The sequence below is a fragment of the Pseudomonas sp. UBA1879 genome (assembly GCF_002338065.1).
Classification (GTDB): domain Bacteria; phylum Pseudomonadota; class Gammaproteobacteria; order Pseudomonadales; family Pseudomonadaceae; genus Aquipseudomonas.
In genome coordinates, this window is sequence record NZ_DDHJ01000012.1 from 1 (window position 1) to 55263 (window position 55263).

Consider the following 55263-nt stretch of genomic DNA (forward strand, 5'->3'; position numbering starts at 1 on the left):
CGCAGATGGGGTTTTGTTTTTTGTGCGTGGAAAATTGTGAAGCAGCACCGTGTCCCAGGCGTCTATGCATAAGCCGTTGGCATGGATATCATGCGTCGCTCATTCAAGGGCGTACGACAGATGCAGACTTTGCTGAAGCTTCTGAGCAATGGTGAATTTCATTCCGGTGAAGCTCTCGGCCGGGCGCTCGGGGTCAGTCGTAGCGCGGTTTGGAAAAAGCTTCAGCAATTGCAACTCGAGACGGGTATCGAGATTCATAAAGTCCGAGGGCGAGGGTATAAGCTGCCTAATCCGATTGTATTGTTAAATGAGCCATGGCTTACCGAAAGGCATGATGCTGCTGGCTGGGATATCCGAGTCTACAACGCCATTGATTCAACGAATGCGGAAGCTATGCGACTGATTGCTCAGGCCCTGAAGCTGCCATTGCTCGTGGTTTCGGAGCAGCAGACTGCGGGTCGCGGTCGCCGCGGGCGTAAATGGGTTAGTCCGTTCGCAGAGAACCTCTACTACAGCCTCGCATTGCGTATTGAAGGGGGGATGAAACAGCTGGAGGGGCTGAGCCTCCTTGTGGGTCTGGCAGTCGTCAAAATGCTGCAGGAGATGGGTATAAGCGGTGCCGGACTGAAGTGGCCAAACGACATCCTGGTTGGCCGGAAAAAACTGGCTGGCATCCTCCTGGAACTCACCGGCGACCCTGCTGATGTATGCCACGTTGTGATCGGAATCGGGATCAACGTGAACATGAGGTCATCTGAAGAAGTGGATCAGTCGTGGACATCTATGGCGCTCGAGTCGGGTGTGGACCAAGACCGCAATCAGGTTGTGGCGCGCTTGAGTGCGGTACTTAACAGATACCTGACCTCGTATTACGCAAAAGGCTTTAAAGCGTTCAAGGATGAGTGGGAGCAACATCACCTGTGGCAGAACGAGCCTGTGACGCTTCTAGCGGGGCAGAGTGCGATCAACGGCGTTGTAGTCGGAGTGGACGATGCAGGTGGCCTTCGCTTGATGGTAGGGCAAGACGTACAGGTGTTTAGCGGGGGCGAGTTGAGCTTAAGGCTGCGTGGGCAGCCGGGCAGTTGAGCTGAGCATTTAGGCGATTACAAGGGTGGCGTCCTGGGGTTTAGTAGTGAGGTCTCCATGCGGTGGTTTTTTTTACTATTGGTCTTGTTGAATGCATTTTATTACGTGTGGCGCCAGCAGGAAGCTCCGATAAGGCCAAAGGAGATCACTGCCATCTCCCAGTATAAGGGGGCTCGGCAGGACATCCGTTTACTAAGCGAATCTGTGGGAGGTCAGTCCGAGGCTGCCCCCAAGGTACCGAGCGGCCAATGCATCTACTTAGGGGGAGAAATCTCCGAAAGTAGAGCGAGGACGGTCGAGCAGCGTCTGACAAGCCTGGACATCCAGACCCAATTTGGAAGGTGGCCAAACGACTCCGGCGGGATTTTCTGGTTGAAAGTAAAGCCTGAAAGTCGACGCCTTATGGATGATGGTCTGGTGGGGGGATTAAAGAATGACTTCCCGGAGTTAAAAAGCAAAATAATGTCATGCGAAGGCATTGCAACCTCTGGATAGTTTGCATAGAATGGCGCCCGCTTCGCAGTGCAAGACAAGTTGGAAATGCACGTAAAGCATGAGTCAGCGTTTGTAACCTCAAGTTTTTATTGAGAAAAAGGTTGACAGAAGGCCGGTATCAGATAAAATGCCGGCTCGCTTAGGAGGGGTTCCCGAGCGGCCAAAGGGATCAGACTGTAAATCTGACGTCTACGACTTCGAAGGTTCGAATCCTTCCCCCTCCACCAAATTTCGAGCGTAAGCAACAAGCTCGGCGGGTATAGTTTAGTGGTAGAACCTCAGCCTTCCAAGCTGATGATGCGGGTTCGATTCCCGCTACCCGCTCCAGGTTCTGTTGGTTGTGCAATGTGTTTTGCTCTTGTAGCTCAGTTGGTAGAGCACACCCTTGGTAAGGGTGAGGTCAGCGGTTCAAATCCGCTCAAGAGCTCCAATGCTAAGGCAGATATGAAAGTATCTGCCTTTGTTTTAGGTGTCACGAGATCCCGTGTGTTTGGCTTCGCGCCAGTGGGGTGGTGAATGCCTGCAGCGGTTCAGTGAGGTCTCGGCGGCCTTATTGAAAGCTGTTGAAATCTTCTTGTCAGGTCCGCATAATGGCCGGCCTGATTTTGCTTTTAGGTCAGTAGCTCAATTGGCAGAGCGACGGTCTCCAAAACCGTAGGTTGGGGGTTCGATTCCCTCCTGACCTGCCAGATTCGCGTTAACGATTCTGGCTTTCTTTTCACAGGATTTTAGTAGATGAATCCAAAGGCTGAAGCCCAAGACTCCCGTTTTGATCTCGTAAAGTGGCTCGTAGTGGTCCTTTTGGTCGTTGTGGGCGTCGTCGGAAATCAATACTACTCGGCGCAGCCAATCCTGTATCGCGTGCTCGCTTTGCTGGTGATTGCCGCTATAGCAGCCTATGTTGGGTTGCAGACTGGTAAGGGCAAAGCTTTCTTCGTGTTGGCCAAGGAAGCTCGCGCTGAGATTCGTAAAGTCGTATGGCCTACCCGTCAAGAAACCACCCAGACTACCCTGATAGTGGTAGCTGTGGTTCTGGTTATGGCGCTGCTGTTGTGGGGGCTAGATTCCCTGCTCGGCTGGCTTGTTTCCTTGATCGTCGGCTAAGGGTGTCCCGTGGCTAAGCGTTGGTACGTAGTGCATGCCTACTCGGGTTACGAGAAGCATGTTATGCGCTCACTGATTGAGCGTGTAAAGCTGGCAGGCATGGAAGATGGTTTCGGCGAGATTCTGGTTCCTACCGAAGAAGTGGTAGAAATGCGTAACGGCCAGAAGCGCAAAAGCGAGCGTAAATTCTTTCCTGGTTATGTGCTTGTTCAGATGGACATGAATGAGGGTACTTGGCACTTGGTCAAGGATACCCCGCGTGTCATGGGCTTCATCGGTGGCACGGCTGATAAGCCGGCGCCAATCACTGACAAGGAAGCAGAGGCTATCCTGCGTCGTGTTGCTGATGGTAGCGACAAGCCGAAACCTAAGACGCTTTTTGAGCCGGGTGAAGTGGTTCGTGTTACCGATGGTCCGTTTGCAGATTTCAACGGTACGGTCGAAGAAGTTAACTACGAAAAAAGTCGGATCCAAGTGGCCGTGCTTATTTTCGGTCGCTCCACTCCGGTGGAGCTCGAGTTCAGCCAGGTCGAAAAGGCATAGCTGAGCTGGAAATCCCATACCCCGCAGCCTTGGGCTGTGGGGTTTTGTCGTCACTGGGATAAACGCGCAAGTAACCGGGGAGCCTTCCAAGGCGTTCGAACCCGTAATTGGAGTGCCTCATGGCCAAGAAGATTACCGCTTACATCAAGCTTCAAGTGAAAGCCGCTCAGGCTAACCCAAGCCCACCCGTTGGTCCTGCTCTGGGTCAGCACGGCGTGAACATCATGGAATTCTGCAAAGCCTTCAACGCCCGTACTCAGGGTCTTGAGCCAGGTCTGCCGACTCCAGTGATCATCACTGTATACAGCGACCGTAGCTTCACTTTTGAAACCAAAAGTACACCTGCTTCGGTTCTCCTGAAAAAAGCAGCTGGCCTGACCAGCGGTTCGGCTCGCCCGAACACCGTCAAAGTTGGCACTGTTACCCGTGCTCAGCTGGAAGATATCGCGAAGGCTAAAAACGCGGATCTCACTGCTGCTGACATGGAAGCAGCCGTGCGCACTATCGCCGGTTCTGCTCGTAGCATGGGCCTTAACGTGGAGGGTGTGTAATGGCTAAGCTGACTAAACGCCAAAAGGCAATCGCTTCGAAAGTTGAAGCTGGCAAATCCTATAGCTTCAACGACGCGGCAGCTCTGCTGACCGAGCTGTCCACTGTAAAGTTCAGCGAGTCCGTTGACGTTGCTGTAAACCTTGGTGTTGACCCGCGTAAATCTGACCAGGTTGTTCGTAGCGCTACTGTGCTGCCGCACGGCACTGGCAAGACCGTTCGCGTAGCAGTTTTCACCCAGGGTCCGGCGGCTGAAGCTGCACTGGCTGCTGGCGCTGATCGCGTTGGTATGGACGATTTGGCTGCTGAAATGAAAGGCGGCGACCTGAACTATGACGTCGTAATCGCCTCCCCGGATGCAATGCGTGTTGTCGGTCAGTTGGGTCAGATCCTCGGTCCACGTGGTCTGATGCCTAACCCGAAAGTCGGTACTGTAACCCCAGACGTCGCTGGCGCGGTCAAAAACGCCAAGGCGGGTCAGGTCCGTTATCGCACCGACAAAAACGGCATCATTCACACTTCTGTCGGCAAGGTTGGCTTCGATGCTGACAAGCTGCGTGAGAACGTTGAAGCACTGATCGCTGACCTGAAGCGCATCAAGCCAGCTTCCTCGAAAGGTATCTACGTTAAGCGCGTTACCCTGAGCACCACTATGGGTCCAGGTCTGGTCATCGACCAGGGCTCCTTGAACGCGTAAGACAGCTAGGCGCGGGTAGCCGCGCCTCCGCAAAAAATTGGGGTCCCTGCCTGGCGGGGGCTATCCAAGACCGTAGGCGGCGAAAGCCTTAAACCACAAGCCTACGCAGATGGTGCTCCCGGTTCTTTACCGAATCAGACACCAAAACGACATCTGGCTTCGGCTAGATGAAACGGTAACAAGCAGGAGTTGAACCCGTGGCAATTAAACTCGAAGACAAGAAGGCCATCGTCGCTGAAGTCAACGAGGCTGCCAAAGTCGCTCTGTCTGCTGTCGTGGCTGATGCCCGTGGCGTGACAGTGGGCGCGATGACCGGACTCCGTAAAGAGGCTCGTGAAGCTGGCGTATACGTGCGTGTTGTACGTAACACCCTGCTTAAGCGCGCGGTTGCTGACACTGAATACAGTGTTCTCAACGACGCGTTCACTGGCCCGACCTTGATCGCTTTCTCCAACGAACATCCAGGCGCTGCTGCCCGTTTGTTCAAAGAGTTCGCCAAAGGTCAGGACAAGTTCGAGATCAAGGCAGCTGCGTTCGAGGGCAAGTTCCTCGCAGCTAATCAGATCGACGTACTGGCAACCTTGCCGACCCGTGATGAGGCAATTTCTCAGCTGATGAGCGTGATTCAAGGCGCGACCAGCAAATTGGCTCGTACTCTGGCGGCAGTTCGCGAACAGAAAGAAGCTGCAGCAGCCTAAGGGCCCGCGCTTCCTCTCGCGTATTTTTGTTTATTTCGAAGGCCGCATAGGCCCTCACACAATTCAGGAATTAGAGTCATGTCTATCTCTCAAGACGATATCCTCAACGCCGTAGCTGAAATGTCTGTTCTGCAGGTTGTTGAGCTGATCAAAGCTTTCGAAGAAAAATTCGGCGTTAGCGCTGCTGCTGCATCGGCTGGTCCAGCTGCTGCTGCCGCTGTTGTTGAAGAGCAAACCGAATTCAACGTCATGCTGACCGAAGCTGGCGAGAAGAAAGTCAACGTCATTAAAGCTGTTCGTGAGCTGACCGGTCTGGGCCTGAAAGAAGCCAAGGCAGTCGTTGACGGCGCTCCAGCTCTGGTTCTGGAAGCAGTGGCCAAAGACGCTGCTGACAAAGCCAAAGCTGCTCTGGAAGAAGCAGGCGCCAAAGTCGAGCTGAAGTAAGCATCGACCTTGCGTCTCCAGCCCAAGCGTTGAGCGAACGGCTGATGGCTGGTGGCTTCTGCCACCGGCCTTTTTCCGTTATTGGCAATCGATCAGATCGGTGCCTCTAACGTGCTTCAACCACCTCGAACGGTGGCGCAAACCATGGGGTTTGCAAGATTTTCTGGCCGCTCCCGTCGGGAGAGGCCAAACAAGCAGGTGACCAAGCTGGGGAACGCTGATGGCTTACTCATATACTGAGAAAAAACGTATCCGCAAGGACTTTAGCAAGTTGCCGGACGTCATGGATGTGCCTTACCTCCTGGCCATCCAGCTGGATTCGTATCGTGAATTCTTGCAAGCGGGAGCGACTAAAGATCAGTTCCGCGACGTGGGCCTGCATGCGGCCTTCAAATCCGTTTTCCCGATCATCAGCTACTCCGGCAATGCTGCTCTGGAGTACGTCGGTTATCGTCTGGGCGAACCGGCTTTTGATGTCAAGGAATGCGTGCTGCGCGGTGTGACGTACGCCGTACCTTTGCGGGTAAAAGTGCGCCTGATCATTTTCGACAAAGAATCGTCGAACAAAGCGATCAAGGACATCAAAGAGCAAGAAGTCTACATGGGTGAAATCCCCCTGATGACTGAGAACGGTACCTTCGTTATCAACGGTACCGAGCGCGTTATTGTTTCCCAGCTGCACCGTTCCCCGGGTGTGTTCTTCGATCACGACCGCGGTAAAACGCACAGTTCTGGCAAGCTGCTGTATTCCGCTCGCATTATTCCTTACCGTGGTTCGTGGCTGGACTTCGAGTTCGATCCAAAGGACTGTGTATTCGTCCGTATCGACCGTCGCCGCAAGCTCCCAGCATCGGTACTACTCCGTGCTCTGGGCTACACCACTGAAGAAGTGCTGGACGCTTTCTACACTACCAACGTGTTCCATGTGCAGGGTGAATCCCTGAGCCTGGAACTGGTGCCTCAGCGTCTGCGTGGCGAAATTGCCGTTCTGGACATCCAGGATGACAAAGGCAAGGTCATCGTCGAGCAAGGTCGTCGTATCACGGCGCGTCACATCAATCAGTTGGAAAAAGCGGGCATTAAAGCGCTGGAAGTTCCGCTGGACTACGTCATTGGCCGTACCACTGCCAAGGCGATCGTGCACCCGGCCACTGGCGAAATTATCGCAGAGTGCAACACCGAGCTGAACACCGAGATCCTGGCAAAAATTGCCAAGGCCCAGGTTGTCCGGATCGAAACGTTGTACACCAACGACATCGACTGCGGCCCGTTTATCTCTGACACCCTGAAGATCGATTCGACCGGCAACCAGCTGGAAGCTCTGGTCGAAATCTATCGCATGATGCGTCCTGGCGAGCCGCCAACCAAGGATGCAGCCGAGACGCTGTTTAACAACCTGTTCTTCAGTCCAGAGCGTTACGACCTGTCTGCTGTAGGTCGTATGAAGTTCAACCGTCGTATCGGGCGTACCGAGATCGAAGGTTCGGGCGTGCTGTGCAAAGAAGATATCGTTGCAGTCCTTAAGACGCTGGTCGATATCCGTAACGGCAAAGGCATCGTGGATGACATCGACCACTTGGGTAACCGTCGTGTCCGTTGCGTCGGCGAGATGGCCGAGAACCAGTTCCGCGTAGGTCTGGTGCGTGTCGAGCGTGCAGTCAAAGAGCGTCTGTCGATGGCAGAGAGCGAAGGCCTGATGCCTCAGGACCTGATCAACGCCAAGCCGGTCGCCGCTGCGGTCAAAGAGTTCTTCGGTTCCAGTCAGCTGTCGCAGTTCATGGACCAGAACAACCCGCTGTCCGAAATCACTCACAAGCGCCGTGTTTCTGCACTAGGCCCTGGTGGTCTGACGCGTGAGCGCGCAGGCTTCGAAGTTCGTGACGTGCACCCGACGCACTACGGTCGTGTTTGCCCGATTGAAACGCCGGAAGGTCCGAACATCGGTCTGATTAACTCGTTGGCAGCCTATGCCCGCACTAATCAGTACGGCTTCCTGGAAAGCCCGTACCGCGTGGTGAAAGAAGGTCTGGTGACCGACGAGATCGTCTTCCTGTCCGCTATTGAAGAAGCCGATCACGTGATCGCGCAGGCTTCAGCGACCATGAACGACAAAGGCCACCTGATCGACGAGCTGGTAGCTGTTCGTCACCTGAACGAATTCACCGTCAAGGCGCCGGAAGACGTCACCCTGATGGACGTTTCGCCGAAGCAGGTCGTTTCGGTTGCAGCGTCGCTGATTCCGTTCCTCGAGCACGACGACGCCAACCGTGCGTTGATGGGTTCGAACATGCAGCGTCAGGCTGTACCGACCCTGCGTGCCGACAAGCCGCTGGTAGGTACCGGCATGGAGCGCAACGTTGCCCGTGACTCCGGCGTTTGCGTCGTGGCTCGTCGTGGTGGCGTGATCGACTCCGTCGATGCCAGCCGTATCGTGGTGCGTGTTGCTGATGACGAAGTTGAGCCAGGCGAAGCCGGTGTCGACATCTACAACCTGACCAAATACACCCGCTCGAACCAGAACACCTGCATCAACCAGCGTCCGCTGGTGAGTAAGGGTGATCGCGTTCAGCGTAGCGACATCATGGCCGACGGCCCGTCCACTGACATGGGTGAACTGGCTCTGGGTCAGAACATGCGCATCGCGTTCATGGCGTGGAACGGCTTCAACTTCGAAGACTCCATCTGCCTGTCCGAGCGTGTTGTACAGGAAGATCGCTTCACCACGATCCACATCCAGGAACTGACCTGTGTGGCCCGTGACACCAAGCTGGGTCCAGAAGAAATCACCGCTGACATCCCGAACGTGGGTGAAGCAGCGCTGAACAAGCTGGACGAAGCCGGTATTGTTTACGTAGGTGCCGAAGTTGGCGCTGGCGACATCCTGGTCGGTAAGGTCACTCCTAAAGGTGAAACCCAACTGACGCCAGAAGAAAAATTGCTGCGTGCAATCTTCGGTGAAAAAGCAAGCGACGTTAAAGACACCTCCCTGCGCGTACCGACCGGTACCAAAGGTACTGTCATCGACGTCCAGGTCTTCACCCGTGACGGCGTTGAGCGTGACGCTCGTGCACTGTCCATCGAGAAGAGCCAGCTGGACGAGATCCGTAAGGATCTGAACGAAGAGTTCCGTATCGTTGAAGGCGCAACGTTCGAGCGTCTGCGTCAGGCGCTGGTCGGCCGTTCTGTCGAAGGCGGCGCTGGTCTGAAGAAAGGTCAGGAGATCACCAACGAAGTCCTCGATGGGCTCGAGCATGGCCAGTGGTTCAAACTGCGCATGGTTGAAGATGCTCTGAACGAACAACTCGAGAAAGCCCAGGCTTACATCGTTGATCGTCGCCGTCTGCTGGACGACAAGTTCGAAGACAAAAAACGCAAGCTGCAGCAGGGCGATGACCTGGCGCCAGGCGTTCTGAAAATCGTCAAGGTCTACCTTGCCATCCGTCGCCGCATCCAGCCGGGCGACAAAATGGCCGGTCGCCACGGTAACAAGGGTGTGGTCTCCGTGATCATGCCGGTTGAAGACATGCCACACGATGCCAACGGCACGCCTGTGGATATCGTACTCAACCCGTTGGGTGTACCTTCGCGTATGAACGTTGGTCAGATTCTCGAAACTCACCTGGGCCTCGCGGCCAAGGGGCTGGGCGAGAAGATCAACCGCATGCTTGAAGAACAGCGTAAAGTCGTTGAACTGCGCAAGTTCATGAGCGAGATCTACAACGAGATCGGCGGCCGTCAGGAAAATCTGGACGACCTGACTGATCAGGAAATCCTGGATCTGGCGAAGAACCTGCGTGGCGGCGTTCCAATGGCAACCCCGGTTTTCGACGGTGCCAAGGAAAGCGAAATCAAGGCGATGCTGCGCTTGGCGGACATGCCAGACAGTGGCCAGATGCAACTGTTTGACGGCCGTACTGGTAACAAATTCGAGCGTCCGGTAACTGTTGGCTACATGTACATGCTGAAGCTGAACCACTTGGTGGACGACAAGATGCACGCGCGTTCCACTGGTTCTTACAGCCTGGTTACCCAGCAGCCGCTGGGTGGTAAGGCGCAGTTCGGTGGTCAGCGTTTCGGGGAGATGGAAGTCTGGGCGCTGGAAGCATACGGCGCGGCATACACTCTGCAAGAAATGCTCACAGTGAAGTCGGACGACGTGAACGGTCGGACCAAGATGTACAAAAACATCGTGGACGGCGATCACCGTATGGAGCCGGGCATGCCCGAGTCCTTCAACGTGTTGATCAAAGAAATCCGTTCGCTCGGTATCGATATCGATCTGGAAACCGAATAACACGTGACGCGAATCGAGGGTGGGTCGGCATGACCACCCTCTGCTCCGCCAGGAGGAAAGGCCTTGAAAGACCTACTGAATTTGCTGAAAAACCAGGGTCAAGTCGAAGAGTTCGACGCCATCCGTATCGGATTGGCATCGCCTGAGATGATCCGTTCGTGGTCGTTCGGTGAAGTTAAAAAGCCGGAAACCATCAACTACCGTACGTTCAAGCCTGAGCGTGACGGCCTGTTCTGCGCCAAGATCTTTGGCCCGGTCAAGGATTACGAGTGCCTGTGCGGTAAGTACAAGCGCTTGAAGCATCGTGGCGTGATCTGCGAGAAGTGCGGCGTTGAAGTTGCACTGGCCAAGGTCCGTCGTGAGCGCATGGCTCACATCGAACTGGCATCGCCGGTTGCCCACATCTGGTTCCTGAAATCGCTGCCGTCCCGTATCGGCCTGCTGATGGACATGACTCTGCGTGATATCGAGCGCGTTCTCTACTTCGAGAGCTATGTCGTTATCGACCCGGGCATGACCACGCTTGAAAAAGGTCAGCTGCTGAACGACGAGCAGTACTTCGAAGCTCTCGAAGAGTTCGGTGACGACTTCGACGCCCGCATGGGTGCTGAAGCGGTCCGCGAACTGCTGCACGCTATCGATCTGGAGCACGAGATTGGCCGCCTGCGCGAAGAAATTCCGCAAACCAACTCCGAAACCAAGATCAAGAAGCTGTCCAAGCGCCTGAAGTTGATGGAAGCCTTCCAGGGTTCCGGCAACCTGCCTGAGTGGATGGTGTTGACCGTTCTGCCGGTTCTGCCGCCAGATCTGCGTCCACTGGTCCCATTGGACGGCGGTCGCTTTGCGACTTCTGACCTCAACGATCTATATCGTCGAGTGATCAACCGTAACAACCGTTTGAAGCGCCTGCTGGATCTGTCCGCTCCGGACATCATCGTGCGCAACGAAAAACGCATGCTGCAGGAAGCTGTGGATGCGCTGCTCGACAACGGTCGTCGCGGTCGCGCCATCACTGGTTCGAACAAGCGTCCTCTGAAATCCCTGGCTGACATGATCAAGGGTAAGCAAGGTCGCTTCCGCCAGAACTTGCTCGGTAAGCGTGTTGACTACTCGGGCCGTTCGGTGATTACCGTAGGTCCGACCCTGCGTCTGCACCAGTGCGGTCTGCCGAAGAAGATGGCTCTGGAGCTGTTCAAGCCGTTCATTTTTGGCAAGCTGGAAATGCGTGGTCTGGCGACCACCATCAAGGCTGCCAAGAAGATGGTCGAGCGCGAGCTGCCAGAAGTCTGGGACGTTCTCGCTGAAGTGATTCGCGAACACCCAGTGCTTCTTAACCGTGCACCGACCCTTCACCGTCTGGGTATTCAGGCGTTTGAACCGGTTCTGATCGAAGGTAAGGCAATTCAGCTGCACCCTCTGGTGTGTGCGGCATACAACGCCGACTTCGACGGTGACCAGATGGCTGTTCACGTGCCGCTGACGCTGGAAGCTCAGCTCGAGGCGCGCGCGCTGATGATGTCCACCAACAACATCCTGTCGCCAGCCAACGGTGAGCCAATCATCGTTCCGTCGCAGGACGTTGTACTGGGTCTGTACTACATGACCCGTGAAGCGATCAATGCCAAGGGCGAAGGCCGCGTATTCGCGGACCTGCAGGAAGTCGACCGCGTTTTCCGCGCCGGCGAAGCTGCTCTACACGCGAAAATCAAGGTTCGTATCAATGAGACCGTGAACGACCGTGATGGCAACAGTGTAAAGAACACCCGTATCGTCGACACCACTGTCGGCCGTGCGCTGCTGTTCCAAGTGGTTCCGGCCGGCCTGTCTTACGACGTGGTCAACCAGCCGATGAAGAAAAAGGCGATCTCCAAGCTGATCAACCAGTGCTACCGCGTGGTTGGTCTGAAAGAGACTGTGATCTTCGCTGACCAGTTGATGTATACCGGTTTTGCCTACTCGACGATCTCCGGTGTTTCCATCGGCGTTAACGACTTCGTTATCCCGGACGAGAAAGCTCGCATCATCGACACCGCGACGGAAGAAGTTAAAGAGATTGAAAGCCAGTATGCGTCTGGCCTGGTAACCCAGGGCGAGAAGTACAACAAGGTAATCGACCTCTGGTCCAAGGCGAACGACGAAGTCTCCAAGGCGATGATGGCCAACCTCTCGAAAGAGAAGGTTGTCGATCGTCATGGCGAGACGGTGGATCAAGAGTCGTTCAACTCGATGTACATGATGGCCGACTCGGGTGCTCGGGGTTCTGCGGCTCAGATTCGTCAGCTGGCCGGTATGCGTGGTCTGATGGCCAAGCCTGACGGCTCAATCATCGAGACGCCGATCACTGCGAACTTCCGTGAGGGTTTGAGCGTACTCCAGTACTTCATCTCGACTCACGGTGCTCGTAAGGGTCTTGCGGACACCGCGTTGAAAACCGCTAACTCCGGTTACCTGACTCGTCGTCTGGTAGACGTGGCGCAAGACCTGGTCGTGACCGAGGTCGATTGCGGTACCGAGCAAGGCCTGTTGATGACGCCGCACATTGAAGGCGGCGACGTTGTAGAGCCACTGGGTGAGCGTGTGCTGGGTCGTGTTATCGCCCGTGACGTGTTCAAGCCAGGCACCGAAGACGTGATCGTTCCTGCCGGCACCTTGGTAGACGAGAAGTGGGTTGAGTTCATCGAGCTGAACAGCATCGACGAAGTGATCGTGCGTTCGCCTATCAGCTGCGAAACCCGCTACGGCATCTGCGCCAAGTGCTACGGTCGCGATCTGGCTCGTGGTCACCAGGTCAACATCGGTGAAGCGGTCGGCGTTATCGCTGCCCAGTCCATCGGTGAGCCGGGTACTCAGTTGACAATGCGTACGTTCCACATCGGTGGTGCGGCAAGCCGTACTTCCGCTGCTGACAGCGTTCAGGTCAAGAATGGCGGCGTGGTCCGTCTGCACAACCTGAAACACGTTGAGCGTCTTGATGGCAACCTGATCGCGGTATCGCGTTCCGGCGAGCTGGCGATTGCCGACGAGTTCGGTCGTGAGCGCGAACGCTACAAGCTGCCGTACGGTGCCGTTATCTCGGTGAAGGAAGGCGACAAGGTCGACGCTGGCTCTATCGTAGCCAAGTGGGATCCGCACACTCACCCGATCGTTACCGAAATGAAAGGTACCGTGACCTACGTGGGCATGGAAGAAGGCATTACGATCAAGCGCCAGACCGATGAACTCACCGGTTTGACCAACATCGAAGTGCTCGACGCCAAAGACCGTCCTGCTGCTGGCAAGGACATCCGTCCTGCCGTGAAGATGGTTGGTGTTGATGGCAAAGATCTGCTGCTGCCAGGTACAGATGTTCCTGCTCAGTACTTCCTGCCGGCAAACGCCCTCGTTGGTGTTGCGGACGGTGCTCAGGTGGGCGTGGGTGATGTTATCGCTCGTATCCCGCAAGAGACTTCCAAGACCCGTGACATCACCGGTGGTCTGCCGCGCGTTGCTGATTTGTTCGAAGCGCGCCGTCCGAAAGAGGCGTCGATCCTGGCAGAAGTCAGCGGTACGATCGCGTTCGGTAAAGAGACGAAAGGCAAGCGTCGTCTGGTGATTACACCGAACGATGGTAGCGATCCGTATGAAGAGCTGATTCCTAAGTGGCGTCACCTGAACGTATTTGAAGGTGAGCAAGTGAACCGCGGTGAAGTTATCTCCGACGGTCCTAGCGATCCTCACGACATCCTGCGTTTGCTGGGAGTCAGTGCGCTGGCGAAATATATCGTCAACGAGATTCAAGACGTTTACCGCCTACAAGGTGTGAAGATCAACGACAAGCACATCGAAACGATCCTTCGTCAGATGCTGCGTAAGGTTGAAATCAGCGAATCTGGCGATTCAAGCTTCATCAAGGGTGATCAGATGGAGCTGACGCATGTATTGGTCGAAAATGAGCGTCTGGCGCAGGACGAGAAGTTCATTGCTAAATTCACGCGAGTGCTACTCGGTATTACCAAGGCGTCGCTGTCCACTGAATCGTTCATCTCGGCCGCCTCTTTCCAAGAGACTACCCGCGTTCTTACCGAAGCGGCAGTAACCGGCAAGCGCGACTACCTGCGCGGCCTGAAGGAAAACGTGGTCGTGGGTCGTCTGATTCCGGCAGGTACCGGTTTGGCATACCATAGCGAGCGCAAGCGTCGTCGTGATGCGGACAAACCTTTGCGTGTAAGTGCAAGCGAAGTTGAAGCCGCGCTGACTGAGGCGTTGAACTCAAGCAGTAATTGAGAGCAGGGCCCTGATCTTCTGACCCACCCTCTTTGACAGGTCATGCCTGTGAAGGAGGGCGGTCGTAAGCTCAGGGCTCTGTCTTGACTAGGGGCGGGATCCTCTTTAGACTCTTGTACCCCTAAATCTGGCGGGACGCTCGTCCTGCCATTTTGCTTTTCTTGTAAGACAATAGCGTCGCAAGACAACAGTGGAGCTAGTAGATGGCAACTATCAACCAGCTGGTACGTCAGCCGCGTAAGCGTATCGTCGAGAAATCCGACGTACCTGCGCTGCAGAACTGCCCGCAGCGTCGTGGTGTGTGCACCCGTGTGTACACCACCACGCCGAAAAAACCTAACTCGGCACTGCGTAAAGTATGCCGTGTGCGTCTGACCAACGGTTTCGAGGTTTCCTCGTACATCGGTGGTGAAGGCCACAACCTGCAAGAGCACAGCGTCGTCCTGATTCGTGGCGGCCGTGTAAAAGACTTGCCAGGTGTTCGTTATCACACCGTTCGCGGCTCTCTGGATACCTCCGGCGTTAAAGGCCGTAACCAGGGTCGTTCGAAGTACGGTACCAAGCGTCCGAAGTAATTCGGTCGTTTTGCAGTCGTTTTTTAAATTTATTGAGTCGATAAGAGTAAGGTCGGGCAGCGCATTTCGGTGTGTGTCCCGAGCGAACCTGAAGACCGTTTGAGGGCTTATCAATGCCAAGACGTCGCGTAGCAGCCAAGCGTGAGATTCTTGACGATCCGAAGTACGGATCCCAGATTCTCGCCAAGTTCATGAACCACGTAATGGAAAGCGGCAAGAAAGCCGTTGCCGAGCGTATTGTTTACGGTGCTCTGGATACCGTTAAAGCACGCAAGGCGGGTACCGACCCCCTGGAACTCTTCGAAAAAGCACTCGACGCCATCGCTCCGCTGGTCGAAGTGAAGTCGCGCCGCGTTGGTGGTGCTACTTACCAGGTTCCGGTTGAAGTACGTCCTTCCCGTCGTAATGCTCTGGCAATGCGCTGGCTGGTAGACTTCGCGCGCAAGCGCGGTGAGAAATCCATGGCTCTGCGCTTGGCTGGCGAACTGCTGGACGCCGCTGAAGGCAAAGGTGCTGCGGTCAAGAAGCGTGAAGACGTGCACCGTATGGCTGAAGCCAACAAGGCTTTCTCGCACTACCGCTTCTAATCTCAGCGTCACTATTTTTGCGAGGGCTTTATGGCTCGTACTACTCCGATTAACCGCTACCGTAACATTGGTATCGTTGCTCACGTGGATGCTGGTAAAACCACCACCACCGAGCGCGTCCTTTTTTACACTGGCGTAAACCACAAAATGGGCGAGGTGCATGATGGCGCCGCGACCATGGACTGGATGGTGCAGGAGCAGGAGCGTGGTATTACCATTACTTCTGCTGCGACCACTGCTTTCTGGCAGGGCTCTGTCAAGCAGCATAAAGACCGCTATCGTTTCAACATCATCGATACCCCTGGCCACGTTGACTTCACCATTGAAGTAGAGCGTTCGCTGCGTGTACTCGACGGTGCTGTCGTTGTGTTCTGTGGTACCTCGGGTGTTGAGCCTCAGTCGGAAACCGTATGGCGTCAAGCCAACAAATACGGCGTTCCGCGTCTTGTTTACGTAAACAAGATGGACCGTGCTGGCGCCAACTTCCTCCGCGTTGTAGGTCAGATCAAGCAACGTCTGGGTCACACTCCCGTGCCTATCCAGCTCGCTATCGGTTCGGAAGATAACTTCCAGGGTCAGATCGACCTGATGACCATGGAAGCTGTTTACTGGGATGACGCTGACAAGGGCATGACTCCTCGTCGCGAAGCTATCCCGGCTGAACTGCAAGAGCTGGCTGAAGAATGGCGCAGCAACATGGTTGAAGCGGCTGCTGAAGCCAACGAAGAGCTGATGAACAAGTACCTGGAAGGCGAAGAGCTGACGATCGAAGAGATCAAAGCTGCCCTGCGCCAGCGTACTATCGCCGGTGAAATCGTTCTGGCTGTCTGCGGTTCGTCGTTCAAGAACAAGGGTGTGCCGCTGGTTCTCGACGCCGTTGTCGACTACCTGCCAGCTCCGGTCGAGATTCCTGCGATCAAGGGTATCAACCCGGATGACAAGGAACTGGACAAAGACGATCCTGCCATTCGTCACGACGAGCGTCACGCTGACGACAATGAGCCGTTCTCGGCTCTGGCGTTCAAGATCGCGACCGACCCGTTCGTAGGTTCGATCACCTTCGTTCGTGTTTACTCGGGTGCTTTGAACTCCGGTGACTCGGTTCTGAACTCGGTGAAAGGCAAGAAAGAGCGTGTGGGCCGTATGGTCCAGATGCATGCCAACACCCGTGAAGAAATCAAGGAAGTACTGGCTGGTGACATCGCCGCTTTGATCGGCATGAAAGATGTGACCACTGGTGAAACCCTGTGCGCACTGGATAAGCCTATTATCCTTGAGCGTATGGACTTCCCTGAGCCGGTTATTTCGGTTGCTGTTGAGCCGAAAACCAAAGACGACCAGGAAAAAATGGGTATCGCTCTGAGCAAGCTGGCTCAGGAAGACCCTTCTTTCCGCGTCAAGACCGATGAAGAGACTGGTCAAACGATCATCTCTGGTATGGGCGAATTGCACCTGGACATTCTGGTTGACCGGATGCGCCGTGAGTTCAACGTCGAAGCCAACATCGGTAAGCCGCAGGTTTCTTATCGTGAGAAGATCACGAAGAACTGCGAGATCGAAGGCAAGTTCGTTCGTCAATCCGGTGGTCGTGGTCAGTTTGGTCACTGCTGGATCCGTTTTGCACCTGCTGATGAAGGTCAGGAAGGTCTGCAATTCGTGAACGAAGTAGTTGGTGGTGTAGTTCCTAAGGAATACATCCCTGCTATCCAGAAGGGCATCGAAGAGCAGATGAAGAACGGTGTTGTTGCCGGTTATCCGCTCATTGGCCTGAAGGCGACCGTCTTTGACGGTTCTTACCACGACGTCGACTCCAACGAGATGGCGTTCAAGGTGGCTGCTTCCATGGCGACCAAGCAACTCGCGTCGAAAGGCGGCGGTGTTGTACTTGAGCCGATCATGAAAGTAGAAGTTGTAACACCTGAGGACTACATGGGTGACGTGATGGGCGACCTGAACCGTCGTCGCGGCATGATCCAGGGTATGGAAGATACGGTTTCTGGCAAGGTTATCCGCGCCGAGGTTCCGTTGGGTGAAATGTTCGGTTATGCGACCGACGTTCGTTCCATGTCTCAGGGTCGCGCGAGCTACTCTATGGAATTCTCCAAATACTCCGAAGCTCCGTCGAACATCGTCGAAGCTCTCGTTAAAAAACAAGGCTGATTCAGCCCCTTTAGGCTAGGAGTTCACTGTCGTGGCTAAAGAAAAATTTGAACGTAACAAACCGCACGTCAACGTTGGCACCATCGGTCACGTTGACCACGGTAAAACCACTCTGACCGCTGCTCTGACTCGTGTCTGCTCCGAAGTTTTCGGTTCGGCTAAAGTCGACTTCGACAAAATCGACAGCGCGCCAGAAGAAAAGGCTCGTGGTATCACCATCAACACCGCTCACGTTGAGTACGATTCGTCCGTACGTCACTACGCGCACGTTGACTGCCCAGGCCACGCCGACTACGTCAAAAACATGATCACTGGTGCTGCCCAGATGGATGGCGCGATTCTGGTTTGCTCGGCCGCTGATGGTCCGATGCCGCAAACCCGTGAGCACATCCTGCTGTCCCGTCAGGTTGGCGTTCCGTACATCGTTGTCTTCCTGAACAAGGCCGACATGGTTGACGACGCAGAGCTGCTGGAACTGGTTGAGATGGAAGTTCGCGATCTGCTGAGCACTTATGAGTTCCCAGGCGACGATACTCCGATCATCATCGGCTCCGCTCTGATGGCTCTGAACGGCCAAGACGACAACGAAATGGGTACCTCGGCCGTTAAGAAGCTGGTAGAGACTCTGGACAGCTACATCCCAGAACCAGTTCGTGCTATCGACAAGCCGTTCCTGATGCCAATCGAAGACGTGTTCTCGATCTCCGGTCGCGGCACCGTTGTGACCGGTCGTGTTGAGCGTGGCATCATCAAGATTCAGGAAGAAGTTGAGATCGTGGGTCTGCGTGACACCACTAAAACTACTTGCACTGGCGTTGAGATGTTCCGCAAGCTGCTGGACGAAGGTCGTGCTGGCGAGAACTGCGGCGTTCTGCTGCGTGGTACCAAGCGTGACGACGTTGAGCGTGGTCAGGTTCTGGTTAAGCCAGGTACCGTCAAGCCTCACACTCAGTTCGAAGCTGAAATCTACGTTCTGAGCAAGGAAGAAGGCGGTCGTCACACTCCGTTCTTCAAAGGCTACCGTCCTCAGTTCTACTTCCGTACTACCGACGTAACTGGTAGCTGCGAACTGCCGGAAGGCACCGAAATGGTTATGCCAGGTGACAACGTTAAAGTTTCTGTCACTCTGATCAAGCCAATCGCAATGGAAGACGGCCTGCGTTTCGCTATCCGTGAAGGCGGTCGTACCGTCGGCGCTGGCGTCGTAGCCAAAATCATCGCCTAAGCGTTGATTTGAGAAAAAGCCCCCGCTTGCGGGGGCTTTTTTATTGGGTTGACACTGTGTTAGCTCGTCTATAGAATTGCGCCTCCTTTTAACGGGCGTATTGCGCTCGGTGGGAAGTAGCCTGGAGTCTGAAATCCAATGCAAAATCAGCAAATCCGTATCAGGTTGAAGGCTTTTGACCATCGCCTGATCGACCAATCCACCCAGGAAATCGTGGAAACCGCGAAACGTACTGGTGCTCAAGTGCGTGGTCCAATTCCACTGCCTACCCGTAAAGAGCGGTTCACCGTTCTGGTTTCTCCGCACGTCAACAAAGACGCGCGCGACCAGTACGAGATCCGCACTCATAAGCGCGTTCTGGACATCGTCCAGCCAACGGATAAAACCGTTGATGCACTTATGAAGCTTGATCTTGCGGCAGGTGTGGAAGTGCAGATCAGCCTCGGCTAAGACTTGGGTCTTGGTCGTGTAACGCTCTGAAATGGGCGGCCATAGCGGGTGAAAGCCCCGTACACTCATGAGGTTTACAACATGACTATTGGTGTAGTCGGTCGAAAAGCGGGCATGACCCGTATTTTCACCGAAGAAGGTGTCTCCATTCCGGTCACGGTCATTGAGATCGAGCCGAATCGCGTCACCCAGTTCAAAACCGAAGAAAGCGATGGCTATCGTGCAGTGCAGGTTACTGTCGGTGAGCGTCGTGCTTCGCGCGTGACTGCAGCTCAAGCAGGTCACTTCGCTAAGGCGAATGTTGCCGCTGGTCGTACTGTTCTGGAGTTCCGCCTTGAAGAAGGTGAGTACCAGGCCGGCGATCTGATCAATGCAGAAATCTTTGCTGCTGGTCAACTGGTCGACGTGACCGGTCAGTCCAAGGGTAAGGGTTTCGCAGGTACTATCAAGCGTCACAACTTCCGTGGCCAAGATAATACTCACGGTAACTCCGTTTCCCACCGCGTCCCAGGCTCTATCGGCCAGTGCCAGACTCCTGGTCGTGTATTCAAGGGCAAAAAAATGTCCGGTCATATGGGCGCTGAGCGCGTGACCGTGCAGTCCCTGGAAGTAGTGCGCGTGGACGCTGAACGCAATCTGTTGTTGGTCAAGGGTGCTGTTCCTGGCGCTACTGGCGGCAACGTGGTTGTACGTCCAGCAGCCAAGGCTCGCGGTTAAGGGGAAGCTGACATGCAATTAAATGTAAATGACGCTCAAGCGATCGAAGTTTCCGAACTGACATTTGGCGGCGAGTTCAACGAGACGCTGGTTCACCAAGCAGTCGTGGCCTACATGGCTGGCGGCCGTCAAGGTAGCAAGCAGCAAAAGACCCGTTCCGACGTTTCCGGTGGTGGTAAGCGCCCATGGCGTCAGAAGGGTACTGGCCGTGCTCGTGCCGGTACTATCCGTAGCCCAATCTGGCGTGGCGGCGGTACCACTTTTGCAGCGCGTCCGCAGGATCACTCTCAGAAGCTCAACAAGAAGATGTACCGCGCAGCATTGCGCTCCATTCTTGCTGAGCTGGTCCGTACGGATCGTCTGGTCGTGGTTCAGGATTTCGCCGTTGAATCGCCGAAAACCAAAGACCTGCTGGGCAAGCTGAACAACATGAGCCTGACCGACGTTTTGATCGTGTCGGACGCTGTTGATCAGAACCTGTATCTGGCTGCTCGTAACCTGCCGCATGTTGATGTGCGTGACGTACAAGGTTCCGATCCAGTTAGTCTGATCGCATACGACAAAGTGTTGATCACTGTGTCGGCCGTGAAGAAATTCGAGGAGCTGCTGGGATGAACCAGGAACGCGTATTTAAAGTTCTGCTTGGCCCGCACGTTTCCGAGAAGGCTACGGTTCTGGCAGACAAAAAAGGTCAGTTCGTTTTCAAGGTTGCTACTGATGCAACCAAGCTGGAAATCAAGAAGGCCGTCGAAAGCCTGTTCAGCGTGAAAGTAGAGCGCGTGACTACCCTGAATGTTCTGGGTAAAACCAAGCGCACTGCTCGCGGTCTGGGCAAGCGTAATGACTGGAAGAAGGCAGTTATCTCCCTTCAGCCAGGCCAAGATCTCGATTTCAGCAGCAGTGCTGAGTAAGGAAGGGGTGCATCATGGCAATCGTTAAATGCAAACCGACTTCCCCTGGCCGCCGTTTTGTGGTCAAGGTGGTCAACCAGGAGCTGCATAAAGGCGCTCCTCACGCACCGCTGCTCGAGAAAAAATCGAAGTCTGGTGGTCGTAACAACAATGGCCGTATCACTACTCGTCACGTTGGTGGTGGTCATAAGCAGCATTATCGTTTGGTCGACTTCCGTCGCAACGACAAGGATGGCATCGCTGCCACTGTCGAGCGCATTGAATACGATCCAAACCGTACTGCTCACATCGCACTGCTGCTGTACGCGGACGGCGAACGTCGTTACATCATCGCGCCGAAGGGCGTGAGTGCTGGCGACCAACTGATCGCAGGCGCACTGGCTCCAATCAAGCCAGGTAATGCTCTGCAGCTGCGCAACATCCCAGTGGGTTCTACCGTTCATGGTATCGAGCTGAAGCCTGGTAAAGGTGCTCAGATCGCTCGTTCTGCTGGTGCTTCGGCTCAGTTGATCGCTCGTGAAGGTGTCTACGTGACCCTGCGTCTTCGCTCCGGTGAAATGCGTAAAGTCCTGTCCGAATGCCGTGCAACTCTGGGCGAAGTGTCCAACTCCGAGCACAGCCTGCGTTCGCTGGGTAAAGCTGGTGCGAAGCGCTGGCGTGGCGTTCGCCCAACCGTTCGTGGTGTTGCCATGAACCCGGTTGACCACCCACATGGTGGTGGTGAAGGTCGTACCTCTGGTGGTCGTCATCCGGTATCGCCGTGGGGCTTCCCGACTAAGGGCGCGAAGACTCGTGGTAATAAGCGTACCGACAAAATGATCGTCCGTCGTCGCAAGTAAATAGAGGGATACGACAGTGCCACGTTCTCTGAAAAAAGGTCCTTTTATTGATCTTCACCTACTGAAGAAGATCGAAGTGGCGGCGGAAAAGAACGATCGCAAACCAGTGAAAACCTGGTCGCGTCGCTCGATGATCCTGCCACAAATGGTCGGTTTGACTATTGCAGTACATAACGGTCGTCAGCATGTTCCGGTCCTCGTAAGCGAAGACATGGTCGGCCACAAACTAGGCGAGTTTGCCGGTACCCGCACTTATCGTGGGCACGTGGCAGACAAGAAAGCCAAGCGTTAAGGGGTAAGGAACGATGGAAGTAGCCGCTAAGTTGTCGGGCGCTCGAATCTCCGCCCAGAAAGCCCGCTTGGTCGCCGACCAGATCCGCGGGAAGAAGGTGGGCGAAGCGCTCAACCTGTTGGCTTTCAGCAGTAAGAAAGCCGCCGAGATCATGAAAAAAGTGCTGGAGTCGGCCGTAGCCAACGCCGAGCATAACGAAGGCGCAGACGTTGATGACCTGAAGGTCTCCACCGTTTTCGTCAACGAAGGGCGTTCGCTGAAGCGCATCATGCCACGTGCCAAAGGCCGTGCTGATCGCATCGTCAAGCGGTCTTGCCATATCACTGTCAAGGTTGCTGACAAGTAACGGAGTCGAAGAGATGGGTCAGAAAGTACATCCCATTGGCATTCGCCTGGGAATCGTCAAGGAGCACACCTCCGTCTGGTACGCAGACGGTCGGACTTATGCGGACTATTTGCTCGCAGATCTGAAGGTGCGTGAGTATCTCCAAGACAAACTAAAAAGCGCGTCCGTTAGCCGTATCGATATCCATCGTCCGGCTCAAACTGCACGCATCACCATCCATACTGCTCGTCCAGGTATCGTTATCGGGAAGAAAGGTGAGGATGTTGAGAAACTGCGTCAGGACCTGACCAAGCAAATGGGTGTGCCTGTGCACATCAATATCGAAGAGATCCGCAAGCCGGAGCTTGACGGTATGCTGGTTGCTCAGAGCGTAGCTCAGCAGCTGGAGCGTCGTGTGATGTTCCGTCGCGCCATGAAACGCGCCGTACAGAACGCCATGCGCATTGGTGCCAAAGGCATCAAAATCCAAGTGAGCGGTCGTCTCGGCGGTGCTGAAATCGCACGTACTGAATGGTATCGCGAAGGTCGTGTGCCACTGCACACCCTGCGTGCCGATATCGACTATGCCACCTACGAAGCACACACCACCTACGGTGTGATCGGTGTCAAGGTTTGGATCTTCAAAGGCGAAGTAATTGGTGGTCGCCAAGAAGAGCTGAAGCCTCAAGCACCAGCGCCTCGTAAAAAAGCTGCCAAGTAAGGGGTACGCCAAATGTTGCAACCAAAGCGTACGAAGTTCCGCAAGCAGATGACCGGCCACAACCGTGGTCTGGCATTGCGCGGTAGCAAAGTCAGCTTCGGCGAGTTCGCGCTGAAGTCTGTTGCTCGTGGTCGTCTCACCGCTCGTCAGATCGAGTCAGCACGTCGTGCTCTGACCCGTCACGTGAAACGTGGCGGCAAGATCTGGATCCGTGTATTCCCGGACAAGCCTATTTCCAAAAAGCCTCTCGAAGTTCGGATGGGTAAAGGTAAGGGTAACGTCGAATACTGGGTTGCCCAGATTCAGCCAGGCAAAGTCCTGTATGAAATCGAGGGTGTTTCCGAAGAGTTGGCGCGTGAGGCTTTCGCCCTGGCTGCTGCGAAGCTGCCGCTCGCCACCTCCTTTGTTAAGCGGACGGTGATGTGATGAAAGCGAATGAACTTCGTGAAAAATCAGCACAGCAACTGAACGAGCAGCTGCTCGGCTTGCTGCGCGACCAGTTCAATCTGCGTATGCAGAAAGCAACTGGCCAGTTGGGGCAGTCTCACCTGCTCTCGCAAGTTAAGCGTGACATCGCTCGCGTGAAGACTGTGCTCAACCAGCAGGCAGGTAAGTAATCATGGCTGAAGCCGAAAAAACCGTCCGTACGCTGACTGGCCGTGTCGTCAGCGACAAGATGGACAAGACCATCACCGTACTGATCGAGCGTCGCGTCAAGCACCCTATCTACGGTAAATACGTTAAGCGTTCGACTAAGCTGCACGCGCACGACGAAACCAACCAATGCCACATCGGCGACAAGGTCACTATTCGTGAAACTCGTCCGATGGCCAAGACCAAATCTTGGGCGCTGGTTGATGTTCTCGAACGCGCTGTGGAAGTCTAAGGGCTAGGGGTCGGAGAAATTATATGATTCAGACTCAATCCATGCTCGATGTGGCCGATAACAGCGGCGCTCGCCGCGTTATGTGCATCAAGGTGCTTGGTGGCTCTCATCGTCGTTACGCTGGTATCGGTGACATCATCAAAGTAACCGTCAAGGAAGCAATTCCTCGCGGCAAGGTGAAAAAAGGCCAAGTGATGACTGCTGTTGTAGTCCGCACTCGCCACGGTGTTCGTCGTGCAGACGGCTCCATCATCCGCTTCGATGGCAACGCTGCTGTTCTGTTGAACAACAAGCAAGAGCCGATCGGCACCCGTATCTTTGGGCCAGTGACCCGTGAGCTTCGTTCAGAGAAGTTCATGAAGATCGTCTCGCTCGCCCCAGAAGTGCTGTAAGGAGATCCGACATGCAAAAGATTCGTCGTGACGACGAGATCATCGTGATCGCCGGCAAAGACAAAGGTAAGCGCGGTAAGGTGCTCAAGGTTCTCGCTGACGACCGTTTGGTCGTTGGTGGGATCAACCTGGTGAAGCGTCATACCAAGCCTAACCCGATGTCGGGCGTACAGGGCGGTATCGTCGAGAAAGAAGCGCCACTGCACGCTTCCAACGTCGCCATTTTCAACGGCGCAACCAACAAGGCTGATCGCGTTGGGTTCAAAGTTGAAGACGGCAAAAAAATTCGTGTCTTCAAGTCGACCCAAAAAGCGGTTGATGCTTGAACACTGCTAGGTAGAAGACCATGGCACGACTGAAAGAGATTTACTGGAAGGAAATCGCACCGAAGCTTAAGGAAGAACTTAAGCTGGCGAACGTGATGGAAGTTCCGCGTGTAACAAAGATCACCCTGAACATGGGTCTGGGCGAAGCAATCGGTGACAAAAAAGTCATTGAGCATGCTGTGGCTGACCTGGAAAAGATCACCGGCCAAAAAGTCGTTGTGACCTACGCTCGCAAATCTATCGCAGGCTTCAAAGTCCGTGAGGGTTGGCCGATCGGCGTCAAAGTGACTCTGCGCCGTGAGCGTATGTACGAATTCCTGGATCGTCTGCTGTCGATCTCCCTGCCTCGGGTTCGCGACTTCCGCGGCCTGAATGCCAAGTCCTTTGATGGTCGTGGCAACTACAGCATGGGTGTAAAAGAGCAGATTATTTTCCCGGAAATCGACTACGACAAGATCGATGCCCTGCGCGGTCTGGACATTACCCTGACCACCACTGCTCGTACGGACGAAGAAGGTCGCGCACTGTTGCGTGCTTTCAAGTTCCCGTTCCGCAACTGATTGGAGTAGGACTATGGCCAAGAAGAGCATGAAGAACCGTGAGCTGAAGCGTCAGCTCACCGTCGCTAAGTACGCCACCAAGCGTGCAGCACTGAAAGCAATCATCGTCGATCTGAACGCAAGTCCAGAAGCGCGCTGGGAAGCTACCGTTGCGCTGCAGAAGCAACCACGTGACGCAAGCGCATCGCGCATGCGTAACCGTTGCCGCTTGACCGGCCGTCCGCACGGCGTGTACCGCAAGTTCGGCCTCGGTCGTAACATGCTGCGCCAAGCTGCAATGCGTGGTGACGTACCAGGTCTGGTAAAAGCCAGCTGGTAAGCGGTATTTCTCGTATCGCGTCTGAAGGCTCCTTCGGGAATCGTCCGGCGCGGCATTAGAATTCGAATCAAGCCCCTATTGGGGCTTGATTCGTTTCTGGCGTAGGTCTAGAATTGCCGGCTCGCCAGAGCCCGTGTTCGTAAGCGAACGGGGTTTTATGGCGACAAGCAGTAGCCGTAAGGCTAATTATTTTGTATTAGGAGCGTCCAGCCCATGAGTATGCAGGACCCGTTAGCGGACATGCTAACTCGTATCCGTAATGCCCAGATGGCCGAAAAGCCCGTCGTAAGCATGCCATCCTCCACTTTGAAGGTGGCTGTAGCCAAAGTCTTGAAAGACGAAGGTTATATTGCGGGTTATCAGATCAGTAGCGAAACCAAGCCCTCGCTGTCTATCGAGCTGAAATACTTTGAAGGCCGTCCGGTCATCGAAGAAGTCAAGCGCGTTAGTCGTCCAGGCCTGCGTCAGTACAAGTCCGTCGATGATCTGCCAAAAGTTCGTGGCGGTCTCGGTGTGTCTATCGTCTCCACCAACAAAGGTGTGATGACGGATCGTGCTGCGCGCGCTGCCGGTGTCGGCGGCGAAGTGCTTTGCACTGTGTTCTAAGGGGGGATAAGCATGTCACGCGTAGCTAAGAACCCCGTTAAGTTGCCAGCAGGCGTCGAAGTTAAACTCGTCGGCCAGCAGCTTTCGGTGAAGGGTGCTAAAGGCACTCTGGACCTGAACATTCATTCGTCCGTTGAAATTGTTGAAGAGGCTGGTGAGCTGCGTTTTTCTGCTCGCAATGGCGATCAACAGACTCGCGCAATGGCCGGTACCACTCGTGCATTGGTAAACAACATGGTCCAGGGCGTAAGCCAAGGCTTCGAGCGTAAGCTCCAGCTGGTCGGTGTTGGTTACAAAGCGCAAGCAAAAGGCACGGTGCTGAACCTGGCCCTTGGCTTCTCGCACCCAGTGGACTACGAATTGCCAGCAGGCATCACCGCTGAGACCCCCAACCAAACCGATATCCTTATCCGTGGTATCGACAAGCAGTTGGTTGGTCAAGTGGCCGCTGAGATCCGCGACTTCCGCCGTCCAGAGCCATACAAAGGCAAAGGCGTGCGTTACGCGGACGAAGTCGTCCGTCGTAAAGAAGCCAAGAAGAAGTAGGGCATAGCAAATGACCGTCAAAAAAGTTACCCGACTGCGTCGCGCTCGCAAAGCACGCCTGAAAATGCACGAACTCGAAGTCGTGCGTCTCTGCGTGTACCGCTCTTCGCAGCACATTTATGCCCAGGTCATTTCGGCCGACGGCAGCAAAGTCTTGGCAAACGCCTCGACTTTGGACAAAGAACTGCGTGATGGCGCCACTGGCAACATCGACGCGGCCACTAAAGTTGGCCAGCTGATCGCTGAGCGTGCGAAAGCCGCCGGTGTATCTCAAGTGGCTTTTGATCGTTCTGGCTTCAAGTACCACGGTCGCGTCAAGGCGCTGGCTGATGCTGCTCGTGAAGGCGGGCTGGAGTTCTAAGTTATGGCAAATAACGACCAAAAACGCGACGAAGGCTACATCGAGAAGCTGGTTCAGGTTAATCGCGTAGCAAAAACCGTAAAAGGCGGCCGTATCTTCACTTTCACCGCGCTGACCGTGGTGGGTGATGGTAAAGGGCGCGTTGGCTTCGGCCGTGGCAAGTCGCGTGAAGTGCCTGCTGCGATTCAGAAGGCAATGGAAGCTGCTCGCCGCAATATGATTCAAGTTGATCTGAACGGCACTACCTTGCAGTACGCCATGAAGTCCGCTCACGGCGCTTCGAAGGTTTACATGCAGCCTGCGTCTGAAGGTACTGGCATCATCGCAGGCGGCGCAATGCGTGCCGTTCTGGAAGTCGCTGGTGTTCAAAACGTCTTGGCCAAATGCTACGGCTCGACCAACCCGGTTAACGTTGTTCATGCAACGTTCAAGGGTTTGAAAGCCATGCAGTCTCCTGAGTCCATCGCTGCCAAGCGCGGCCTGAACGTTGAGGAGATCATCTGATCATGGCTACCGTTAAAGTCACTTTGATCAAAAGCATGACCGGCCGTATCCCTAACCACAAATTGTGCGTTAAGGGTCTGGGTCTGCGTCGCATCGGTCACACTGTAGAAGTCGCTGATACCCCGGAAAACCGTGGGATGATCAACAAGGCTTACTACATGCTGCGAGTCGAGGGTTAATCGATGAAACTCAATGATCTGAGTCCTGCGCCGGGTTCCCGTCGCGAGAAGCATCGTCCGGGCCGTGGTATCGGTAGCGGTTTGGGCAAGACCGGTGGCCGCGGCCACAAAGGTCAGACCTCCCGCTCTGGTGGCACTATTGCTCCGGGCTTCGAAGGCGGCCAACAGCCGTTGCATCGTCGTCTGCCTAAGTTCGGCTTCGTCTCTTTGAAGGCTATGGATCGTGCTGAAGTTCGCACCTCCGAGCTGGCTAAAGTGGAAGGCGTTGTAACTGTGCAGTCCCTGAAGGATGCCAACGTGATTAACCAAAACGTACAGCGCGTGAAAATCATGCTGTCCGGTGAGGTCACTCGCGCGGTCACCCTTAAAGGTATCGCAGCCACCAAAGGTGCGCGTGCGGCTATCGAAGCAGCTGGCGGCAAGTTCGAGGAATAAATGGCTAAGCAAGGTGCTCTCTCAGCGCTCAGCAAAAGCGGCGGGTTGTCCGAGCTCTGGGCTCGTCTGCGTTTTCTGTTCCTGGCGATTATCGTCTATCGGATCGGTGCGCATATCCCAGTTCCAGGTATCAACCCTGACCGGCTGGCGGACCTGTTTCGACAGAATGAGGGGACCATTCTTAGCTTGTTCAACATGTTTTCCGGTGGTGCGCTGGAGCGGATGAGCATTTTTGCATTGGGGATCATGCCGTACATTTCGGCGTCGATCATCATGCAGCTCATGACCGCTGTCAGCCCACAACTGGAGCAGTTGAAGAAGGAAGGTGAGGCTGGTCGTCGTAAGATCAGCCAATACACCCGCTATGGCACCGTGGTCCTGGCTCTCGTTCAAGCTATTGGCATGTCCATTGGTTTGGCGGGTCAGGGCGTTGCGTTCTCTGCAGATATTGGCTTCCACTTCGTGGCGGTTACCACCTTCGTGGCGGGTGCCTTGTTCATGATGTGGTTGGGCGAGCAGATCACAGAGCGCGGTGTTGGTAACGGTATCTCGATGTTGATTTTTTCGGGTATCGTCGCCGGTCTTCCGAGAGCGATCGGGCAGTCTTTCGAATCTGCACGTCAGGGTGATATCAACATTTTCGCTCTGGTCGCCATCGGTTTGCTGGCAGTAGCGATCATCGGTTTCGTGGTGTTTATTGAGCGTGGCCAGCGTCGTATTGCTGTCCACTACGCCAAGCGTCAACAAGGCCGCAAGGTTTTTGCTGCGCAGACAAGCCACTTGCCGCTGAAAGTGAACATGGCTGGTGTCATTCCGGCCATTTTCGCAAGCAGCATTCTGCTGTTTCCGGCGTCGCTGGGTGCCTGGTTCGGTCAGTCTGAAGGTATGGGCTGGTTGCAGGACATCTCGCAGTCGATCGCTCCTGGTCAGCCGTTGAATATTCTGCTGTTTAGTGCAGGGATTATTTTCTTCTGCTTCTTCTATACGGCGTTGATGTTCAATCCGAAAGACGTAGCGGAAAACCTGAAGAAGTCCGGTGCCTTTATTCCGGGCATTCGTCCTGGCGAACAGTCTGCACGCTATATCGATGGCGTTCTGACTCGTCTGACCATGTTCGGTGCTCTTTACATGATGGCCGTGTGCTTGTTGCCCCAGTTTTTGGTGGTGGCTGCAAACGTGCCGTTCTACCTTGGCGGGACCTCGTTGCTGATCGTGGTTGTGGTTGTGATGGACTTCATGTCCCAAGTGCAATCTCACCTCGTTTCGCACCAGTATGAATCCCTGATGAAGAAAGCCAACCTGAAGGGCTACGGCAGCGGCATGCTGCGCTGAAGCACCCATAAGGTTCGAGGAGTTGGTGATGAAAGTTCGTGCATCGGTGAAAAAGCTGTGCCGTAACTGCAAGATTATTCGCCGCGAAGGTGTTGTTCGAGTAATTTGCAGCGCGGAACCACGTCACAAGCAGCGCCAAGGCTGAGTGTGATCTGTGCTAAAAGCCCAGCAGCTAGTGCGCTGCTGGGTTGATTATTTGTTATTACAGCGATATTATCTCGCGCCCTATTTCTTGGCTTCCGGGGCGTAGGTAGCTGTCAATTGGAGTCCCACTGAATGGCCCGTATTGCAGGCGTTAACATTCCAGATAACAAGCATACTGTTATCTCGCTGACCTACATCTATGGTGTTGGTCGCACGACTGCACAGAAAATCTGTGCTACCACCGGGGTAAACCCGGCGGCGAAGATCAAAGATCTGAGCGATGAGCAGATTGAACAGCTGCGTGGCGAAGTCGCGAAGTTCACCACTGAAGGTGACCTGCGTCGCGAAATCAACATGAAAATCAAGCGCTTGATGGATCTCGGTTGCTACCGTGGTCTGCGTCATCGTCGCGGTCTTCCAGTGCGCGGTCAGCGTACCAAGACCAACGCGCGTACCCGTAAAGGTCCGCGTAAGCCGATCCGCAAGTAATCGCCCCAGCGAATCGACAGGAATTAAATCATGGCAAAACCTGCTGCTCGTCCTCGTAAAAAAGTTAAAAAGACAGTGGTTGATGGCATCGCCCACATCCATGCTTCTTTTAACAACACCATCGTGACCATTACCGACCGTCAAGGTAACGCTCTTTCCTGGGCTACCTCCGGTGGTTCGGGTTTCCGCGGTTCCCGCAAGTCCACCCCATTCGCTGCTCAAGTAGCTGCTGAACGTGCTGGTCAAGCTGCGCTGGAATATGGCCTGAAAAACCTCGACGTCAACGTCAAAGGTCCAGGTCCAGGTCGTGAATCTGCTGTCCGTGCTTTGAACGGCTGTGGCTACAAGATCGCCAGCATCACCGACGTGACGCCAATCCCGCACAACGGGTGCCGTCCGCCGAAGAAGCGCCGCGTGTAATCCAGGAGATTGTAAAGAATGGCTCGTTACATTGGTCCAAAATGCAAACTCGCTCGTCGCGAAGGCACCGATCTCTTTCTGAAGAGCGGCGTGCGCGCTATCGAATCGAAGTGCAACATTGAAGCAGCACCTGGTATTCACGGCCAGCGCCGCGGTCGCCAGTCCGACTACGGTACCCAGCTGCGTGAAAAGCAGAAAGTCCGTCGTATCTATGGCGTTCTTGAGCGTCAGTTCAGCGGTTACTACAAAGAAGCGGCCGGCAAGAAAGGCGCTACTGGTGAGAACCTGCTGCAACTGCTCGAATGCCGTCTGGACAACGTTGTGTACCGCATGGGTTTCGGTTCCACTCGTGCCGAATCTCGTCAGCTGGTATCGCACAAGTCGGTTAGCGTAAACGGCAAAACCGTTAACGTTCCGTCCTACCAGGTTCGTGCTGGTGACGTAGTCGCTATTCGCGAAAAAGCGAAAAACCAGCTGCGTATCGTCCAGGCTCTCGATCTGTGTGCCCAACGTGGCCGCGTAGAATGGGTAGAAGTAGACACTGAGAAGAAATCTGGCGTCTTCAAAAACGTTCCAGCTCGCAGTGATCTGTCCGCCGACATCAACGAAAGCCTGATTGTCGAGCTCTACTCCAAGTAAGGGCTAGAAAATAGGTGCATCCATGCAGATTTCGGTAAATGAGTTCCTGACACCCCGTCACATTGATGTACAGGTTGTCAGTCCAACCCGCGCCAAGATCACTCTCGAGCCTCTCGAGCGTGGTTTTGGCCATACCCTGGGCAACGCGCTGCGCCGCATCCTGTTGTCCTCCATGCCCGGCTGTGCAGTAGTCGAGGCCGAGATTGACGGTGTACTCCATGAGTACAGCGCCATCGAAGGTGTACAGGAAGATGTCATCGAAATCCTGTTGAACCTTAAAGGTCTGGCTATCAAGCTGCACGGTCGAGACGAAGTTACGCTGACCTTGTCGAAGAAGGGTTCGGGGGTGGTTACCGCTGCCGATATTCAGCTGGATCATGATGTCGAGATCGTTAACCCCGATCACGTAATCGCTAACCTGGCGTCTAACGGCGCCCTGAACATGAAGCTCGTCGTAGCTCGTGGTCGCGGTTATGAACCAGCAGACTCGCGTCAGAGCGACGAAGATGAGAGCCGCAGCATTGGTCGCTTGCAGCTCGATTCCTCGTTCAGCCCGGTTCGTCGTATCGCATACGTGGTGGAAAACGCCCGTGTCGAGCAACGTACTAACCTGGATAAGCTGGTTATTGATCTGGAAACCAACGGTACTCTGGATCCTGAAGAGGCTATCCGTCGTGCAGCAACCATTCTGCAACAGCAGTTGGCTGCGTTCGTCGACCTCAAAGGTGACAGCGAACCTGTTGTAGTCGAACAGGAAGACGAGATCGATCCAATCCTGCTTCGTCCGGTTGACGATTTGGAACTGACCGTGCGTTCGGCCAACTGCCTTAAGGCGGAGAACATTTACTACATCGGTGACCTGATCCAACGCACCGAAGTGGAACTGTTGAAGACTCCGAACCTGGGCAAGAAATCCTTGACCGAGATCAAGGACGTTCTGGCTTCTCGTGGTCTCTCCCTCGGCATGCGCCTCGACAACTGGCCGCCTGCAAGTCTTAAGAAGGACGACAAGGCGACTGCCTGATCGTCGTAATCACCGAACGTTGTGTTTGGTAAGGAATGAACCATGCGTCATCGTAAAAGTGGACGTCACCTGAGCCGTACCAGCTCTCACCGCAAGGCCATGTTCCAAAACATGGCGGTGTCGCTGTTCGAGCACGAGCTGATCAAAACTACCCTGCCGAAAGCCAAAGAACTGCGTCGCGTTGCCGAGCCGCTGATCACTTTGGCCAAGAACGACAGCGTTGCTAACCGCCGTCTGGCTTTCGACCGTACCCGTTCGAAAGAAATCGTCGGCAAGCTGTTCAACGATCTGGGCAAGCGCTATGCAACCCGCGAGGGTGGCTACCTGCGCATCCTGAAGTGCGGCTTCCGCGCTGGCGACAACGCGCCTATGGCGTACGTCGAGCTGGTTGATCGTCCAGTCGGTGGCTCTGTAGAAGCTGCTGAGTAAGACGTCAGTCTTCACAAAAAACCGGGCTTAGGCCCGGTTTTTTGTTGTTCCAAATAAAGTTGAATACAACACGTTATCAGTTGTAGTGCCCAGCAATTGCGCGAATCCTTAGTGATAAAGAGAACTCGCCTCATTTACCGCCATATTCGGCACCTAAAGTCATGAATTCGCCGAATTTGTTGGATTTTATGCCGTGTGAAAGGTGACCTTCTTCTCAGGTTGGTCCAAACTATCGTCTTTCACGAAGGAGATACACGGCGATGCAAGGCCACCCGGACGTCATCGATTATCTGAACACGCTGCTGACCGGCGAATTGGCTGCGCGGGACCAGTACTTCATCCATTCGCGAATGTATGAGGATTGGGGCTTCAGCAAGCTTTATGAGCGTATCAATCACGAGATGGAGGAAGAGGCACAGCACGCGGATGCGTTGATGCGTCGAATTCTCCTTCTTGAAGGGACGCCGCGCATGCGTCCGGACGATCTGGACGTCGGCACTACGGTGCCGGAGATGCTCGCCAGCGACCTTCGCCTCGAATACAAGGTTCGAGCCGCCTTGTGCAAAGGCATCGCACTTTGCGAGCAGCATAAGGACTACGTCAGCCGCGACATCCTGCGTTTGCAATTGGCTGACACTGAAGAAGACCATACTTACTGGCTTGAAAAGCAGATGGGCCTGATCAAATCCATCGGTCTGGAAAACTATCTCCAATCCCAGTTCTGATCACCGCCCCGAAAAAAGCCCCTGTCATGATCGGCATGACAGGGGCTTTTTGTATCTACACGTTGATCAGGCGCGATCACGCTCAAGCAAAGGCTTGAGGTAATGCCCGGTGTAAGACTGTTTCATCTCGGCGACCTGCTCGGGGGTGCCGGTGGCGATGATCTGGCCGCCTTTAGAGCCTCCTTCAGGCCCAAGGTCGACCAGCCAGTCCGCCGTCTTGATCACGTCGAGGTTGTGCTCGATGACGACCACGGTGTTGCCGTGGTCGCGAAGGCGATGCAAGACGTCCAACAGTTGTTGAATGTCCGCAAAGTGCAAGCCCGTGGTCGGTTCGTCGAGGATATACAAGGTCTTCCCGGTGTCTCGCTTGGAAAGCTCGCGAGAGAGCTTCACCCGCTGCGCCTCACCGCCCGACAGTGTTGTGGCTGACTGACCGAGCTTGATGTACGACAGCCCTACATCCATCAGGGTTTGAAGCTTACGCGCCAGCGCCGGAACCGCATCGAAGAATGCACGGGCTTCCTCGATGGTCATTTCCAGGACCTCATGGATGCTCTTGCCCTTGTATTTGATCTCCAGCGTCTCACGGTTATACCGCTTGCTTTTGCAGACGTCGCACGGCACGTAAATGTCGGGCAGGAAGTGCATTTCAACCTTGATCAGCCCATCACCCTGGCAGGCTTCGCAGCGACCGCCTTTGACGTTGAAGGAAAAGCGCCCTGGCCCATATCCCCGGGAGCGCGACTCAGGTACGCCGGAGAACAGTTCGCGGATCGGTGTGAACAGGCCCGTGTACGTCGCTGGGTTCGAGCGCGGCGTTCGGCCGATCGGGCTTTGGTCGATGTCCACGACCTTATCCAGGTGCTGAAGGCCGTCGATGCTGTCGTGTGCCGCAGCTTCCAGCGTAGTCGCGCCGTTGAGCGCAGTCGAACTGAGGGGGAAGAGGGTGTTGTTGATCAAGGTCGACTTACCTGACCCAGATACGCCGGTGACGCAGGTCAGCAGCCCGATCGGGATTTCCAGGTCGACGTTACGAAGGTTGTTTCCGCGGGCACCCTTGAGCTTCAACGACAGCTTCTTGTTTCGCGGCGTGCGCTTGGCCGGCACCTCGATCTTTACGCGTCCGGACAGGTACTTGCCGGTGAGCGAGTCGGGGTGCGACATGACCTCCTGAGGTGTGCCTTCCGCCACGATGTTGCCACCGTGCACGCCCGCCCCCGGGCCAATGTCGACGACGTAATCCGCCAGGCGAATGGCATCCTCGTCATGCTCGACCACGATCACAGTGTTACCGATGTCGCGGAGATGACGAAGGGTGTCCAGCAGTCTGTCGTTGTCACGTTGATGCAGGCCAATAGAGGGCTCATCGAGGATGTACATGACGCCCACGAGGCCCGCACCGATTTGACTGGCGAGGCGGATGCGCTGTGCTTCGCCGCCCGACAGGGTGTCAGCACTGCGATCCAGCGTCAGGTAATCCAGACCGACGTTGACCAGGAACTGCAAGCGCTCTTGGATTTCCTTGAGGATCTTGTCCGCGATTTCGCCGCGTCGCCCGGTAAGCTTCAACTCGCTGAAATATTCGGTGGCATCGCCGATGGGCAGGTTGGTGACGGCGGGAAGCGTTTTTTCACCGACCCAAACGTGCCGCGCTTCACGACGCAGCCGCGTCCCGCGGCAATCCGGGCAAGGTTGCGTGCCCAGAAATTTAGCCAGTTCTTCGCGAACGGTGGTCGATTCAGTTTCGCGATAACGTCGCTCAAGGTTGGGCACGATCCCCTCGAAAGGGTGCGCGCGCTTGACGATGTCGCCCCGGTCATTCAGATAACGGAAGTCGACGCTCTGGTTGCCGCTGCCGTTGAGCAGGACCTTCTGCAAGTCGGCAGGCAATTCTTTGAACGGGACTTCCAGACTGAATCCATAATGATTCGCCAGTGAACCGAGCATCTGGAAGTAATAAACGTTACGTCGATCCCAGCCGCGTATCGCACCTTCGGCCAATGTCAGCTCACCGTTGACCAAACGTTTGATGTCGAAAAATTGCTTCACGCCCAAGCCGTCGCAGGTTGGGCACGCGCCCGCCGGGTTGTTGAAGGAGAACAACTTAGGCTCAAGCTCGCTGATCGCATGGCCGCAGATAGGGCAGGCGAAGCGCGCGGAGAAGATCATTTCTTCGCCCGGCTCATCGTCCATCCGGGCCACGAGCGCGATGCCATCTGCCAGTTTCAGCGCAGTTTCAAACGACTCGGCGAGACGCTGCTGCAAGTCGGCTCGGACTTTGAAGCGGTCGACGACGACGTCAATGGAATGCTTCTTCTGTTTATCCAGCTTCGGCAGTTCGTCGAGTTCGCACAATTTGCCATTGACCCGTGCGCGAACGAAGCCTTGAGCGCGCAACTCGTCGAACACTGCCAGATGCTCGCCCTTGCGTTCGCGCACAACCGGCGCCAACAGCATGAGCCTGGTGCCCTCGGGCTCGGCGAGTACCAGATCGACCATCTGACTGACGGTCTGCGCTTCGAGCGGAATGTCGTGATCGGGGCAACGCGGTGTTCCTACGCGGGCATATAGCAGGCGTAGATAGTCGTAGATTTCAGTGATAGTGCCCACTGTCGAGCGCGGGTTGTGCGACGTCGACTTCTGTTCGATGGAAATGGCGGGCGACAAGCCTTCGATCGTGTCGACGTCAGGCTTTTCCATCATCGACAGAAATTGCCGCGCGTACGCCGACAGCGACTCCACGTAGCGGCGCTGACCCTCGGCGTACAGCGTGTCGAACGCCAATGATGATTTGCCGGAGCCAGAGAGGCCGGTGATGACGATCAGCTTGTCGCGCGGCAGGGTGAGGTCGATGTTTTTCAGGTTGTGGGTTCGAGCCCCACGAATCAGGATCTTGTCCAAAGTGGCCTCGCACGGCGGGCGTAAAACGTAGGAGTATACGGCGAAATACTGGATGGATGCACACTATTGAAAGACGCGAGGCCTTACCCACGGAAAAGAAAAATCCCGCGATGCGCGGCAAAGCGTCGTATGTGCTGTACATCGATGGGACTGGTAGAATCGCCGCCGGTTCACATGAGGTTCTTCCATGCACGATTCTCACAGCGAGCGCATGAGTGGCAGCGAAACCCGCGCGGCGAGCGGTCTGGCGCTGGTGTTCGCGTTCCGAATGCTTGGCATGTTCATGGTGCTGCCGGTCCTGGCGACTTATGGCATGGACCTGGCGGGCGCTAGCCCGGCGCTTATTGGTCTGGCGATTGGCGCATACGGCCTGACTCAGGCGGTGTTGCAGATTCCCTTCGGTATCATTTCCGATCGCATTGGCCGTCGCCCAGTGATTTACCTTGGCCTCGTGGTATTTGCCGTGGGCAGCGTGCTGGCCGCGCAGTCCACGTCGATCTGGGGGGTGATCGCCGGTCGCGTGCTGCAGGGCGCAGGCGCCATCTCGGCAGCGGTGATGGCGCTTCTGTCTGATTTGACCCGCGAGCAACATCGCACCAAGGCGATGGCGATGATCGGCATGACGATCGGGGTGTCGTTCGCCGTCGCCATGGTGGTTGGGCCGATTCTGACCAGCGCTTTCGGTCTTTCCGGGTTATTCCTCGCCACGGGTGCAATGGCCTTGATCGGCATCGCGATCATCGCGTTCGTGGTGCCGAAGTCCACAGTTACGCTCCAACACCGTGAATCCGGCCTTGCTCGTCAGGCTTTGGGCGCGACCCTGCGTCATCCTGATTTGCTACGTCTGGATGTAGGTATCTTCGCGTTGCATGCAATGCTCATGTCCAGTTTCGTCGCGTTGCCGCTGGCACTGGTGGAAAAAGCCGGTCTGCCCAAGGAGCAGCACTGGTGGGTCTACCTGACCGCGCTGCTGATCTCCTTCTTCGCAATGATCCCGTTCATCATCTACGGCGAAAAGAAGCGTCAGATGAAGCGTGTTTTGCTGGGCGCCGTCAGCGTGCTGATGCTCACTGAACTATTCTTCTGGGAGTTCGGCGACACGCTCCGGGCACTGGTCATCGGGACTGTGGTGTTTTTTACCGCGTTCAACCTGTTGGAAGCGTCGTTGCCATCGTTGATCAGCAAGGTGTCTCCGGCAGGGGGCAAAGGCACAGCCATGGGGATTTATTCCACCAGCCAGTTCCTCGGTTCCGCGGCAGGTGGCATCCTCGGCGGCTGGCTATTTCAGCACGGCGGACTGGGAGTGGTGTTTCTGGGGGGCGCAGCGCTGGCCGCCATTTGGCTCGTGTTTGCTGTTACCATGCGCGAGCCTCCGTACGTGACCAGCCTCCGCTTGCCGTTGTCGCCCGAGGCTCAACGCGACACGGGGCTTGCCGATCGCGTGTTGGCCGTGCGTGGAGTAACAGATGCAGTAGTGGTGGCCGATGAGGCTGCCATCTATATCAAATTTGACAAAGAACTGTTGGATCGGGCGTCTTTCGACGAAGTGGTCAATCCAGCGTCGGAAACGGTTGAAGCCTAGGAGAACGTTATGGCCCGTGGGGTTAACAAAGTCATATTGGTCGGCACATGCGGCCAGGATCCCGAAGTTCGCTACTTGCCTAACGGTAACGCTGTGACCAACCTGAGTCTGGCTACAAGCGAACAGTGGACCGACAAGCAAACCGGCCAGAAGGTCGAGAAGACCGAATGGCACCGCGTCTCGATGTTCGGCAAGGTTGCGGAGATCGCCGGCGAGTACCTGCGTAAAGGGTCGCAGGTCTACATCGAAGGCAAGCTGCAAACCCGCGAATGGGAAAAGGACGGCATCAAGCGTTACACCACGGAAATCGTCGTGGACATGCAGGGCACCATGCAATTGCTGGGTGGCCGTCCGCAGGGCGACGCTCAACAGGGCCAAGGCGGTGGCGGTTATCAGAACTCGGCCCCGCGCCCACAGCAGTCGCGTCCGCAACCAGCACCGCAACCTCAGCGAGAGTCGCGTCCAGCGCCTCAGCAGGCGCCGCAGCCTGCTCCTGACTTCGACAGCTTCGATGACGATATTCCCTTCTGATTCCTCCGAGTCAGACGCAATAGCGCATCAAGCGAAAGCCCCCGCGCAGTTCAGCTGCCGGGGGCTTTGTCATTCTGCAACGCGCGGCACTTACAGCCCAAGTTCGCTCAAGCCCGGATGATCGTCGGGACGACGCCCCAGCGGCCAGTGGAATTTACGTTCGGACTCCTGAATCGGCATGTCGTTGATGCAAGCGAAGCGGCGGTGCATCAAGCCGTCTTCGCTGAACTCCCAGTTTTCGTTGCCGTAGGAGCGGAACCAGTTGCCGGAGTCATCATGCCATTCGTACGCGTAGCGGACGGCAATGCGGTTGTCGGTGAAGGCCCACAGTTCTTTGATCAATCGGTAGTCCAATTCCTTTTTCCACTTGCGGGTGAGAAAGGCCTTGGCTTCTTCGCGATTGGTTGCGAATTCGGCGCGGTTACGCCATTGGGTGTCGAGGGTGTAAGCCAGCGAGACTTTTTCCGGATCGCGGCTGTTCCAGCCATCTTCGGCCAAGCGAATTTTCTGAATGGCGGATTCACGGGTGAACGGAGGGAGCGGCGGGCGAGTGGGTGCGTTGGACATGGCAGAGCCTCCAGACAAAGTTGGATTGATCGGTGGGTGAAGCGTTCTTGAAGCTCAGGCCTTCAGGGCGAGGCCTGTTTCAGCAACAGCTGCGCAACATCTCGTGCGCTGTCGGCGGCGCTGTAATCGCCCATGACGCGCGCCATGGTGATGGCGCCTTCCATCAGTACCAGCAGCTGTCTGGCGAGGGCTAACGGCTGCTCGATGTTCAATTGCTCGGTCAATTCGAGCGCGTAATCCAGCAACTTTTGCTTGTGCAGCTTGGCGATCAGTCGAATCGGGTCGTTCGGGTTGCCCACTTCGCCTGCGGTATTGATGAACGCGCAGCCATGAAACCCCTCCGATTCGAACCAGCCCTTGAGCACCGTGAACATGTTCAAGATGCGCGCTTGTGGGGTGTCCGCTTTGTCGGACTCGGTACGGAACCACCGCATCCATCGCACATCGCGGGCGTTTAGCGCGGCGGCGGCTACGTCATCCTTGGTGGCGAAATAGCGATAGATGCTTTTCCGGGCAACGCCTGAGGTCTTCACCAGAAGATCCATGCCCGTGGCGTGAATCCCATTCTGATAAATGAGCTGCTCGGCAGTCGCGAGAATTTTGTCTCGGGTGTCGGTGGTCTGTGAGTTCATGCGTTGAAGGTAGAACGATCGTTCTCCTTCGTCAAGCCGGTTTTGAAAAATAACGTTCAATGCGCTTCACACCCATCGGCTCGCGGATGAAGGTTGCCGATGAAGCCGAACTTGCCAGGCGAAATTCGATCAGTTTCTGTGGGCATTGATTCCGCCGTCCCTCATGACTGAAGGAGTGACCTGCGTTTTGTCGAATTTCAAATCTGTCCTGCTGCTGTGCCTTGCGTTGTGCGTAGGTGGCTTGAACGCCTATGCGGCCGATGCGCCTGCCGCGAGTACCGCTCAGGCCGCAGCCCCAGCGGATGCCGCTCCCGCCACCGAACCTGCTCAGCCGGAAATCCTGGTGAAAGGTGGATTACTCGGTGTGATCAGCACCAGTATCGACAGCGTTCAGGACAAGCTGGATCTGGACGGCCATTTGCTCGACGCCTGGCGCCTGCGTGCTGACCGCGCGGCGGATGAACTGGGGAAACTGGTCAACAAACCTTCGTCCCGGTCGCCCTGGGCCATAGCGGGGGACTTCCTGATTCTGTCGATCGTCTGGATCGGCGCTTTTCTGATCTTGAACCGAATCGGCGCTTTCATTGCCAATCGTCTGTCGCGGCATAGGCTGCTGACTGCGCGCGAGCGCGTCCGCAATGTGCTGAGCTACGTGCTGCCGTTCACGATCCCGGCGGTGATATGTCTGCCGTTAACGCTGTACGTCAGTCACTTCATGCAGCTGTCGATTGGCCGGGCGCTGGCGCTGTGTCTGGCGTATTCCACCAGTAGCGGCATTTTTTCCACGTCGGTGCTGATGTCAGTGGTCGTGCTGTTCAACTCAGGTCACAAGCGCCCGGCGGTTCGCATCATTCGTGAATACGCGCCGCATCCGCTGTTCATCATTGGTTTCTTCGCGGCGTTGAGCGACGCGTTGACCAGTCCGCAGATTTCCCGACAGATCGGCAGCAACGTCACTGTTAGCGTGGCGGCGTTCACCGGGTTGATGGCCTCGATCATGTTCTGCATCGTGGTCATCCGCATGCGTCGGCCTGTGGCGCATTTGATTCGCAACCGACCGCTGAGCGCTCGGCTGACGCGCCCTGCACTGCAGCAAACGTTGAAGATTTTCTCGAGCCTTTGGCACTTGCCGATTTTGCTGATGATTCTGGTCTCTGCGGTCAACCTGATCGGCGCTGGTGAGGACAGCCAGGAGGCATTGCGTTGCGCCGTCCTGACCACCATTTTGCTCATCGGCACCGTGTTTCTCAGCACGCTGTTCCAGCACATGTTCAAGCCTGCGGAGGCCCACAGTTCAAGGGTCTACAAGGAGCGCCTGCTGAGTCTGTTGCATGCGGTGCTGCGCATCGCTTTAGCGGTTGGATTCATCGAGCTGCTGGGCAGGATCTGGGGTTTTTCGCTGTTCGAATTTGCGCAGCGCAACGCGCTGGGCAAGGTCATCAGTGATTCGTTGAGCAGCATCGGGCTGATCTTGCTGGTGACGTGGCTGTTGTGGGTCGTGATGGACACGGCGATTCAGGAGGCGCTCAAGCCACCGACCAGCGCGCGCTCGTCGCGTCAGCCGAGCACGCGGGTCAAGACGATCCTGCCGCTGCTGCGCAACGCGATCAAAATCATTCTGGTGGTGATCTGCACCATTACGACCATGGCCAATCTCGGGATCAACGTAGCGCCGTTGCTGGCCGGTGCCGGGGTGGTCGGTCTGGCCATCGGTTTCGGTTCGCAGCAGCTGGTACAGGACGTGATCACTGGCCTGTTCATCATCATTGAGGACACGATTTCCATCGGCGACTGGGTAGTGCTGGATTCCGGCCACGCAGGCACTGTGGAAAGCCTGACCATCCGCACCCTGCGTCTGCGCGACGGCAAGGGATTCGTGCATTCGGTGCCGTTCGGCCAGATCAAAGCAGTCACCAACCAGTCTCGGCAGTTTGCCTATGCGTTCTTTTCGTTCCAGTTCACCTACGACTCGGATGTGGATTCCGCGACCTCGCTCATTCGTGAAGCTGGGCAGGCGATCACCGATGATTTCCTGCTGGCCAGCAAACTGCAGGGGCCGCTGGAAGTGTTCGGGCTCGATCGTATGGACATGAACGGGATCGTGATCACGGCGCAGTTCCGCACGTCATCGGGTGGGCAATACGCGGTGAGCCGTGCGTTCAATGACAAGTTGAAGCGCCTTGTGGACAAGTCTCCTGACGTACGATTCGCGCAGACTTATCCACAACTGGTGATGAGCCCGCATAACGGCCAGTTTTCTCAGATGGAGGGTGACGAGCAGCAGGCGTTGCCGGGCAAGACGACGGTCGTGAACAAGGATGGGTCTGAAAGCCCGGTTTGAGGGCCATGCATCTCTTATGTGGGAGCCAGCTTGCTGGCGAACGCAGTGTGTCAGCGAACGTTTCGTGTATGCCCCGGCCCATTCGCCAGCTAGCCGGCTCCCACAAGGTACGAGGTACGCAGGGCAGCAGAGTTATCTGAACAATCGATCCCGCACCTGCAGCATCAGTCCTTGGTCCAGCTCTCCCCAATACTGCGGTTTGCCGCCGACGATGGCGGCGATGGGCACCCCGTCGCGGTAGACAAGCCGGTTGCCGACCACGGCCGCGACCTTCGCCCCAGGTAGCAGCGTGCCTGCCAGATTCAGTGGATCGACCCCGCTGACGCCGATCAGGCTCCCATCCAGTGGACGTTTGCGGACTTCTCGCAGCAGCGGGATGGCTTCGGGCAACGCGAATTGCTCGCCTGCCAACCCGGCAATGAAACGCCCCCCGCGAATATCGCCTCGCGCTTCCAGCCGGTGGAAGCTGCGCAGCAGCTCGCGCCAACTTGGCAGCCAGTCGGCTTCGCGTTCCAACAGGCGCCAGAACACCACACCGTAGCGACGCAACAGGGTCATGGCGATGTGCTCGAGGGTTTCACTGTCCAGGCGTTGAGAGGGACTGGTGGGCGCCCGACGCAACAACGCCCAGCGCCCGGCGTCGTCCATCCCGCCGATGAACGCCCCCCGATTGCGTCGACTCGTGTGGGCGGCGCGTTTGCTGGCCGGGATGATGAGGGCGCGAAGGCCCGCGAAGCTGTCGGCGTTTACCAATCCCGCGCCGACCAACTCCTGCAAAGCATTTTCCAGTTCAGTGCGCAGCAGGTGCGCCTCGCCGGTCAGTTCGTCGAAGAACATTGCGCCTTGCGTTGATAGCACCTCGTGCACCCGTTGCGCCCGCAGCGACAACTCGGTGGGCGCAGGTTGCTCGGTCAGGCCGCTCCAGAGCCGAACCTGTGGGCGCGGCAACAAGACAATCGGCGTGCTGCGCAAGGCAGCGACCCCGACTTTGCTGCGGCTGGTCAGACGCATCCAGACAACCTTGCCAGACCGGCACAGGTCATCCAGCCAACTCGGGGAATAATCCTTCAAGCGCGCAGGAAGAATGTCGCTGTCCCACGCGCCCGCCGCGGCAGAAAAGCCTTCGAGCTGATCGACCACTTCCGGGAGTGCAGCCCTGCCTTGACTCTGAGTCGAGGAGGAGAGGTGCTGCCAGTCGAACAGAAAGCGCATGAAGTCCTGCAGCGACACCGGTTCGATTTCCCGGCGCAGGCGCTTGACCGTGTAGCGATGAATGCGCGACAACAAATGCCGTTCGCACCACTGTTCTTCGCCGGTGTCCGGGCTAAAACGGCCGCGCAGGACGTACCCTTCGTTTTCCAACTGGGCCAGCGCCTGGGTGACGTCAGCCACGGGCAGCGCGAGCGGTTCCGCGATGGCGGATAACGTCATCGGGCCGAAGCCGCTGAGGCGCGCTCGAACCAGTTCGACCCTGGCATCGTTTTCACTCCAGGCTTCATCGAAACCGGCCAACGCCGCCAGCGGCGGGTGCATTTCGGCGGTGGGATGAATCGTTTGCAGACAGGTCAGGCGTTCCAGCGCGATCCACAGGGCTTGATCTGGCGTGACTTGCAAACGGGTGGCGCGGCCAGAGCGGGCGAGGCTTTCGAGCCATTTCATCCAGTCGTGTTGATCCCGTGCCTCCTGGCCGCTGACACAGCCCAAGGTCATCAACGCTTCGTGCATTTCGTCGATGTTCTGTGGCTGCGGCCAGGCTTCTTCAGCCACAGCGGCGATGGCGTCAGCGTCCAGCGCGCCGAGGTCATCTGCGGATTCCGGGTCGCTCCAGCGCCGATTCAGCACCGCTTGCGTGCGACGCTCTTCGAGGGGCGCATCGTCGAGAAAGGCATAGGGCTTGGCGCTCAGAATCTCCGCTGCCAAGGGAGAGGGCGCTGGAAGGTCGCGGGCGATCAGACGCACATCGCCTGTTTCCATCCGCCGCAGCAGATTCAGCCAGCCGTCGGCATCCATCGCTTCGTGCAAACAGTCGTCCAGGGTTTGTTCGATGAGCGGGTGTTCCGGGACTTCGCGTTCGCCAACGAGGTTTTCAAGGCAAGCGATCTGGTCTGGAAATACCGTGGCGATCAGATCGTCACTCTTCATGCGTTGCAGCTGGGGTGCGACCTTTCGGCCGCCTGCATAACGGGGCAACGCCAGCGCCACCCCCGCGTTCCAGCGCCAACGCACACCGAATAATGGGGCGTCGAGCACGGCCTGGATCAGCATGTGTTCGGCGCTGTTGGAATGCAGGTAGCGCCAGACCTCGTCGAGGGCGAAGCTGTGGCTGGTCGACAGCGACAGTACGATGGCGTCTTCGCTGGCGGCGGCCTGCAGTTCGAAGTTGAACGTGCGACAAAAGCGCTTGCGCAGGGCCAGGCCCCAAGCGCGATTGATGCGGCTGCCGAACGGGGTGTGGATCACCAACTGAGTGCCGCCGGATTCGTCGAAGAAACGCTCCATCACCAGCGTGTCCTGCGAGGGCAGGGCGCCCAGCGTGGCGTGCGCCCGCGCGAGGTACTCGACCACTTGTTCGGCGCTGTCCAGACCCAGGCCCAGCGTGTTCATCAGCCAGTCAATGCAAGGCCTGAGCTGGCCGGGGTGTTCGCTGAGCTGCTGATCGATCTCAGCCTGCAAGCACGCTACCGCGAACGACAGCTCATCGCTGCGGCCCGGTGCTTCGCCCATCCAGAACGGAATGTTCGGCGGCATGCCTTGAGCGTCCTCGACCCGCACGCGGCCGGATTCGATACGCACGATGCGGTACGAGGTGTTACCCAGCTGGAAAACATCGCCAGCGAGGCTTTCCACTGCGAAGTCTTCGTTGACCGTGCCGATGGTCAGCGCCTGGGGTTCGAGGATCACGCTGTAATCGGCATTGTCCGGAATCGTCCCGCCGCTGGTGACCGCCGTGAGTTTGCTGCCACGCCGCCCGCGCAACGTGCGCGTCACGGCGTCGCGATGCAGATACGCCGCCCGCACGCCCTGGCGTCCGCTGTAGCCCTCGGCGAGCATGCTCAGCAGCGCCTGGTAGTGGCCTTCATCGACGTCAGCGTAGGGCGATGCCTTGCGGAACATCGCGAGTAACGCCTGCTCTTCCCATTCCTGGCAACTGACTTCGGCGATGATCTGCTGCGCCAGCACGTCCAGCGGCGCCTTCGGAATCAGCAGCGTGTCGAGTTCGCCACGCCGCACGCAGTCCAGCAGTGCGGCGCATTCGATCAGGTCATCCCGAGAAATGGCGAACAAACGGCCTTTCGGTGTGCCGCCGACGTGGTGGCCCGAACGTCCCACACGCTGCAAGAAAGACGCGATGGAGCGCGGCGAACTGATCTGACAGACCAGATCGACGTCGCCGATGTCGATGCCCAGCTCGAGCGAAGCCGTTGCGATCAACACTTGCAGATCACCACGCTTGAGCCGCTGCTCAGCGTCCAGACGCTGCTCCTTGGCCAGGCTGCCGTGGTGCGCGGCGACGGCCTCTTTGCCAAGGCGCTCGCTGAGGAATCGCGCCATCCGCTCGGCCAAGCGTCGGGTGTTGACGAAAATCAGTGTGGTGCGGTGCGCTCGGGCGAGCTCGGCGAGGCGGTCGTACACCAACTGCCAGACGTCATTGGCCATGATCGCCGTCAGTGGCACCGGCGGCACTTCGATCGCCAGGTCGCGAGGGCGGGCGTGTCCGATGTCAACGATGGCGCAAGGCCGACTGACCGGATCGCTGCCTACCAGAAAGCGCGACACCCGCTCGATGGGTTTTTGCGTCGCCGACAGTCCGATGCGCAGCAATGGCTTTTCGCACAGCGCCTGCAAGCGCTCCAGGCTCAGCGCGAGGTGGCTGCCGCGCTTGCTGGCGGCGATGGCGTGGATTTCATCGACGATCACCGTTTGCGTGCTCGACAGCATGCGTCGGCCCGAGTCGGAACCCAGCAACACGTACAGCGATTCCGGCGTGGTCACCAGAATGTGCGGCGCGGTTTTGCGCATCGCATTGCGTTCTTTTTGCGGCGTGTCACCGGTGCGCACGGCGGTGCTGACGCGCAATTCCGGCAGGCCTTGCCGCTTCAACTGCTCAGTGATGCCTGACAGCGGATTTTGCAGGTTGATCTGGATGTCGTTGGACAGCGCTTTCAAGGGCGAAACGTAGACGACGAAGGTCTGGTCCGGCAACTGACCGCCCATTTCCAGGCCTTGGTGCACCAGATCGTCGATCACCGCCAGAAACGCCGTCAGCGTCTTGCCCGACCCGGTGGGCGCCGCGATCAGCGTGGACTGCCGCCGCTTGATCAACGGCCACGCCTCGGCTTGAGCGGCAGTCACGGCGGGAAAAGTCTGGTTGAACCACGCACTGACGGCCGGGTGAAAGGCGTCGAGTACCGGGTCGAGGGACTGAGGAAGATTCATGAGGCTGTTTATGAGGGTGCCGGCGTGGGGATGCAAGGGCCGGTGATCGGTGGAAGCTGAGTTTGATCCCTGCTGCCCTGTCCCTGTGGGAGTGCGCTTGCTCAGGAAGGCGTCAGTCCATTCAACACTCCTCTGGCGGCAAACAGTCTGCTTTCGTGACCAAGCTCACTCCCACAGTGAAGCGTGTTTGCTGATGGACAGCGCGGCGGTCCGATGCTCGCAGGTTGGGACTTACCCGCCCAACGTGTTATGTTTGCGACCGTTTTTCACCTATCTTTCTAACTTGATTTCCAAGAACGAGCCTGCTGACTCTATGCGAATGCGCCTTATGCTGTTGGGCGGCGGGAATGCCCTTGGGCAGGCGTTGATTCGTCTGGGTGCCGAGGAGGACATTGGCTTCCTCGCACCGCGTCCACCGCAAGACGGGTGGGATGCGGCAAGCCTGACGCAACTGCTCGATGACACCCGCCCGGATGCCTTGATCAATCTGGCTTATTACTTCGACTGGTTCCAGGCGCAGAGCGTCAGTGCGCAGAGGCTGGAGAGCCAGGAGCGCTCGGTCGAGCGCCTCGCCGAACTGTGCCAGCACCACAACATCGTGCTGGTTCAACCGTCCAGCTACCGGGTGTTCGATGGCTCGCGAGCCACTGCTTACAGCGAGAAAGACGAACCCGTGCCGCTGGGGTCCCGGGGGCAGGCGCTGTGGCGGATCGAACAGAGCGTGCGCTCAACGTGCCCGCAACACGTGCTGGTGCGCTTTGGCTGGCTGCTCGATGACAGCGCTGACGGCGTGCTCGGGCGCTTCCTCACCCGCGCTGAAAAGCCCGATGAGTTGCTGCTGGCCGATGATCGTCGTGGCAACCCGACGCCGGTCGACGATGCGGCTCGAGTGATCATTTCGGTGTTGAAACAGCTGGACTGCGCCGCGCCGCTGTGGGGCACCTATCACTACGCTGGGCACGAGGCCACTACGCCATTGGCGTTGGGTCAGGCGGTCCTCACTGAGGCGCGACTGATGCGCTCGCTCGCCCTTGAAGCCCCTACCGCTCAAGCCCACGCCGCCAGTCCGGATGCCTCCGAGGAACCGCAGAACGCGGTGCTGGCGTGCAAGAAAATCCTTCACACCTTTGGTATCAAGCCTCGCGCGTGGCGTGCCGGTTTGCCCAGCTTATTGGACCGCTACTACCGTCATGTCTGATGCTCCTGTCCTCATCACCGGCGGCGCCGGTTTCATCGGCTCGCACCTGGTGGATGCCCTGCTCGCCAAGGGCTACGCAGTGCGTGTGCTCGACGACCTGTCCGCTGGCAAGCGCAGCAATCTGCCGCTGGACGATCCTCGGGTCGAACTGATCGTGGGCGACGTGGCCGATGCCGCGTTGGTGGCGCGAGTGGCCGTGGGCTGTCAGGCGGTTGCGCATCTGGCCGCCGTCGCCTCGGTGCAGGCGTCGGTGGATGATCCGGTCCGGACGCACCAGAGCAACTTCATCGGCACCCTGAACGTCTGCGAGGCCATGCGCCAGGCGGGGATCAAGCGCGTGGTGTTCGCGTCCAGCGCAGCGGTGTACGGCAACAATGGCGAAGGTCAGGCGATCACGGAAGACACCCCGAAAGCCCCGCTCACCCCCTACGCATCGGACAAGCTGGCCAGCGAGTATTACCTGGATTTTTACCGTCGCCAGCACGGCCTGGAACCCGTGGTGTTTCGCTTCTTCAACATCTTCGGACCGCGCCAGGACCCATCGTCGCCGTATTCGGGTGTGATCAGCATCTTCGCCGAGCGAGCCGTGAAAGGGCTGCCGATTTCGGTGTTCGGCGATGGCGAACAGACCCGAGACTTCTTCTACGTCGAAGATCTGGTGGACCTCGTGGTGCAAGGGTTCGAAATGCCGGAAGTGCAGGAGGGCGCAGTCAATGTCGGGCTGAACGCCACGACGTCGCTGAATCAACTGCTGGCGGCGTTCGGGCAGGTTGTCGGCAGCTTACCGCCGGTGACGCACCTGCCTGCGCGCTCTGGAGACATCAAGCACTCTCGCGCCGACAATCAGCGCTTGCTCGCGCGGTTCAAGGTGCCAAAGCCAACGCCTTTGAATGTCGGATTGGCGCGACTGCTGGGGCGCTGAATCGCAGATAGCAAAAAGGCACCGATGAGGTGCCTTTTTTATGCGTTCCGTTCTGTGGGGATGAGGTCAGAACTTGTAGCCGACGCCCACCATGTACACCCACGGGTCGATGTCCACGTCCACTTTGGTCTTGCCGACGCTCAGGGCGGATGGGCCGTCGACGCTGGCTTTGGTGTCGATGTCGATGTACCAGACCGACGCGTTGAGCATGAGGTGGTCGGTCAGCATGTAGTCCATGCCGATCTGCCCGGCCAGGCCAACCGAGTCTTTGAGTTTCAGGTTGCTGAAGCCTTGATCCTTACGATCACCGGCTAGGTCGGTGTCGAAGAACTTGGTGTAGTTGAGGCCGACACCCGCGTACGGCTGGAATTTCGACGAGGCGTCCATTGGGTAGTACTGCAGCGACAGGGTAGGCGGCAATTGCTTCACGTCTGCCAGCTTACCGTCGAGCCCAGGGCCTAGGCCTTTGACGCCGATGGTGTGGCTGAACGGCGTCGCCGCCAGGAGCTCCAGACCGACGTGATCGGTGAGCATGTAGGCGAAGGTCAGGCCCAGTTGAGTCGAGTTGTCGGCGGTGGCTTTGGTGCCAGCGACTTTGGCGCCGTCCAGTTTCAGGTTGCCGCTGTCTTCGTTGGGCACCACCCGCGCTGCGCCTGCGCGGACGATGAAATCACCGGCCTCATGGGCTTCAGCAATGACCGGGGTACAGAGGGCGAGCGCAAGCACAGAAGCGCCGAGCAGGGACTTGTTCATGGGGGCTCCAGAAGGGCATTAAAAAGAGATGCCCCCATGTTACGAACAGCACAGATTCGGGTTGTTGATACAGCTCAATGAAAAGTTGATCGATCGGACAATGGACGAATTTGTAGGAGCGTGGCTTGTCCCGCGATCGGCTGCAAAGCAGTCGCAGATTCTCCAAGCGCGGTGTTTCAGTATTAACGCGCATTCAGGTTTTAGGACGACTCCGTCGTCCATCGCGGGGCAAGCCACGCTCCTACAGATGCCGCCTCGCGTTACTGATCAGGAAGCTCATAGATCAGGATCTTGTCCGCTTCCATCTGATACCCGGCATCGGCCAGTTCGCTGGTGGTGGATTTGACTTGCATCGGGCCTTCGATCCAATACGGCTGGTAGAGCTCGTCAACCTTCACCCCCAATTCGCTGGTGACGTGGACGATCTGGTTCGGCGGCGGGGGCGGGACGTGGATACAGGCGCCGAAGTACGGCACCAGCAGAAACTCCGTCACCCGGCCTTCTTCACTCACTTCCAGTGGCACGATGTACCCCGGCAAGCGCACCGTTTGCCCGTCAAGGGATTTCACCACGGGGGCGTGGGGCGCCAGTTGGTGAGCGGCCGGGGCAGACTCCATTGACAGCGTGTCGGCCATCTTCGACAGGTCGTGGATCGGTGCGGTAACCAGCTTCACCGGTGGCGCGTCGGGCGGGATCATCTCTTGCCACGTCAGCACCCGCAGGTCTTGTGCCCACGATGACGTAGCGACCAGCAACGACAACAACATCCCCCACCTGCGCATCACAACGTCCTCATAAGCGAATCGACAAGCCATCTGCCAGCGATTGACGATACGCGCGCCACGCTGGCACGACGCCCATCAACAGCGCGGCACCGAGTATGCCGCCCAGCAGCGTCCATTCATAAGCGCTCGGCAGCGACAGCGGCAAATACAGGCCGTAATTGGCCTGCACGTAACCCTGAGCCGCCGCGATGCCAATGTACAGCAGCGCCAGACCGCTGACTGCGCCCGCGAGTGCCAACGCGAACGCTTCAAGGATCAACAGACTTGCGACATGCCAGGGCCGTGCGCCCACCGAGCGCAGGATCGCCATCTCGCGACGCCGCTCGTTGAGGCTGGTGAGAATCGCCGTGAGCATGCCGATCAGCCCGGTCAACACGACGAACAGCGAGATGACGAACAACGCCTTTTCTGCGGTGCCCATCAGGCTCCACAGCTCTTGCAACGCCACGCCCGGCAGGATCGCCAGCATCGGCTCACCGCGAAACTCGTTGATTTCCCGTTGCAGGGCGAAGGTGGAAATCTTGCTGTTCAGTCCGAGCATGAACGCTGTGATCGCCGTCGGCGTGAGGTCCATGTTGCGCGCTTGATCGGCGCTGATGCGACCCGCACCTTGGGCGGGCACGCCGTTGTGCCAGTCGATGTGGATCGCTTCCATGCCGCCGAGGCTGATGTGCAGCGTGCGATCCACGGGTGTGCCGGTGCGTTTGAGAATGCCGACCACGGTGAAGGGCTTGTCGTCGTGCTTGACCAGGCTCACCACGGCCACGCCGTGGGCCAGCACCAGTTTGTCGCCGAGCTTGTAATGCAGCGCGTTGGCGACCTCGGCCCCGAGCACGACTTCGAACGGGTCGGTAGCGAACGGCCTGCCCTCGGCCATTTCCAGATGCTGCTGGCGCCCGTACTGGTAGTGGTCGAAATACGCTTCGTTGGTGCCCATCACTCGATAACCGCGATGGCTGTCGCCGAGGGAAATCGGGATAGCCCATTTCACCTGCTTACTGTTGGCGAAGTGCTGGAAGCTGTCCCAGCGGATGTTGTTAGTGGCGTCACCGATACGAAACACCGAATACAGCAGCAGATTCACGGAGCCGGATCTGGCGCCGACAATCAGGTCCGTGCCGCTGATGGTGCTGGCGAAACTGGCGCGGGCTTCGGTGCGCACCCGTTCCACAGCCAGCAACAGGCAGACCGACAGGGCGATGGCGAAGGCCGTGAGAAACGCGGTGAAGCGGCGGTTGGCAAGACTGGCCAGTGCCAGGCGAAGAAGATACATCTCAAACCTCGGGGGCGACGGCGGCGCGGTTGAGTTCGGCCAGCGACAGGTTGCGGTCGAACAGGGGCGCCAGGCTCTGATCATGGCTGACGAACAACAGACTGGCACCCGCCTCGCGGCATTCGGCGAACAGCAGTTGAATGAAGGCCTCGCGGGCGTCGGCATCCAGCGCCGAGGTCGGCTCGTCGGCGATCACCAGCTCAGGTTGGCCAATCAAAGCCCGTGCGGCAGCGACCCGCTGTTGTTGGCCGATGGACAGCGCATCGGCGCGGCGCTCAAGCAGTTGCGGGTCTTTCAGGCCCAGGTGCGCGAGTAACGTTGCCGCCGCTTTATCGACACTGCCGTGACGTTGCGTTGCTCGCGCAGCGCGGACTTTCGAAAAGTGGCAGGGCAGCTCGACGTTTTCCCTCACCGACAGAAACGGCAGCAGGTTGAATTGCTGAAAAATGTAGCCAGTGTGATCGACGCGAAAACGGTCGCGGGCGCCCGCTGAGAGCTGCGTCAGCTCCTGACCGAGCAGGCGTATGCTGCCGCGATCAGGCTTCTGCACGCCGCCGAGCAGGCCGAGCAGGGTGGTCTTGCCACTGCCACTCGGTCCCTTGAGAAACAGCGTTTCGCCGGCCTCCAGGCGAAAGGCGGGGATGTCCAGCAACGGCGCGTGGCCCGGCCAGGCGAAGCCGAGTTCGGACAGTTCGATGAGTGCTTGAGTCATGGCCTGAGTCATATCGGAAGGGTGAGCGACCGGAAGGTCCGGTCGCGTGTGCAGGCGCGGGTTTAGAACTTCACCATCGGGTTGCTTGGACGTACTTCGGCGCCCATCTGGCGTTTCGGCGTGACCAACTGGACCTGGATGGTCTGGGTGGCGGGGAAGCTTTTGAACAGTTGGGTGAGATCGAGTTTGTTCAGCACGGCAGGTACGCTGCATGTGAATTGATAGTGGCCGTGAATCTCACTGTGTTCGTGTTCATGCTCGTCCGCATCACCGTCGTCATGATCGTCGTCCTTGTCGCCGAACAGCGGGCTTTCCAACTTCTGTTGGGTGACGGTGCAACCCGCCGCCTCCGGAATGCTGAACAGGCCATGGGGCTTGAGCAGTGTTTCACGGGCTTGGGCCAGCGTGGCTTTATCAGCCGCCGTGGTCGCTGCGTGTTCGAAGCCGACGATGTTCATCGCCGGGGTGTCCAACTCCAGCTCTAGCGTGCGCCCATCCAGCGCCAGATCCAGACGCGCCACACCGTGGACATGTGCGCCGAGGCTGCCGTGTTCATGATCGTGGTCATGTTCGTCGGCGGCGTGGGCAATGGACAGGGGAAGCAGCGCGAAAGGCAAAGCGAGTAGCAGACGACGCATGGGGGAAGGCTCCGGGAGGGTCGAAAAATTGTTATGTGATCTTATAACAATAGTTCGTAGCGTTTCTTAACTTTTTCAAGCGTCGCTGATAACAGTAGGAGTGAGCTTGCTCGCGATAGCGTTCTGGCTGATACATAAATGCCAGCAGGTAGGCCGCCATCGCGAGCAAGCTCACTCCTACAGGGATGGGTGCAACGCTTCAGGTCCTATGGGACCATGCCTCGCAGAAAATCTGAGGGCACACATCATGTTGAGAATCCGAGGCACCGTCGGCGACTTGCCGGTGGATCTGACCGTGGAAATGGACGATGGCGACTGGGCGAAGCTGGGTATTCAATTCGGCGCACTAACACCCGAGCAGACGTCAGACAGGGCGACGGCTGCCAAACCCCAGGCCGGCCGCCACGACGCCGTTTGGGACATTGCTCAGGATTTGCTGCGTAAAGCGGGTCACATGAGCGGGCCGGACCTGCTGGGTCAACTGGAAGGACTGGCGGGCAGTACGGCGGCTGGCAAACGCCTGATGGTGCGCATGCGCCACAGCGCCAACGTCAGAGTCGAAAGCCAGGGCGATGCGCCGGAGTATCACTGGGTGGAGTGATGTCCCCCGCATCGGCGCAGCTCTGTAGGCATGAGCTTGCTCGCGATGGCAGTGTATCCAGGCAGCACGATCGTCACTGGCCGCACCGCGATCGCGAGCAAGCTCACGCCTACAAGGGTGAAGTCAACTTGGTACAGCGCAGCAAACAGCTTGCGCGGTAGGCCGCCACTGACGCACCGCGATCGCGAGCAAGCTCACGCCTACAGGGCGGCAGTCAACTTAGTACAGCGCAGCAAACAGCTTGCGGCGGTAGGTTGTGACCAGCGGATGATCGTTGCCCAGCAGGTCGAACACTTGCAGCAGCGTCTTGTGCGGCAGGCCTTCGTTGTAGCTGCGGTTGCGCATGAACAGCTTGAGCAAACCCTCCAGTGCTGCGTCGTATTGCTGGCGAGAGAGTTGCTGAATCGCCAATTGATACGCCGCCTCGTCATCCTGGGGATTTTGCGCCAGACGGGTTTTCAGGTCGGCGACGTCCGGCAGCGCCGCCGCTTCACCGAGGAAGGTCAGTTGGGCCTTCGCCCCGGCCAGCGCAGCTTTGTGGTCATCGCCTTTTACAGCGTCCAGCACAGCGCGGGCTTCGGTCAGTTCGCCGCGTTCGGCCAGGCACCGCGCATACAGAATCAGCGCGGCGGCGTTGGTGTTGTCTTCGGCCAGGAGGGTTTGCAGAACGGCTTCCGCTTCGGCGAAGTGACTCGCAGCGAACATGGCCTGCGCAGTCTCCAGCGGATCTGCGGCAGCTGGTGGTGGCAGTTTCACATGGGGTTCGAGCAGTTTGCGGATCTCGGACTCAGGCTGCGCACCGGCAAACCCGTCCACCGGCTGGCCATCCTTGAACAGCACCACGGTCGGCAGGCTTCGAATACCAAAGCGGCCAACGACATCCGGCTCGGCATCGCAATCGACCTTGGCCAGTAGCAGCTCGCCCTGATAGCTCTCGGCGATCTGTTTGAGCAGCGGCATCAGCACCTTGCACGGCGCGCACCACTCAGCCCAGAAATCCACTAGCACTGGCTTGTGAAAGGAGTTTTCGATGACCAACTGATCGAAAGTGGCAGTGGTCGCATCGAAGATGTACGGCGTGTCCTGGCTCATCGCAAGTCTCGAAATAAAGGCTCAATGGCGGCAACTATAAAGGGCCGGGGACGTTGTCGGAAGGGTGATTCGTTTCTTGCCGAAGACCGTGGGAGCCGGCTCGCTGGCGAATGTGGTTTGCCAGTGAGCACAGAACCTCCACAGGGAATGCGTCTGCTGGTAGGACCTCGTCAGCGTATGGCGTGATACAGGCTCACCTTGCGAAACTCCCACGGCTCGGCCAGATCTGGCAGGGTCAGCGCTTCGAGAACGCCCAGTCGCCGATACGCAGGGTGATGAAAGTCCCGCACTCTTGAATCCGCCACCAGCGCTTGTTTCCCGCGACTCAGAAACTGATCCAGCAGCGGCAGATTCGCGCGGTCGTACAGCACGTCCGCCACCAGAATCAGATCGAAGCGATCCTCTTCTGCGAAAAAGTCCGTCGAGTAGCTAAGCGTGATGTCATTGAGCTGCGCATTTGCCTGACAGGCTTCAATCGCCAATGGATCAAGATCACACGCCACGACTTCCAGCGCCCCGGCTTTCTTCGCCGCAATGCCCGCCACCCCCGAACCGGCACCGAAATCCAACACACGCTTACCTTCGACCCATTGCGGATGGTCGGCAAGAAACCGCGCCAACGCCAGCCCGCTGGCCCAGCAGAAACTCCAATACGGCGGCTCGTGCAGGATGCGCCGGGTTTCTTCCGGGCTGAAGGCGCGGTCCATGTTCAACGCGTCAATGAGCCACAGTTTCAGACCGGTGCCCGGCAACGGCTCGGCGACCAGCCGGGCATCGCCCAGCAGTTCGCTCAGCGCTGCTTGCAGATGAGCCGGTGGCGTCATGGCATCTTGAAGAGTTGCAGCTGACCCACCGATTGAGTGTCAGGCCTGGCGATCAACACCGACGGGAGGTGCATGGTCAACTGGCCGGACTGACTGGCGCGCCCGCGCAGCTCGACCCGCGCGCCCTGTGGAAACGCTTCCGGGTTGAAACGCAGTTGAAACGGCAGCGATTGATTGTTGCCC

At 57.2% G+C, this 55263-nt stretch carries 60 protein-coding genes, 4 tRNA genes and 1 pseudogene (1 of these 65 only partly in view); 53 read left to right on the forward strand and 12 right to left on the reverse strand.

The genetic code is table 11. From position 1 onward, the window contains the following. Positions 1–120 precede the first annotated feature (120 nt). The 47 genes from birA to bfr all read left to right on the forward strand — a co-directional run bounded on the left by birA (position 121) and on the right by bfr (position 33291). Positions 121–1086 carry a bifunctional biotin--[acetyl-CoA-carboxylase] ligase/biotin operon repressor BirA gene (gene birA, locus B3N48_RS11550; protein WP_296183866.1) on the forward strand — a complete coding sequence of 322 codons (966 nt, stop codon included), beginning with the start codon at positions 121–123 and terminating at the stop codon, positions 1084–1086. A gap of 57 nt (positions 1087–1143) precedes the next feature. Continuing rightward, positions 1144–1581: a hypothetical protein gene (locus tag B3N48_RS11555; protein WP_296183578.1), complete on the forward strand. Its 438-nt coding sequence runs from the start codon at positions 1144–1146 to the stop codon at positions 1579–1581. A 142-nt stretch (positions 1582–1723) separates the two neighbouring features. Next, positions 1724–1808 (forward strand) — tRNA-Tyr (locus B3N48_RS11560). A 26-nt stretch (positions 1809–1834) separates the two neighbouring features. After that, positions 1835–1908 (forward strand) — tRNA-Gly (locus B3N48_RS11565). Positions 1909–1935: 27 nt separating this feature from the next. Further along, positions 1936–2011 (forward strand) — tRNA-Thr (locus B3N48_RS11570). 183 nt (positions 2012–2194) lie between these two features. Further along, a tRNA-Trp gene (locus B3N48_RS11575) sits at positions 2195–2270 on the forward strand. A gap of 46 nt (positions 2271–2316) precedes the next feature. Next, on the forward strand, positions 2317–2685 hold the full coding sequence (gene secE / locus B3N48_RS11580; RefSeq protein WP_296183580.1) for a preprotein translocase subunit SecE: 369 nt from the start codon (positions 2317–2319) through the stop codon (positions 2683–2685). Positions 2686–2694: 9 nt separating this feature from the next. After that, on the forward strand, positions 2695–3228 hold the full coding sequence (gene nusG, locus B3N48_RS11585) for a transcription termination/antitermination protein NusG (RefSeq protein ID WP_002555501.1): 534 nt from the start codon (positions 2695–2697) through the stop codon (positions 3226–3228). Positions 3229–3347: 119 nt separating this feature from the next. After that, a complete protein-coding gene (gene rplK / locus B3N48_RS11590) occupies positions 3348–3779 on the forward strand; it encodes a 50S ribosomal protein L11 (RefSeq protein WP_020290713.1) in 432 nt (143 codons plus the stop codon). After that, positions 3779–4474: a 50S ribosomal protein L1 gene (gene rplA, locus B3N48_RS11595; protein ID WP_296183585.1), complete on the forward strand. Its 696-nt coding sequence runs from the start codon at positions 3779–3781 to the stop codon at positions 4472–4474. The genes rplK and rplA overlap by 1 nt, the downstream gene beginning before the upstream one ends. Before the next feature lie 197 nt (positions 4475–4671). Continuing rightward, positions 4672–5172 (forward strand): 50S ribosomal protein L10, encoded by a 501-nt coding sequence (gene rplJ, locus B3N48_RS11600; RefSeq protein ID WP_062384462.1) that lies wholly within the window; start codon positions 4672–4674, stop codon positions 5170–5172. Positions 5173–5250: 78 nt separating this feature from the next. Further along, positions 5251–5616, forward strand: coding sequence for a 50S ribosomal protein L7/L12 (rplL, locus tag B3N48_RS11605; protein ID WP_025857209.1), 366 nt, complete (start codon positions 5251–5253; stop codon positions 5614–5616). 220 nt (positions 5617–5836) lie between these two features. Then, positions 5837–9910, forward strand: a complete 4074-nt coding sequence (gene rpoB / locus B3N48_RS11610) for a DNA-directed RNA polymerase subunit beta (protein ID WP_296183589.1) — start codon at positions 5837–5839, stop codon at positions 9908–9910. Between the two features lie 63 nt (positions 9911–9973). Further along, entirely contained in the window at positions 9974–14173 is a 4200-nt protein-coding gene (gene rpoC / locus B3N48_RS11615; RefSeq protein WP_296183590.1) for a DNA-directed RNA polymerase subunit beta', read from the forward strand. Between the two features lie 203 nt (positions 14174–14376). Continuing rightward, a complete protein-coding gene (gene rpsL, locus B3N48_RS11620; RefSeq protein ID WP_003186084.1) occupies positions 14377–14748 on the forward strand; it encodes a 30S ribosomal protein S12 in 372 nt (123 codons plus the stop codon). A 113-nt stretch (positions 14749–14861) separates the two neighbouring features. After that, positions 14862–15335 carry a 30S ribosomal protein S7 gene (gene rpsG / locus B3N48_RS11625; protein ID WP_007970418.1) on the forward strand — a complete coding sequence of 158 codons (474 nt, stop codon included), beginning with the start codon at positions 14862–14864 and terminating at the stop codon, positions 15333–15335. Positions 15336–15365: 30 nt separating this feature from the next. Continuing rightward, positions 15366–17495: an elongation factor G gene (fusA, locus tag B3N48_RS11630; protein WP_296183600.1), complete on the forward strand. Its 2130-nt coding sequence runs from the start codon at positions 15366–15368 to the stop codon at positions 17493–17495. Between the two features lie 31 nt (positions 17496–17526). Further along, a complete protein-coding gene (tuf, locus tag B3N48_RS11635; protein ID WP_093468868.1) occupies positions 17527–18720 on the forward strand; it encodes an elongation factor Tu in 1194 nt (397 codons plus the stop codon). Positions 18721–18858: 138 nt separating this feature from the next. Further along, a complete protein-coding gene (gene rpsJ, locus B3N48_RS11640) occupies positions 18859–19170 on the forward strand; it encodes a 30S ribosomal protein S10 (RefSeq protein ID WP_003186070.1) in 312 nt (103 codons plus the stop codon). A gap of 81 nt (positions 19171–19251) precedes the next feature. Beyond that, entirely contained in the window at positions 19252–19887 is a 636-nt protein-coding gene (gene rplC, locus B3N48_RS11645; RefSeq protein ID WP_296183605.1) for a 50S ribosomal protein L3, read from the forward strand. A 12-nt stretch (positions 19888–19899) separates the two neighbouring features. Further along, the gene (gene rplD, locus B3N48_RS11650; RefSeq protein ID WP_093468874.1) at positions 19900–20502 is read left to right on the forward strand and encodes a 50S ribosomal protein L4; all 603 of its coding nucleotides are present in this window, start codon (positions 19900–19902) and stop codon (positions 20500–20502) included. Continuing rightward, positions 20499–20798 (forward strand): 50S ribosomal protein L23, encoded by a 300-nt coding sequence (gene rplW / locus B3N48_RS11655; protein WP_008374165.1) that lies wholly within the window; start codon positions 20499–20501, stop codon positions 20796–20798. The genes rplD and rplW overlap by 4 nt, the downstream gene beginning before the upstream one ends. A 14-nt stretch (positions 20799–20812) precedes the next feature. Further along, entirely contained in the window at positions 20813–21637 is an 825-nt protein-coding gene (gene rplB, locus B3N48_RS11660; RefSeq protein ID WP_062384485.1) for a 50S ribosomal protein L2, read from the forward strand. Between the two features lie 16 nt (positions 21638–21653). Then, positions 21654–21929: a 30S ribosomal protein S19 gene (gene rpsS / locus B3N48_RS11665; protein WP_004883670.1), complete on the forward strand. Its 276-nt coding sequence runs from the start codon at positions 21654–21656 to the stop codon at positions 21927–21929. A gap of 13 nt (positions 21930–21942) precedes the next feature. Beyond that, on the forward strand, positions 21943–22275 hold the full coding sequence (gene rplV, locus B3N48_RS11670; RefSeq protein ID WP_003103908.1) for a 50S ribosomal protein L22: 333 nt from the start codon (positions 21943–21945) through the stop codon (positions 22273–22275). A 13-nt stretch (positions 22276–22288) separates the two neighbouring features. After that, the gene (gene rpsC / locus B3N48_RS11675) at positions 22289–22975 is read left to right on the forward strand and encodes a 30S ribosomal protein S3 (protein ID WP_085688068.1); all 687 of its coding nucleotides are present in this window, start codon (positions 22289–22291) and stop codon (positions 22973–22975) included. A gap of 12 nt (positions 22976–22987) precedes the next feature. Beyond that, positions 22988–23401, forward strand: coding sequence for a 50S ribosomal protein L16 (gene rplP / locus B3N48_RS11680; RefSeq protein WP_003228729.1), 414 nt, complete (start codon positions 22988–22990; stop codon positions 23399–23401). Continuing rightward, positions 23401–23592, forward strand: a complete 192-nt coding sequence (gene rpmC, locus B3N48_RS11685; RefSeq protein ID WP_002555481.1) for a 50S ribosomal protein L29 — start codon at positions 23401–23403, stop codon at positions 23590–23592. Before rplP ends, rpmC begins: the two co-directional genes overlap by 1 nt. Positions 23593–23594: 2 nt before the next feature. Further along, entirely contained in the window at positions 23595–23861 is a 267-nt protein-coding gene (gene rpsQ / locus B3N48_RS11690; protein WP_003194644.1) for a 30S ribosomal protein S17, read from the forward strand. A gap of 23 nt (positions 23862–23884) precedes the next feature. Continuing rightward, positions 23885–24253 (forward strand): 50S ribosomal protein L14, encoded by a 369-nt coding sequence (rplN, locus tag B3N48_RS11695; RefSeq protein WP_003243907.1) that lies wholly within the window; start codon positions 23885–23887, stop codon positions 24251–24253. 11 nt (positions 24254–24264) lie between these two features. Further along, positions 24265–24579: a 50S ribosomal protein L24 gene (gene rplX / locus B3N48_RS11700; protein ID WP_002555478.1), complete on the forward strand. Its 315-nt coding sequence runs from the start codon at positions 24265–24267 to the stop codon at positions 24577–24579. Between the two features lie 20 nt (positions 24580–24599). Further along, the gene (gene rplE / locus B3N48_RS11705) at positions 24600–25139 is read left to right on the forward strand and encodes a 50S ribosomal protein L5 (RefSeq protein WP_172609875.1); all 540 of its coding nucleotides are present in this window, start codon (positions 24600–24602) and stop codon (positions 25137–25139) included. A 13-nt stretch (positions 25140–25152) separates the two neighbouring features. Continuing rightward, a complete protein-coding gene (gene rpsN / locus B3N48_RS11710; protein WP_003186042.1) occupies positions 25153–25458 on the forward strand; it encodes a 30S ribosomal protein S14 in 306 nt (101 codons plus the stop codon). Positions 25459–25671: 213 nt separating this feature from the next. Then, on the forward strand, positions 25672–26064 hold the full coding sequence (rpsH, locus tag B3N48_RS11715) for a 30S ribosomal protein S8 (RefSeq protein WP_081569207.1): 393 nt from the start codon (positions 25672–25674) through the stop codon (positions 26062–26064). 12 nt (positions 26065–26076) lie between these two features. Beyond that, the gene (gene rplF, locus B3N48_RS11720) at positions 26077–26610 is read left to right on the forward strand and encodes a 50S ribosomal protein L6 (RefSeq protein ID WP_062384491.1); all 534 of its coding nucleotides are present in this window, start codon (positions 26077–26079) and stop codon (positions 26608–26610) included. A gap of 10 nt (positions 26611–26620) precedes the next feature. Further along, on the forward strand, positions 26621–26971 hold the full coding sequence (gene rplR / locus B3N48_RS11725; protein ID WP_037017727.1) for a 50S ribosomal protein L18: 351 nt from the start codon (positions 26621–26623) through the stop codon (positions 26969–26971). A 3-nt stretch (positions 26972–26974) separates the two neighbouring features. Beyond that, a complete protein-coding gene (rpsE, locus tag B3N48_RS11730) occupies positions 26975–27475 on the forward strand; it encodes a 30S ribosomal protein S5 (RefSeq protein WP_093468883.1) in 501 nt (166 codons plus the stop codon). 2 nt (positions 27476–27477) lie between these two features. Next, positions 27478–27654 (forward strand): 50S ribosomal protein L30, encoded by a 177-nt coding sequence (gene rpmD / locus B3N48_RS11735; protein WP_093468886.1) that lies wholly within the window; start codon positions 27478–27480, stop codon positions 27652–27654. 3 nt (positions 27655–27657) lie between these two features. Continuing rightward, positions 27658–28089, forward strand: coding sequence for a 50S ribosomal protein L15 (rplO, locus tag B3N48_RS11740; RefSeq protein WP_037017733.1), 432 nt, complete (start codon positions 27658–27660; stop codon positions 28087–28089). Then, positions 28090–29421: a preprotein translocase subunit SecY gene (gene secY / locus B3N48_RS11745; protein ID WP_062384496.1), complete on the forward strand. Its 1332-nt coding sequence runs from the start codon at positions 28090–28092 to the stop codon at positions 29419–29421. A 28-nt stretch (positions 29422–29449) separates the two neighbouring features. Next, complete coding sequence (gene rpmJ, locus B3N48_RS11750) at positions 29450–29566, forward strand: 50S ribosomal protein L36 (protein ID WP_002555468.1); 117 nt, start codon at positions 29450–29452, stop codon at positions 29564–29566. Positions 29567–29697: 131 nt separating this feature from the next. Further along, positions 29698–30054, forward strand: a complete 357-nt coding sequence (gene rpsM / locus B3N48_RS11755) for a 30S ribosomal protein S13 (RefSeq protein WP_004883692.1) — start codon at positions 29698–29700, stop codon at positions 30052–30054. Between the two features lie 30 nt (positions 30055–30084). Next, positions 30085–30474 (forward strand): 30S ribosomal protein S11, encoded by a 390-nt coding sequence (rpsK, locus tag B3N48_RS11760; RefSeq protein ID WP_002555466.1) that lies wholly within the window; start codon positions 30085–30087, stop codon positions 30472–30474. 18 nt (positions 30475–30492) lie between these two features. Then, entirely contained in the window at positions 30493–31113 is a 621-nt protein-coding gene (gene rpsD / locus B3N48_RS11765; protein WP_002555465.1) for a 30S ribosomal protein S4, read from the forward strand. Positions 31114–31135: 22 nt separating this feature from the next. After that, the gene (locus B3N48_RS11770) at positions 31136–32137 is read left to right on the forward strand and encodes a DNA-directed RNA polymerase subunit alpha (protein ID WP_007970428.1); all 1002 of its coding nucleotides are present in this window, start codon (positions 31136–31138) and stop codon (positions 32135–32137) included. Positions 32138–32179: 42 nt separating this feature from the next. Continuing rightward, the gene (gene rplQ, locus B3N48_RS11775) at positions 32180–32566 is read left to right on the forward strand and encodes a 50S ribosomal protein L17 (RefSeq protein WP_296183814.1); all 387 of its coding nucleotides are present in this window, start codon (positions 32180–32182) and stop codon (positions 32564–32566) included. Between the two features lie 260 nt (positions 32567–32826). Next, the gene (gene bfr / locus B3N48_RS11780) at positions 32827–33291 is read left to right on the forward strand and encodes a bacterioferritin (protein ID WP_296183815.1); all 465 of its coding nucleotides are present in this window, start codon (positions 32827–32829) and stop codon (positions 33289–33291) included. 66 nt (positions 33292–33357) lie between these two features. On the opposite strand, the gene uvrA is transcribed toward bfr, so the two are convergent. Further along, entirely contained in the window at positions 33358–36192 is a 2835-nt protein-coding gene (gene uvrA, locus B3N48_RS11785) for an excinuclease ABC subunit UvrA (RefSeq protein ID WP_296183817.1), read from the reverse strand. Positions 36193–36379: 187 nt separating this feature from the next. Between uvrA and B3N48_RS11790 the strand changes: the two genes are divergently transcribed. Beyond that, positions 36380–37774 carry an MFS transporter gene (locus tag B3N48_RS11790; RefSeq protein WP_296183819.1) on the forward strand — a complete coding sequence of 465 codons (1395 nt, stop codon included), beginning with the start codon at positions 36380–36382 and terminating at the stop codon, positions 37772–37774. Positions 37775–37783: 9 nt separating this feature from the next. Further along, positions 37784–38305 (forward strand): single-stranded DNA-binding protein, encoded by a 522-nt coding sequence (locus B3N48_RS11795; protein WP_274134910.1) that lies wholly within the window; start codon positions 37784–37786, stop codon positions 38303–38305. A gap of 90 nt (positions 38306–38395) precedes the next feature. On the opposite strand, the gene B3N48_RS11800 is transcribed toward B3N48_RS11795, so the two are convergent. Beyond that, positions 38396–38872, reverse strand: a complete 477-nt coding sequence (locus B3N48_RS11800; protein ID WP_296183821.1) for a nuclear transport factor 2 family protein — start codon at positions 38870–38872, stop codon at positions 38396–38398. Positions 38873–38934: 62 nt separating this feature from the next. Further along, positions 38935–39504: a TetR/AcrR family transcriptional regulator gene (locus B3N48_RS11805; RefSeq protein ID WP_296183822.1), complete on the reverse strand. Its 570-nt coding sequence runs from the start codon at positions 39502–39504 to the stop codon at positions 38935–38937. Between the two features lie 187 nt (positions 39505–39691). Between B3N48_RS11805 and B3N48_RS11810 the strand changes: the two genes are divergently transcribed. Beyond that, entirely contained in the window at positions 39692–41845 is a 2154-nt protein-coding gene (locus tag B3N48_RS11810; RefSeq protein ID WP_296183824.1) for a mechanosensitive ion channel family protein, read from the forward strand. A gap of 132 nt (positions 41846–41977) precedes the next feature. Here the strand turns inward: B3N48_RS11810 and B3N48_RS11815 are convergent, their stop codons facing one another. Beyond that, positions 41978–46282, reverse strand: coding sequence for a DEAD/DEAH box helicase (locus B3N48_RS11815; protein WP_296183826.1), 4305 nt, complete (start codon positions 46280–46282; stop codon positions 41978–41980). Between the two features lie 313 nt (positions 46283–46595). Between B3N48_RS11815 and B3N48_RS11820 the strand changes: the two genes are divergently transcribed. Together B3N48_RS11820 and B3N48_RS11825 are read left to right on the forward strand one after the other, a co-directional pair. Next, positions 46596–47480, forward strand: coding sequence for a sugar nucleotide-binding protein (locus B3N48_RS11820; RefSeq protein WP_296183827.1), 885 nt, complete (start codon positions 46596–46598; stop codon positions 47478–47480). Continuing rightward, on the forward strand, positions 47473–48402 hold the full coding sequence (locus B3N48_RS11825) for an NAD-dependent epimerase/dehydratase family protein (RefSeq protein WP_296183829.1): 930 nt from the start codon (positions 47473–47475) through the stop codon (positions 48400–48402). Before B3N48_RS11820 ends, B3N48_RS11825 begins: the two co-directional genes overlap by 8 nt. A 66-nt stretch (positions 48403–48468) precedes the next feature. On the opposite strand, the gene B3N48_RS11830 is transcribed toward B3N48_RS11825, so the two are convergent. From B3N48_RS11830 to B3N48_RS11850, 5 genes and pseudogenes are all read right to left on the reverse strand, one after another. After that, positions 48469–49155, reverse strand: coding sequence for an OmpW family outer membrane protein (locus tag B3N48_RS11830; protein ID WP_296183831.1), 687 nt, complete (start codon positions 49153–49155; stop codon positions 48469–48471). 260 nt (positions 49156–49415) lie between these two features. Further along, on the reverse strand, positions 49416–49937 hold the full coding sequence (locus B3N48_RS11835; protein WP_296183833.1) for a DUF3299 domain-containing protein: 522 nt from the start codon (positions 49935–49937) through the stop codon (positions 49416–49418). Positions 49938–49947: 10 nt separating this feature from the next. After that, complete coding sequence (locus B3N48_RS11840; RefSeq protein ID WP_296183834.1) at positions 49948–51213, reverse strand: ABC transporter permease; 1266 nt, start codon at positions 51211–51213, stop codon at positions 49948–49950. A 2-nt stretch (positions 51214–51215) separates the two neighbouring features. Next, positions 51216–51925: pseudogene (locus B3N48_RS11845) on the reverse strand (ABC transporter ATP-binding protein); the annotation flags it as partial. Between the two features lie 62 nt (positions 51926–51987). Beyond that, positions 51988–52563 (reverse strand): DUF2796 domain-containing protein, encoded by a 576-nt coding sequence (locus B3N48_RS11850; RefSeq protein ID WP_296183837.1) that lies wholly within the window; start codon positions 52561–52563, stop codon positions 51988–51990. A 247-nt stretch (positions 52564–52810) separates the two neighbouring features. On the opposite strand from B3N48_RS11850, the gene B3N48_RS11855 reads away from it, so the two are divergent. Next, positions 52811–53164 carry a hypothetical protein gene (locus B3N48_RS11855; RefSeq protein ID WP_296183839.1) on the forward strand — a complete coding sequence of 118 codons (354 nt, stop codon included), beginning with the start codon at positions 52811–52813 and terminating at the stop codon, positions 53162–53164. Between the two features lie 219 nt (positions 53165–53383). On the opposite strand, the gene trxA is transcribed toward B3N48_RS11855, so the two are convergent. The 3 genes from trxA to B3N48_RS11870 form a co-directional block, all read right to left on the reverse strand. Next, a complete protein-coding gene (trxA, locus tag B3N48_RS11860) occupies positions 53384–54256 on the reverse strand; it encodes a thioredoxin (RefSeq protein ID WP_296183840.1) in 873 nt (290 codons plus the stop codon). A gap of 170 nt (positions 54257–54426) precedes the next feature. After that, positions 54427–55080: a class I SAM-dependent methyltransferase gene (locus tag B3N48_RS11865; RefSeq protein ID WP_296183842.1), complete on the reverse strand. Its 654-nt coding sequence runs from the start codon at positions 55078–55080 to the stop codon at positions 54427–54429. After that, positions 55077–55263 carry the final stretch of a YbaY family lipoprotein gene (locus tag B3N48_RS11870; RefSeq protein ID WP_296183843.1) on the reverse strand. 266 nt of this gene lie beyond the right edge of the window, so only the last 187 of its 453 coding nucleotides appear in the window; its start codon lies beyond the right edge, outside the window; its stop codon occupies positions 55077–55079. Before B3N48_RS11870 ends, B3N48_RS11865 begins: the two co-directional genes overlap by 4 nt.

Coding starts and splice junctions, on each gene's coding strand:
- birA (WP_296183866.1), top strand. CDS start 121: ATGCAGACTTTGCTGAAGCTTCTGAGCAATGGTGAATTTCATTCCGGT.
- B3N48_RS11555 (WP_296183578.1), top strand. CDS start 1,144: ATGCGGTGGTTTTTTTTACTATTGGTCTTGTTGAATGCATTTTATTAC.
- secE (WP_296183580.1), top strand. CDS start 2,317: ATGAATCCAAAGGCTGAAGCCCAAGACTCCCGTTTTGATCTCGTAAAG.
- rplK (WP_020290713.1), top strand. CDS start 3,348: ATGGCCAAGAAGATTACCGCTTACATCAAGCTTCAAGTGAAAGCCGCT.
- rplA (WP_296183585.1), top strand. CDS start 3,779: ATGGCTAAGCTGACTAAACGCCAAAAGGCAATCGCTTCGAAAGTTGAA.
- rplL (WP_025857209.1), top strand. CDS start 5,251: ATGTCTATCTCTCAAGACGATATCCTCAACGCCGTAGCTGAAATGTCT.
- rpoB (WP_296183589.1), top strand. CDS start 5,837: ATGGCTTACTCATATACTGAGAAAAAACGTATCCGCAAGGACTTTAGC.
- rpsL (WP_003186084.1), top strand. CDS start 14,377: ATGGCAACTATCAACCAGCTGGTACGTCAGCCGCGTAAGCGTATCGTC.
- rpsG (WP_007970418.1), top strand. CDS start 14,862: ATGCCAAGACGTCGCGTAGCAGCCAAGCGTGAGATTCTTGACGATCCG.
- fusA (WP_296183600.1), top strand. CDS start 15,366: ATGGCTCGTACTACTCCGATTAACCGCTACCGTAACATTGGTATCGTT.
- rpsJ (WP_003186070.1), top strand. CDS start 18,859: ATGCAAAATCAGCAAATCCGTATCAGGTTGAAGGCTTTTGACCATCGC.
- rplC (WP_296183605.1), top strand. CDS start 19,252: ATGACTATTGGTGTAGTCGGTCGAAAAGCGGGCATGACCCGTATTTTC.
- rplD (WP_093468874.1), top strand. CDS start 19,900: ATGCAATTAAATGTAAATGACGCTCAAGCGATCGAAGTTTCCGAACTG.
- rplW (WP_008374165.1), top strand. CDS start 20,499: ATGAACCAGGAACGCGTATTTAAAGTTCTGCTTGGCCCGCACGTTTCC.
- rplB (WP_062384485.1), top strand. CDS start 20,813: ATGGCAATCGTTAAATGCAAACCGACTTCCCCTGGCCGCCGTTTTGTG.
- rplV (WP_003103908.1), top strand. CDS start 21,943: ATGGAAGTAGCCGCTAAGTTGTCGGGCGCTCGAATCTCCGCCCAGAAA.
- rpsC (WP_085688068.1), top strand. CDS start 22,289: ATGGGTCAGAAAGTACATCCCATTGGCATTCGCCTGGGAATCGTCAAG.
- rplP (WP_003228729.1), top strand. CDS start 22,988: ATGTTGCAACCAAAGCGTACGAAGTTCCGCAAGCAGATGACCGGCCAC.
- rpmC (WP_002555481.1), top strand. CDS start 23,401: ATGAAAGCGAATGAACTTCGTGAAAAATCAGCACAGCAACTGAACGAG.
- rpsQ (WP_003194644.1), top strand. CDS start 23,595: ATGGCTGAAGCCGAAAAAACCGTCCGTACGCTGACTGGCCGTGTCGTC.
- rplN (WP_003243907.1), top strand. CDS start 23,885: ATGATTCAGACTCAATCCATGCTCGATGTGGCCGATAACAGCGGCGCT.
- rplX (WP_002555478.1), top strand. CDS start 24,265: ATGCAAAAGATTCGTCGTGACGACGAGATCATCGTGATCGCCGGCAAA.
- rplE (WP_172609875.1), top strand. CDS start 24,600: ATGGCACGACTGAAAGAGATTTACTGGAAGGAAATCGCACCGAAGCTT.
- rpsN (WP_003186042.1), top strand. CDS start 25,153: ATGGCCAAGAAGAGCATGAAGAACCGTGAGCTGAAGCGTCAGCTCACC.
- rpsH (WP_081569207.1), top strand. CDS start 25,672: ATGAGTATGCAGGACCCGTTAGCGGACATGCTAACTCGTATCCGTAAT.
- rplF (WP_062384491.1), top strand. CDS start 26,077: ATGTCACGCGTAGCTAAGAACCCCGTTAAGTTGCCAGCAGGCGTCGAA.
- rplR (WP_037017727.1), top strand. CDS start 26,621: ATGACCGTCAAAAAAGTTACCCGACTGCGTCGCGCTCGCAAAGCACGC.
- rpsE (WP_093468883.1), top strand. CDS start 26,975: ATGGCAAATAACGACCAAAAACGCGACGAAGGCTACATCGAGAAGCTG.
- rpmD (WP_093468886.1), top strand. CDS start 27,478: ATGGCTACCGTTAAAGTCACTTTGATCAAAAGCATGACCGGCCGTATC.
- rplO (WP_037017733.1), top strand. CDS start 27,658: ATGAAACTCAATGATCTGAGTCCTGCGCCGGGTTCCCGTCGCGAGAAG.
- secY (WP_062384496.1), top strand. CDS start 28,090: ATGGCTAAGCAAGGTGCTCTCTCAGCGCTCAGCAAAAGCGGCGGGTTG.
- rpmJ (WP_002555468.1), top strand. CDS start 29,450: ATGAAAGTTCGTGCATCGGTGAAAAAGCTGTGCCGTAACTGCAAGATT.
- rpsM (WP_004883692.1), top strand. CDS start 29,698: ATGGCCCGTATTGCAGGCGTTAACATTCCAGATAACAAGCATACTGTT.
- rpsK (WP_002555466.1), top strand. CDS start 30,085: ATGGCAAAACCTGCTGCTCGTCCTCGTAAAAAAGTTAAAAAGACAGTG.
- rpsD (WP_002555465.1), top strand. CDS start 30,493: ATGGCTCGTTACATTGGTCCAAAATGCAAACTCGCTCGTCGCGAAGGC.
- B3N48_RS11770 (WP_007970428.1), top strand. CDS start 31,136: ATGCAGATTTCGGTAAATGAGTTCCTGACACCCCGTCACATTGATGTA.
- rplQ (WP_296183814.1), top strand. CDS start 32,180: ATGCGTCATCGTAAAAGTGGACGTCACCTGAGCCGTACCAGCTCTCAC.
- bfr (WP_296183815.1), top strand. CDS start 32,827: ATGCAAGGCCACCCGGACGTCATCGATTATCTGAACACGCTGCTGACC.
- B3N48_RS11790 (WP_296183819.1), top strand. CDS start 36,380: ATGCACGATTCTCACAGCGAGCGCATGAGTGGCAGCGAAACCCGCGCG.
- B3N48_RS11795 (WP_274134910.1), top strand. CDS start 37,784: ATGGCCCGTGGGGTTAACAAAGTCATATTGGTCGGCACATGCGGCCAG.
- B3N48_RS11800 (WP_296183821.1), bottom strand. CDS start 38,872: ATGTCCAACGCACCCACTCGCCCGCCGCTCCCTCCGTTCACCCGTGAA.
- B3N48_RS11805 (WP_296183822.1), bottom strand. CDS start 39,504: ATGAACTCACAGACCACCGACACCCGAGACAAAATTCTCGCGACTGCC.
- B3N48_RS11815 (WP_296183826.1), bottom strand. CDS start 46,282: ATGAATCTTCCTCAGTCCCTCGACCCGGTACTCGACGCCTTTCACCCG.
- B3N48_RS11820 (WP_296183827.1), top strand. CDS start 46,596: ATGCGAATGCGCCTTATGCTGTTGGGCGGCGGGAATGCCCTTGGGCAG.
- B3N48_RS11825 (WP_296183829.1), top strand. CDS start 47,473: ATGTCTGATGCTCCTGTCCTCATCACCGGCGGCGCCGGTTTCATCGGC.
- B3N48_RS11830 (WP_296183831.1), bottom strand. CDS start 49,155: ATGAACAAGTCCCTGCTCGGCGCTTCTGTGCTTGCGCTCGCCCTCTGT.
- B3N48_RS11835 (WP_296183833.1), bottom strand. CDS start 49,937: ATGCGCAGGTGGGGGATGTTGTTGTCGTTGCTGGTCGCTACGTCATCG.
- B3N48_RS11840 (WP_296183834.1), bottom strand. CDS start 51,213: ATGTATCTTCTTCGCCTGGCACTGGCCAGTCTTGCCAACCGCCGCTTC.
- B3N48_RS11850 (WP_296183837.1), bottom strand. CDS start 52,563: ATGCGTCGTCTGCTACTCGCTTTGCCTTTCGCGCTGCTTCCCCTGTCC.
- B3N48_RS11855 (WP_296183839.1), top strand. CDS start 52,811: ATGTTGAGAATCCGAGGCACCGTCGGCGACTTGCCGGTGGATCTGACC.
- trxA (WP_296183840.1), bottom strand. CDS start 54,256: ATGAGCCAGGACACGCCGTACATCTTCGATGCGACCACTGCCACTTTC.
- B3N48_RS11865 (WP_296183842.1), bottom strand. CDS start 55,080: ATGACGCCACCGGCTCATCTGCAAGCAGCGCTGAGCGAACTGCTGGGC.